The organism is Paracoccus sp. L-17, from assembly GCF_056857655.1.
In genome coordinates this window covers 110,598-156,686 of record NZ_JBSXNM010000030.1, presented here as the reverse complement: position 1 = coordinate 156,686, position 46,089 = coordinate 110,598, and the positions used below count along the sequence as shown (strand labels likewise).

Sequence of the window (46,089 nt, the reverse complement as noted above, 5' to 3'; positions counted from 1 at the left end):
GTGATCCCGGCCCGCGGAAAAAGATCGCTCACAGGCATCATCGCAGAACCGATGATCCCAAAAGCATGCTCGATCCCATGCAACTGCAAAACCTTGACAAACGCCTCTTCAGTCGTCATCCTCATGGCTCAAAACTCCCTTATTTCCGTTCGTCGCGATAATGGTAGAGGTGGTAGAGGCCCCATTGGCCCAGCCTGCGGAAGGGCGTCTTCCATCCTTCATGCGGCAGTTCGGTGTTGAAGATCGGCAGGTCGGGAACCGCCTCGCCCGCGACCAGTTGCGCCATGCGGCGGCCGGCCATCGCGGAATACATGACCCCGTTGCCGCCATAGCCAAGCGCGTAGAACGCGCCGGGCAGGTCCGGCAGGCCGGTGATGCGGGGCATCATGTCATGGCTGACATCGACCCAGCCCCACCAGGAATAATCCAGATCGATCCCGCGCAGGGCCGGAAATTTCCGCGCCATGCCCTCGCGCAGCGCGTTCAGATGCGCCGGGTTGGCGGCGTCGCGCCCGGTGATCGCCGCGCGCGAGCCGATCTGCAGCCGGTTGTCGGGCAGCAGCCGGTAATAGTGGCGCAGGGTCCGGGTATCGGTCAGCGGCGACAGTTTCCTGATGCCGACCTCGTCCAGTTCCGACGGTGTCAGAACGCGGGTCACGACGCTGTTGGACATGATCGGCATCAGCCGGTCCCTCAGCCGCGGATGCAGCCCGCGCGGGGCATAGGCCGCCGTTGCCACCGCGACGCGACGCGCGCGGATGGTGCCGCCGGGCGTGCGCAGGTGATGGATGCCATCCTTCAGCAGCCAGCCCTGGACCGGGCTGTCGGTATGGACCCTGGCGCCCAGTTCACGGGCCACGCGCAGATAGCCGAAGGCCAGTTTGGCCGCATGGATGCCGGTGCCGTCGGGTTCCCACATGGCGCCATGCGCCTCGTGGTCACGGACGACGGTGTCATGCAGCTCGTCCCGGCCCATCATCCGCGCGCCATAGCCGAACGTGTCGTTCAGCAGCCGGGTTTCGCTTTCCAGTGCCGGCATCGCGGATGCCTTATGCGCGATGTAGTAATGGCCGCCATCCTGTGGCTGGCAATCGATGCCGTGATCGCGGATCAGGCCGCGGAACAGGTCAAACGCTTCGGTGACCTCGGCATGCAGGCCCTGCGCGGTATCAAGGCCCCAGCGTTTGATCCACTGGCTGCGCTTCAACCGGCCCGAACTGATCTGCGCCTGCCCGCCATTGCGGGTGGAACAGCCATAGGCAACGCCGTTCGCCTCCAGCACGGTGGCCTTGATGCCGTGCATCCGGGCCAGGTGGATGGCGCAGGACAGGCCCGTATAGCCCGAGCCGATCACCGCGACGTCCACGTCCATGTCCGCCGTGACCGGGCCGTCATCCTCGGGCGCCGGGCCCGCCGTGTCGATCCAGTAGGTCGGCGCGTAATCGCTGCCCGGTCCCAGCCCGCGGGCCGTCATCGGGTCGTAGAAGGGATCGAAGGGCACCCATCCCGCACGTCTGGCGATCATCTGCATGACACGGCTCACTTCGCGGGGATTGCCGGGCGCTGCTTGCGGATCGCCTGTTTCTCGACGATCCGGCCGCCCTCGATGCGGAACAGGTCGGCGCCCTGAACCTCGGTCCGGGTGCCGTCGGGGTTGGTGGCACGGAAGGTCCACTGGCTGACGCCGCGGGTGCCGTCCTCGGACAGGAAATGGCTGTGATCGGCCCATTGCACGTCAGGCATCGCGGTCCAGACCCCCTCGAAGGCCCTGGCGATGGCATCCTTGCCTTCGATCCTGTTGCCGTATTCATGTTCGCCCGCGACGGTGAAGAACACGCAATCATCGGCGAAATGCGTCATCACGCCGTCGATGTCGTGGCGGTTGAAGGCGTCGAAGGTGGCCTTCAGGTCGTCGGCGGTCAGGGCGCGAGTGGTCGTTGTCATAGGCGTGTTCCTTGCGTCAGTAGCCCATCATCCGGGGCAGCCACAGGGCGATTCCGGGGAAGATGGCGATGATGAAGATTGCGGTGACAGAGGCGAGCGCGAAGGGAATGGCCCGCAGGCTGATCCTTTCGATCGAGACCCCGGATATGCCCGAGGCGATGAACAGGTTCTCGCCCAGCGGCGGCGTCTGGAAACCCACTGACAGGGTGGCGATCATGACGATGCCGAAATGGATCGGATCGATCCCCATCATGTAGGCGACCGGCAGCATCACCGGGACCAGGATCATGATCGCGGCCAGCGTTTCCATGAACATGCCGATGACCAGCAAGAGACCGATCACCATGGCCCAGATCAGGTAGAGGTTCGTGGTCAGGGACAGGATCCCGCCCGCGATGACGGCGGGAACGTCGTTTTCGACCAGGATCCGGCCGAAGATGGTGGCGGTGAACAGGACCAGCAACACGCGCCCGGCCAGCCATGTCGTCGTGTCCAGCGACTTGATGACCTCGCGCAGATCCAGTTCGCGATAGATCGCGGCGCCGACGAACAAGGTGTAGAAGATCGCCACGATGGCGGCCTCGGTCGGGGTGAAGAAGCCGGAATAGATGCCGCCCAGGATCACCACCGGGGCCAGCAGCGCCCAGAAGCCGTGATAGCAGGCCGACAGGATCTTGCCGACCGAAAGCGGCTCGGCCGAGCCGTGGAAGCCGCGCATCCGGCAGCGGATGTAGTTCATCACCAGCAGGCCGCCGGCCATGACGACACCCGGCAGGAAACCCGCGATGAACAGCTTCGAGATCGAGACCGACTGGAACGCGCCATAGGTTTCGATCGCCGCGGAGGGCGGCTGCATGCCCATGGCCGAGATGCCGTAGATGACCATCGGGATCGAGGGCGGGATGATGATGCCAAGCCCGCCCGCCGCGGCCGTGACCGAAGCCGCGTAGCCCGCGCCATAGCCCTGCCGCACCATAGCCGGGATCATCAGCATCCCGACGGCCGCGGTCGTCGCCGGCCCCGAGCCCGAGATCGCGCCGAAGAACAGGCAGGCCATCACGGTGGCGGCGGACAATCCGCCGGTGAACGGACCGGCCAGGCTTTCGGCCACGTTGATCAGGCGCCGCGACAGGCCCGCAGCCTCCATCAGCGCGCCGGCGAGGATGAAGGCGGGCAGGGCCATCAGCGGAAAGGATCCGACCGCGGACCAGGCCATCTGCACCATCTTGATCGGATTGTCGCCCAGATACAGCATCGCCGCCAGCGACGAGACGCCAAGCGCCACGGTGATCGGCGCGCCAAGGATCAGCAGCCCGAAGAAGGCGCCGAAGAGGATTTCGACCAGATAGCTGTCCATCAGCGGTGACCCTTGTCATAGGCGCGCTTCTCGTCCTCGGCCAGTTCCAGCGCCGCCTCGACGCTGACCTTGTCGGGATCGGCGGGGTCGATGCCGCGCACCAGCTTGAGGTAGTTCACCTGGAGGATGCGCAGCGTCATCAGGGTGAAGGCGATGGGCAGGGCCAGATAGACATAGCGCATCTCCCATCCCAGGGTCTGGGCCTTCACGAAGGGTTTCAGGCGGCTGATGAATTCGATCGACTGCCAGATGAAGACCAGGTTGAAGGCGATCCAGAACAGATCGCCGATCGCCTCGACGATGCGCGCCTTCTCGCGGCCCAATGCGTTCAGGTGAAAGCCCACGCGGTTATGCGCGGCCATCCGGGCGGCGTAGGACGCGCCGAAATAGGCGAACCAGACGAACAGGATCACCGACAATTCCTCGATCCAGGTGATCGAGAAGCCGAACAATTGCCGGGCGACGATCTGCGCGAAAAGCAGCGTCACGAAGACGGCCAGCAGGATGCGGCAGACATGGCTTTCGAACTTGTCGAGAAAGGACCAGAGTGCTGGCATGGCGGTGCCTTTGGCTGACGGGCGCGCCGGGACGCGGACGGGGACGGGAACGAGGCGCGCGGGCCAGAGCCCGCGCGCGGTGGCGCATCACTGGGGCGCGGGTTCGCGGCCCAGCGAGGTCAGGACGTTGTCCAGAACCTCCTTGCCGCCGATCTGGTCATAGAATTGCGGCCAGACCGCGGCAGTCGCAAGATCGCGGAACTCCTTCTCGTCGTCGGCCGGCTGGGTGATCTCCATGCCGCGGCTGACCAACTCGTCGCGGATCTTGGATTCCTCGCTGCGCAGAAATTCGGACGATGCCTGCGTCGCGGCCTTGCCGGCGGCAAGAACCTGCTGCTGCTGATCCTCCGACAGGCTTTCGAACAGGGCCTCGCTGACGATCAGCGGCTCGATCGAGAACAGGTAGCGCAGGTCGGTGATGTATTTCTGGACCTCGTCGAACTTCATCGCGTAGATCGTCAGATAGGGGTTGTCCTGCCCGTCCACGACCTTCTGCTGAAGCGCGGCGAAGGTTTCGCCCCAGGCCATCGGCGTCGGATTGAGGCCCCAGCTCTTGTAGGTCTCGATCATGATCTCGTTCTTCGGGACGCGGATCACCAGCCCCTGCAGATCCGCGACCGTCGAAACCGGCCGCTTGGAATTGCTGAGCACGCGAAAGCCGGAATAGCCCCAGCCGATGATGCGCACGCCGGCATCCTCGATCGTCTGGTCGATCATCTGCTGGCCGACCTCGCCCTGCGTGATCTTTTCGGCGTCGTCCTGGCTGAGAATGACATAGGGCAGCGTCAGCGTGCCGACCGAGGGCGAGAACGGCGTGATGTTGTTGATGGCGAGGATCGAGAAATCCAGCGTTCCGGTGGCGGCGGCGGTCACGGTGTCCTGTTCGTCGCCAAGCTGGCCGTTCAGGAACAGCTTGCCGGTCATCTCGCCGCCGGTCTGTTCTTCCAGCGCGGCGACGAACGCCTTGCCAAGCGCCTCCTGCGATCCGCCGGCGCCATCGCCCACGGCGATGCGGTATTCCTTGGCCGCGGCGGGAACGGCAAGTGCCAGCGTCAGCGCGGTGCCGGTCAGAAAACGGGTCATGTAGCTCATCGGTTGATCCCTGTTGCTGGGGCCGCGTTGGTCGCGGCGTGTTTGGTGCGGCATAATGTTGCAGGCCGGTTGCCGCAAGGATATGTCCAGATGGAACCGTCTCTAGGTCCAGATGCACAGCCGGATTGCGCCCGAGGTCATCTTTCTGCGCGACAGCGACGCGCCGACGCGGCAGGGCCAGCTTGCCGCGGCCATCGTGCGCGCGGTGCTGGAAAGCCGGGCCCGGCCCGGAACACGCCTGCCCTCCAGCCGCAGCCTGGCCGGGGCGCTTGGCCTGTCGCGGATGACGGTCACGCTGGTCTATCAGGATCTTGTCAGCCAGGGCTATCTGGAGACGATCCCGAGATCGGGCATCGCCGTCGCCGCAACCGTGCCGCACAGGCGCCTTCGCGCGCAAGGTGCCAGACGGACCGAAGAACCGCCCGATTGGGGACACTGGCTTTCCGACCACCACCTGCCGCGCCGGATGATCCGGAAACCCGCGAACTGGCGCGATTTCCGCTATCCCTTCATCTACGGTCAGGCCGACCCGGCCCTGTTCGATCACAACGCCTGGCGCGATTGCGCGCGCCGCGCGCTTGGCACCCGCGATTTCGCGGAACTGGCCGCCGACCGCTATGGCGCCGACGATCCGCTGCTGGTCGATTACATCCGGTCCAATACCCTGCCCCGGCGGGGGATCACCGCGGGGCCGGACGAGGTTCTGGTGACGTTGGGGGCGCAGAACGCGCTGTTTCTGGCGGTGGAACTGCTGGCCCGCGCCGACCGTCTGGCCGTGACCGAAGAACCCGGCTACCCGGATTTCGCCGAAACCCTGCGCCGGGCGCAAAGCCCCACGACCTTCCTGCCCGTTGACGACAGGGGATTGCGGCCCGGCGATCTGCCCGGCAATACCCGGCTGGTCATCGCCACGCCCAGCCACCACATTCCGACCGGCGCAACCATGCCCCTGTCGCGGCGTCGCGAGTTGATCGCGAGGGCCGGGCAACGGGATTTCCTGATCATCGAGGACGACTACGACTTCGAGATGTCTTATCTGGCCCCGCCTGCCCCGGCGCTGAAATCGCTGGATGACGAGGGCCGCGTGATCTATCTGGGCAGTTTCTCGAAATCGCTGTTTCCAGGCTTGCGGATCGGCTACATGGTCGGTCCCGCCGCGCTGATCGCGCAGGCCCGCGCGCTGCGCTCGATCATGCTGCGCCATCCGCCCAGCCACCTGCAACGCATCACCGCCTATTTTCTCGCGCTTGGACATTACGACGCCCATATCGTCCGGTTGCGCCAGGCGATGAAGCGCCGTCGCGCGGTGCTGGAACAGGCACTGGCGGCATCCACCCTGCGGATCGAGGGCGCGGCGGCCTCGGGCGGGTCCAGCATCTGGCTCAGCGGTCCGGCGGGATGCGACAGCGCGGATCTGGCTGACCGGCTGGTCGCCGACAGCGTGCTGATCGAGCCGGGGGCGGTCTTTTTCGAAACCCCGCCGCAGCCCTGCCCGCTGTTCCGGCTGGGCTATGGCTCGATCGACGAGACCCGGATCCCCGAGGGCGTCGCGCTGATCGAGAGGGCCGCCAACATCGTCTGACGCGCAGCGACCCGGACCGTCGCGCGCCTTGCCGCCTGTGGTTCCATCTGCGATAGAAGGCGCGATCCGTCGCCAGAGAGGTCGCCCATGTCCTTCCGCGCCCGCCACCTTCTGGGCATCGACCATCTTTCCCCGCCCGAGATCGTGACGCTTCTGGATCTGGCGCAGGATTATGCCGGCCTGAACCGGCGCACGATCAAGCATTCCGACGCGCTGGCCGGAATGACCCAGATCAACATGTTCTTCGAGAATTCGACCCGCACCCAGTCCAGCTTCGAACTGGCCGGAATGCGGCTGGGCGCGGACGTGATGAACATGTCGATGCAGACCAGCTCGGTGAAGAAGGGCGAAACGCTGATCGACACGGCGCTGACGCTGAACGCGATGCAGCCCGACCTGCTGGTCGTGCGTCATCCGCAATCGGGCGCGGTCAACCTGCTGGCCGAAAAGGTCAATTGCGCGGTCATCAACGCGGGCGACGGGCGCCACGAACATCCCACGCAGGCGCTGCTGGACGCGCTGACGATCCGCCGCGCCAAGGGCCGGCTGCACCGCCTGAGCGTGGCCATCTGCGGCGACATCGCCCACAGCCGCGTGGCACGATCCAACCTGATCCTGCTGGGCAAGATGGAAAACCGCATCCGCCTGATCGGGCCGGCGACGCTGATGCCCGCGGGCGTGGGCGAGATGGGCGTCGAGGTCTTCGAGGACATGCGCGAGGGGCTGCGCGGCGCCGATGTGGTGATGATGCTGCGGTTGCAGCGCGAACGGATGGATGGCGGCTTCATTCCGTCCGAACGCGAATATTACCACCGCTGGGGCCTGGATGCCGAAAAGCTGGCACTGGCCGCGCCCGACGCCATCGTCATGCATCCCGGCCCGATGAACCGGGGCGTCGAGATCGACGGCACCATCGCCGACGACATCAACCGCTCGGTCATCCAGGACCAGGTCGAGATGGGCGTGGCGGTGCGGATGGCGGCGCTGGATCTGCTGGCGCGGAACCTGCGCGCCGAACGGGGCGCGGCGGCAGCAGGGGTGATGGTGTGACCGCGATCCTGTTCAGCAATGCCCGCCTGATCGACCCCGAGGCCGGGACGGACGGGCCCGGATCGCTGCTGGTCGGCGATGGCCGGATCGGGGGCCGCGGCGCGCCGGACGAGGCCGCGCCCGAAGGGGCGGAGATCGTCGATTGCGGCGGAAGGGTCCTGGCACCCGGCCTGATCGACTGGGGCGTCAAGATCGGCGAGCCGGGCGAACGGCACAAGGAAAGCTTCCGCAGCGCGGGCCTTGCCGCCGCTGCCGGGGGCGTGACCACGATCATCGCGCGGCCCGATACCGCGCCGCCCATCGACACGCCCGAATCGCTGGAATTCGTGACCCGCCGCGCCGCCGATGCGAAGGTCAACATCCGCCACATGGCCGCGCTGACCAAGCAGCGCGCAGGCCGCGAAATGGTCGAGATCGGGTTTCTGAGCGATCTGGGCGCGGCGGCCTTTACCGATGGCGTGCGCGTGGTCAGCGACAGCAAGCTGCTGTCGCGCTGCATGGCCTATGCCCGCGGCACCGGGGCGCTGATCGTGGGCCATCCGCAGGATGCCGGGCTGTCGAAGGGCGCGGCCGCGACCAGCGGCAAGTTCGCCTCGCTTTACGGCATTCCCGCCGTCTCGCCCATGGCCGAGGTGATGGGGCTGGATCGCGATCTGGCGCTGGTCGCCATGACCGGCTGCCGCTGGCACGCCGATCAGGTCACGCTTGCCGCCGCCCTGCCCGCCCTGCGGCGCGCGCGGGCGGCGGGGCTGGACGTGACCGCGGGCATTTCCATCCACCACCTGACGCTGAACGAATTCGATGTCGGCGATTATCGCACCTTCTTCCGCTTCACCCCGCCGCTGCGCTCCGAGGATGACCGCGAAGCGATGGTTCAGGCCGTGGCCGAAGGGGTGATCGACGTGATCGCCAGCTTTCACACCCCGCAGGACGAGGAATCCAAGCGCCTGCCCTTCGAGGCGGCGGCCCCCGGCGCGGTCGGACTGCAGACGCTGCTGCCCGCCGCGATGCGGCTTTATCATCAGGGCGGATTGTCGCTGCCGCAGCTTTGGCGCGCGATGTCGCTCAATCCCGCCAAGCGGCTGGGGCTGGAAGCCGGGCGGCTGACGCCCGGCGCCCCGGCCGATCTGGTCCTGTTCGATCCCGACGCGCCCTTCGTTCTGGACCGTTTCGCCCTGCTGTCGAAATCGAAGAACACGCCCTTCGACGGCGCCCGGATGGAAGGCCGCGTGTCCGGCACCTGGATTGGCGGCAACCGCGTCTTCGGGGGTGCGTCATGATGCTGATCCTGTCGGCGATCTTCGGCTATCTTCTGGGCTCGATCCCGTTCGGACTGGTGATCTCGCGGGCGATGGGCCTGGGCGACCTGCGCCAGATCGGGTCGGGCAATATCGGGGCGACCAACGTGCTGCGCACCGGCAACAGGCCGGCGGCGCTGGCGACGCTGCTGCTGGATTCCGGCAAGGGCGCGATCGCGGTGCTTCTGGCGCGTGAAGTCGGCGGCGAAAACGCGGCGATGCTGGCCGGCGGCGCGGCCTTTCTGGGTCATTGCTTCCCGGTCTGGCTGGGATTCAGGGGCGGCAAGGGCGTCGCCACCTTTCTCGGCACCCTGATCGCGCTGCACTGGCCGCTGGGGCTGATCGCCTGCGCAATCTGGCTGGCAACGGCACTGGCCACGCGCATTTCCAGCCTTTCGGCGCTGCTGGCGGCGGCCTTGTCGCCGGTCGTCGCATGGGCAACCGGGCGCGGCGACCTGGCCGCCGTCTGCGCCTTCATGGCGGTGCTGATCTTCATCCGCCACAAGGCGAATATCGCGCGGCTGATGAATGGCAGCGAACCGCGGATAGGGCGGAAAAAGGGGTAACGCGCCCGACGCCCCTGCCGGATCAGGGCGAATATGGCCACCCCAGAAACACTTTGCGAACCTTTCCAGGGCAGAAATCTGGTATTCACCCCGGTTCAGAATTCCCGATATTGACTGCGGAAGCTTTCCATGAGACGCTTTATATAATTTTTGTTTACTATAAGACTGTTTTTTGTTTACTACAGGGCTCTCGTCATCGGCGATTCCGATCTCGTCGAAGGCTGGCCGTTATCCAGACAATCCGCTGTCACGGGGAGCCTTCGGCGTTTGGAAACCGTCTTGCTCTGTTTCCGACCGATCTGAACGTTTCGCAACCTCGCGATCAGGCTGACGAAGATGACCTGCAACACCGCGCGGACCGGTATGACCCTGGTTGGCAAGATTGGCGTGTGCCAAGAATCATAATCTTCCCGCCCGGGGAGAACTTGACCCTTTACCAATGCAATTTTCGAGGAATGGAACGGACATGGACATCATCGGTGACAACGGATTGTCAATCGTGGGCGGAAAGCTTTATCCCGGATTTGAGACCCCGCCCGCGCCGGACGGTGCGGTTCTCATCGGGACCGATGCAGCGGGCAACAACTGGTGCTATGTCCAGCGTCTCCAGACCGCGCGGGTCGTCATCAGCAACGCCAACAATACCAGCGCCCCCCAGCAGATCACCTATTCGGTCAGCTCCGGCTCGACCATTGGCTTCAGCCAGAAATTCGGCGTCTCGGTAGAGGTGAGCGCAGGCATAAGCTTCCTGATCAATGTCAGCGCGAAGGTGCAGATAAGCGGCGAGATCGGTTTTTCACAGGCGTTTTCCAAGCTGGAAAGCACCGAAATCACCGCACAGACAGCGCCGGGCGTCAAAACGACGATCTATCAGGGCACGATCGTGATGTCATATTACAAACTCAGCAATGATTACACCGGATACCAGAATTATTGCACCCAGACCTGGGAAAACATGAGCACCGATGTCGTCGAAACAAATGCTTATGAGACGACAGAAACACCGTTGCCGACACTGACGGATCTCAAGGCCATGGTATAACCCAGGCATGGGCGCGGATCGCCTGACGCGGCTGCCGTGGCTTGACAGCTTCTTCACCGCGCCGGGGAAGTTCGACAGCCCTGCGCCCCCCCAACCCGATGACCGCATGACAGAAGGGGGCCGCGGCGGACGAACGGCGCCCCTTGGGCGCGGGATGCAAGGGCTTCGCGCCCCGCCGGATCACCGCCAGGGCGCGTTCCCTCAGATCCCCGCCTCGATGATGGCGCGGGCCAGGATCGGGACGGTGTGTCCGTTCAGCCCGGCGATGTTCAGCCGCGAATCGCCGACCATGTAGATCGCGGACTCGCTTTTCAGGGACTGCACCTGATCGGGCGTGGCACCGAGGCGCGAGAACATGCCGCGGTGATCGGCGATGAAATCGAACCGGTCGCTGCCCGACAATTCGCGCAGCTCGGAGGCCAGTTGACTGCGCAGCCCCAGCATCGTGTTGCGGACCTCCTCCAGTTCCGCCTGCCAGTCGGCCCGCAGAGCGGCATCCGCAAGGATCGTGCTGACGATGCGCGCCCCATGATCGGGCGGGAAGGAATAGTTCTGACGGTTCAGATAGGCCATGCTGCCCTGCGTCAGGTCGCGCGCCTCACGGCCCTCGGCCAGCGCCATCAGAATGCCGGTCCGCTCGCGGTAGATGCCGAAATTCTTGCTGCACGAGGCGGCGATCAGCACTTCGGGCAGGCTGCGCGCGACCAGCCGCGTCGCTTCGGCATCGGCTTCCAGACCGTCGCCGAAGCCCTGATAGGCCAGGTCGATCAGCGGCACCGCGCCGGATTGTTCAAGGATCGAGACGACCTCCTGCCATTGTTCCGGCGTCAGGTTCGCACCGGTCGGATTGTGGCAGCAACCGTGCAGCAGAACGATGTCGCCGCGGCCCGCCCTGGCGATATCGGCCTTCATCGCCTCGAAATCGACGCCCCGGCTGTCGTTGTCGAAATAGCGGTATTCGACGAAGGGCAGGCCCATGAATTTCAGGATCGACAGGTGGTTCGGCCAGGTCGGATCCGAAACGTAGACGGTCAGATCCGGGTTCGCCAGCCGGGCCAGTTCCAAGCCTTGCCGGATCGCGCCGGTTCCGCCCACCGTCGCCACGGAGGCCAGACGTTCGGCCGGCACCTCTCCCAGCACCATCCCGGCCATCGCCTCGCGATATTCCGGGGTGCCCGCAAGGCCGGTATAGGCCTTGGTGGTCTGGTTCTCCCAGATGCGCTGTTCGGCCTGCTTGACGGCCCGCATCACCGGCGTCACGCCCTGCGGATCCTTGTAGACGCCGACGCCAAGGTCGATCTTGCCCTGACGGGTATCGGCCTTGAATTCCTCGACCAGCATCAGGATCTTGTCGGGGGCTTGCGGTTTCAGGTTGGACAGCATTGTCAGGCGTCTCCGGTTGCGATTGGCAGGTCGGGAAAGCTGCCCCATTCGGTCCAGCTTCCGTCATAGAGCGAGTGGTTGCGGTGGCCGATCCGTTCCAGCGCCAGGCTGAGGATCGCGGCGGTCACGCCGCTGCCGCAGGTGGTGATGGCGGGCTGCGACAGATCGACCCCGGCGGTTTCGAATTCGGCCCGGATCGCGGCCTCGTCCTTCATCGTGCCGTCGGCATTGAACAGGCGTGCGAAAGGCAGATTGCGCGAGCCGGGGATGTGGCCCGCGCGCAGGCCGGGGCGCGGCTCGTCCACCTCGCCGCGAAACCGCTCGGGCGCGCGGGCGTCGATGATCTGGTGATCGGCCAGCTTGCTGGCCGCCGCCACCTGCGTCACGTCGCGGATCAGACCGGCCTGGCGCTGCACGGTGATGTGGCGGTCGCGCAGGATCGGGGCCATGTCCTCGACCGGGCGGCCCTCGGCCTGCCACTTGCCGAAGCCGCCATCCAGCACCGCCACGTCGATCTTGCCCATCAGGCGGAAATTCCACCAGACGCGAAAGGCGCTGCGCACATCGGAATTGTCGTAGACCACCACCTGATGGCCGTCGCCCACGCCCATCGCGCGCATCCGGCTGATGAACATCTCGACCGGGGGGGCGGTGTGGGGCAATGTGCTGCGCTTGTCCGAGATCGCGTCGATGTCGAAGAACCGCGCATTGGGGATATGGGCGGCCTCGTATTCGGCCCGTCCGTCGCGGCCGCTGGCGGGCATGTGCCAGCTTGCGTCGATCACCCGCAGGTCGGGGTCGTTCAGATGCGCGGCCAGCCATTCGGTCGAGACCAGCGTCTTCGGATCGTCCTGCATCCTCTTCCCCCGCATCAAGGCACGCGGTCCGATTTACAGGCCGAAGCCGCTGGCTGCAACGTGGCTTTCTTCTAGCCCTGCTTCAGAAGCCGCTGTTTCTGCCGGTTCCAGTCGCGTTTGGCGCTGGTTTCGCGCTTGTCGGCGATCTTCTTGCCCTTGGCGACGCCGATCTTCAGCTTCACCAGGCCGCGATGGTTGAAATACATCACCAGCGGCACCAGGGTCATCCCCTCGCGCCCCACGGACTGCCACAGCCGCGACAATTCGCGCCGGCTGACCAGCAGCTTTCGCTTGCGGCGCTCCTCGTGGCCGAAGACGCCGGCATTGGACAGGGCCGCGATATGGCCGTTGATCAGCCACAATTCGCCATCCTCGATGCTGGCATAGCTTTCGGCAATATTGGACTGGCCGGTGCGCAGGGACTTGACCTCGGACCCGGTCAGCACGATGCCCGCCTCCAGATCGCTTTCGATGAAGTAATCGAAACGCGCCCGCCGGTTCTCGGCGATCACCTTGTAATTTTTGTTCTCGGGTTCCTTGGCCATGACCGCGCTAGATAGGCGCGGCGCGCGCGGCTGTAAAGATCGCTGCGGCCTTCCTGGCCGATTGCCTTTGGCCGCGTCTTCGCGCTAGGGCGTGATGGCGGATGGAGGAACGGCGATGCGGCATGGCGGGACGATACTGGTTCAGGCGCTGAAGGCCAATCGGGTCGAGCGGGTCTTTTCGGTTCCCGGCGAAAGCTTCCTGGCGGCCCTTGACGGGCTGCATGACAGCGGCATCCAAAATATCGTCTGCCGGCACGAGGGCGGCGCCGCGATGATGGCCGAGGCGGCCGGCAAGCTGAGCGGCCGGCCCGGCGTGGCCTTCGTGACGCGGGGGCCGGGCGCCACCAATGCCAGCGCGGGTGTGCATGTCGCGCGCCAGGATTCGACGCCAATGATCCTGTTCGTGGGCCAGATCGCGCGCGGCGATACCGACCGCGATGCCTTTCAGGAGGTGGATTTCCGCGCCATGTTCGGCCCGCTGGCGAAATGGGTGGCGCAGATCGACGCCACCAATCGGATCGCGGAATACGTCCGCCGCGCCTTTGCGGTGGCCATGTCGGGACGCCCCGGCCCGGTGGTCCTGGCGCTGCCCGAGGACATGCTGTCGGATCGCGCCGACATCCCCGACCTGCCGGCCGCCGCGCGGCCGCTGCCCGATGTGGCGCCGCACGCCGTCGCGGCCCTGGCCGATGCGCTGGCCGGGGCGCGGCGGCCGCTGGTCGTCGCCGGCGGCTCGCAATGGTCGCAGCAGGCGGCCGATGATCTGGCGCGTCTGGCCCGCAACTGGGATCTGCCGGTCGCGGTGCCCTTCCGGCGGCAGGACCGGATCGACAACCGGTTGCCGCATTACGTGGGCGATCTGGGCGTGGGCATGAACCCCGAACTGGGGCGGGCCCTGGACGAGACCGACGTGATCCTGTCGCTGGGCGCGCGTCTGGGCGACACGCTGACGGCGGGATACAGGCTGATGGATCCGGTCAGACCGCGGGCGCGGGTGATTCATGTCCATCCCGACGAGAACGAGATGGGCCGCCTGTGGCAACCCGATCCCGGGCTGGTCGCCGATCCGCGCGAGGTCGTCGCGGCGCTGGCCGCCCTGCCCGCCCCGGACCGGGACTGGGCCGATTGGCGCGCCGATCTGCGCGCGCGCTACGAGGCATGGCAGCGCCCCCATGAGACGCCCGGCGCGGTGAAGATGGAACATGTCGTTGGCTGGCTCTCCCGGCATCTGCCCGAAGACGCGATCCTGACCAATGGCGCGGGCAATTACGCCGCCTTCCTGCACCGGTATTTCCGCTGGAAACGATACGGAACCCAGCTTGCGCCGACCTCGGGCAGCATGGGCTATGGACTGCCCGCCGCGATCGCGGCCAAGCTGGCCCACCCCGATCGGCTGGCGATCTGCCTTGCCGGCGACGGCTGCCTGCAAATGACGGTGACCGAGCTTTCGACGGCGGCGCAGTACGGAGCCCCTATCATCGTGATCGTCGCCAATAACGGCCAATACGGCACCATCCGGATGCATCAGGAGCGTCACTATCCCGGCCGCGTCTCGGGCACGGCGCTGTTCAGCCCCGATTTCGCGGCCCTTGCCCGCGCCTATGGCGGCCATGGCGAGATCGTGCGCGAAGACGGGGAATTCGCCGATGCCTTCGCCCGCGCCCGCGATGCCGGCACGCTGGCGGTGATCGAGCTGCGGCTGGATCCCGAGGCGCTGACGACGGGTGCGACGCTGAGCCAGATCCGCGATGCGGCACGCGGCGCGCGATGAGGTCCGGCCCGCGAAACCTGATTTCGGACGTGGCCGGTCTGCGGGTCGGGAACGCGGCCGAGGCGCGGCTGAAATCCGGGGTCACGGTGCTGACGGGCGATGCGCCCTTCACCGCGGCGGTGCAGGTCATGGGCGGCGCGCCGGGCAGCCGCGAAACCGATCTTCTGGCGCCCGACAAGCTGGTCACCGCGGTGGATGCGCTGGTCCTGTCGGGCGGCTCGGCCTTCGGGCTGGCCGCCTGCGACGGGGTGATGCAGGCGCTGCGCGCCGCGGGGCGCGGCTTTGCGGTCGGCGCGGCACGGGTGCCCATCGTGCCGGGTGCAATCGTCTTCGATCTGCTGAATGGCGGCGACAAGGACTGGACCGAAAATCCCTATCCCGCGCTCGGCCGTGCCGCCTGGCAGGCCGCCGCGCCCGATTTCGGCATCGGCAGCGCGGGCGCGGGAACAGGGGCGATGACGGGACGGCTGAAGGGCGGGCTGGGCTCGGCCTCGGCGGTGCTGGAGAACGGCCTGACCATGGGGGCGCTGGTCGTGGTCAATGCGATAGGCTCGGCGACCATCGGCGAAGGCCCGCATTTCTGGGCCGCGCCGTGGGAACTGGAGGGTGAATTCGGGCGCGGCGGCCTGCCGCGCAGCTTCCCGGCCGCGCAAGAGCCGCAGCCGATGAAACGTCAGGGCGAGGCCACGACCCTCGCCATCGTCGCCACCGATGCCGCCCTGGACAAGGCGGCGCTGCAACGGCTGGCCATCGCCGCGCATGACGGGCTGGCCCGCGCGCTGGTTCCCAGTCATACGCCGATGGATGGCGATTTGGTCTTCGCCGTCTCGACCGGGGCGCGGCGGGTCGCGGACCCGGTGGCGCAGGTCTTCGGGCTGGGCCATGCCGCGTCCTGCACCCTGGCCCGTGCGGTGGCGCGCGCAATCCACGCGGCCGAACCCGCGCCAGGCGATCTGCAACCCTGCTGGTCGGTGCGTTTCGGCGCATGAGAAAGGGCGGTGCGACAAGCGCACCGCCCCCAGAGATCGCCAAGAGGGAAAAACTCAGCGATAGATGTAAACGATCTGGCGGTCGTTCGGGTTCACCAGAACCGTCTGCCCATTGATCTGGGCATAGCGATAAGCCGGATATTCCGGGATATCATACAGGGTCACGTCTTCGGGAATGCCGGCACCGGGCACGACCTCGCCCTCCAGATAGACCGGATCGACGGTGTTCTGGGTCACGTAGGTCGTAACTTGCGCGTCAGGTTCCTCGGTCGCGGCAGCGCCCGAGGTTCCGCCAAGCGCCGCGCCCGCGACCGCGCCGATCGGTCCCGCGACCAGGGCACCCATCGCCGCCCCCGTCACGCCGCCCACGGCGGCGTTCTGGCCGGCGCCGGCCTTGTCCGCCGCCGGGGCCTCGATCACCGTGACGCCGATCTGCTGGCGGTTGGGATACAGCGGCTCGATCTTGTCGCCGGCCTTGACGGTCAGGTAATCGCCATAGGACCAGCCGCTGAGATCGCCGGCGACGACCTCGCACCAATTGGCGCTTTCGATACAGCCGCTTACGGTGACTTCGGCGCCCGACTTGATCGAGCCGATCACCTCGTTCTGCACGCCGGGACCCGAACGAACGTTCAGATCGGTGCCGGCCGTGGCCATGGTCTGGGCCTGGGCCGCGCCCGCCAGTGCGATCGCGGCGGCGGTGGTGGTCATGAACAGCTTGCGCATCGTTCGTCTCCTTGTTTGCCGATCCGGGCTTGCGGATCATTGGCGATCCAACCCCGCCCGCCGCAAGGACGTTCCTGCGCCGCCATCAACAGGACATCACTTTTTATTGCCGCCGCGGCGGGAACCCGCCCACTTTGACAAGGCTGGGGCAGCGTGATCATCTATCGCCAAATCGCCAAGGAGGCCGAAGCCGATGACCAAGCATTCCACCGATCTGAAAACCCTGCTGCGCGACCCGTCGCTGCTGGAAACGCGCGCCTTCGTTGCCGGCGAATGGGTCGATGCCGATGACGGTGCCACCTTCGATGTGGTCAATCCCGCCCGCGGCGACGTGATCGCGAAGGTCGCCGATCTGACCCGGTCCGAGGTTGCCCGCGCCATCGACGCCGCCGCCCAGGCGATGAAGGGCTGGGCCGCGAAGACGGCCAAGGAACGCGCGCAGGTGATGCGCAAGTGGTTCGACCTGATGATGGAAAACCAGGACGACCTGGGCCGCATCCTGACCGCCGAGATGGGCAAGCCCCTGGCCGAGGCCAAGGGAGAGATCGCCTATGGCGCCAGCTTCATCGAATGGTTCGGCGAAGAGGCCAAGCGCGTCTATGGCGAGACCATCCCGGGCCACCAGCCCGACAAGCGCCTGACCGTGATCCGCCAGCCGGTCGGCGTCGTGGGCAGCATCACGCCGTGGAATTTCCCCAATGCGATGATCGCGCGCAAGGCGGGACCGGCGCTGGCGGTCGGCTGTGGCTTCGTCGCCCGTCCCGCCGCCGAGACGCCGCTTTCCGCGCTGGCGATGGCGGTGTTGGGCGAGCGCGCGGGCCTGCCCAAGGGCATCCTGTCGGTCGTCACCTCGTCGCGGTCATCGGAGGTCGGCAAGGAATTCTGCGAGAACCCCAAGGTCCGCAAGCTGACCTTCACCGGCTCGACCGAGGTCGGCCGCATCCTGCTGCGCCAGGCCGCCGATCAGGTGATGAAATGCAGCATGGAACTGGGCGGCAACGCGCCCTTCATCGTCTTTGACGATGCCGATCTGGACGCCGCGGTCGAGGGCGCGATGGCGTCGAAATTCCGCAATAACGGCCAGACCTGCGTTTGCGCCAACCGGATCTATGTGCAGGCGGGTGTCTATGACGCATTCGCCAAGAAGCTGGCCGCCGCCGTGGACAAGCTGCGCGTCGGCGACGGGCTGGAAGACGGCACCACCACCGGGCCGCTGATCAACGAGGACGCGGTGGAGAAGGTCGAAGAACATATCAAGGACGTGCTGGATGGCGGCGGCGATGTCGTGACCGGCGGCAAGCGGATCGACGGCCTGTTCTTCCAGCCGACCGTGGTGACCGGCGTCAACGATGGCATGAAGGTCGCGACCGAGGAAACCTTCGGCCCGCTGGCGCCGCTGTTCCTGTTCGAGACCGAAGACGAGGTCGTGGACAAGGCCAACGCGACCATCTTCGGACTGGCGTCCTATTTCTATGCCCGCGACGTGGGCCGGATCACCCGGGTTCAGGAGGCGCTGGAATACGGCATCGTCGGCGTGAACACCGGGATCATCTCGACCGAAGTGGCGCCCTTCGGCGGCGTCAAGCAGTCGGGCCTGGGCCGCGAGGGCAGCCACCACGGCATCGATGATTATCTGGAGATGAAATATATCTGCCTGTCGATCTGACGGCGGATTTGCGGCGTGGCGGAACGATTGGCTTCCGCCGCGCATTTTGTCGGCGAACGGCGCCGCGGAAGCGGTGCCTTGGCATCAATCAGGGAAGGCTCGTCATGGAAGGTTTCGGCTGGATTCTGTCCATCATTCTCGGCGCGATTGCAGGCTGGATCGCGGAAAAGATCATGAAAAGCGATCACAGCCTGGTCGTGAACATCATCCTGGGCATTCTGGGCGCGCTGGTCGGGAACTGGCTGTTCCGCGCGCTGCTGGGCGGCACAGCCGGCGGCGTCATCGGACAGCTTGTGGTCGCGGTCATCGGTGCCTGCATCCTGATATGGCTGGGCAGGCTGGTCCGCAGCAAGACCTGACGGCCACGGTCACGGACCATGAAAACGCCGGCGCGGGTTTCTCCGCGCCGGCTTTCCCTTGTGCAGACGGTCGGCCTAGCGGTCGTCCTCATCCTCATCGTCGCCGCTGTCGGGCAGGTTGAAGAAACTGTCCGCATCCACCTCGCGCTGCGGCTTTTCCTCTTCGTCCTCGTCCCTGGACAGCGAGAAATTCTCCAGCCCGGCGATGGCGGTGGGCAGGCGCGGTTCCTCCCCGCTCATCGCCAGCGAGGTTTCGGTGCTGACCAGCTTGCGCCGTTCGTCATCGGTCATCACCTCGCCGTCGGCGGCGCGTTTCTTGGCCGCCTTCTGGACAGCGGCATCCAGTTCGGTCTGGCGGCACAGGCCCAGCGCGACCGGGTCGATCGGCTGGATGTTGGAGATGTTCCAATGCGTCCGGTCGCGGATCGAGTTGATCGTGGGCTTGGTCGTGCCGACCAGCTTGGCGACCTGGGAATCGGCCAGTTCGGGATGAAATTTCACCAGCCACAGGATCGCGGCGGGGCGGTCCTGACGCTTGGACAGCGGCGTGTAGCGCGGCCCGCGACGCTTTTCCTCGCCCTCGGCGGCAGGATTGTATTTCAGTTTCAGCGAATAGGCGGGATCGGCCTCGCCCTTCTTGATCTCGGCCGGCTCAAGCTGGTGCGAGGCCACCGGATCATAGCCCTTCACGCCGGCAGCCACGTCGCCATCGGCGATGCCCTGCACTTCCAACTCGTGCAGACCGCAGAAATCGCCGATCTGCTTGAAACTCAGCGTGGTGTTGTCAACCAGCCAGACGGCGGTAGCCTTGGCCATCAGCGGCTTGTTCATGTCTTTCTCCTTCGCATCTCGGCCCCGAGGATGGCCTTCATCAGCCGGGAAAACGGCTTTCGGCGGGTGCCATTCCTCGTTTTCGGGGGGAATTGCGGGTGGATATAGCGATTTCGTCGGCACGGGAAAAGGGGAATCGCACGAATCTCGGTGCGCGGCGGCATTTGGCGGGCTAGACTTGGACCATGAAACGCCTGTCCGCCCTTCTTGCCGCGATGCTTTGGGCAAGCCTTGCAGTGCCGGCCGCCGCCCAGGACCGCGCCGGCCGGTTCGATTATTACGTCCTGTCGCTTGGCTGGTCGCCCTCCTGGTGCCGTGCGACGGGGGATTCCCGCGATGCCGGGCAATGCGACGCCGGCGGCAAGACCGATTTCATCGTCCATGGGCTCTGGCCGCAATATGAACGCGGCTGGCCGCAGGATTGCGCCTCGGACGATCGCGACCCGTCGCGGCGGGACAGTCAGGCGATGGCGGATCTGATGGGCTCGGGCGGACTGGCCTGGTATCAGTGGAAGAAACATGGCCGCTGTTCGGGGCTGTCGGCGGCCGGCTACTTCGCGGCCACCCGCGAGGCGGCGACGCGCGCGCGCATCCCCGGTGTGTTCGACGGCCTGTCCCGCGACATCACGCTGCCGCCCTCGGTCATCGAGGATGCCTTCATCGAGGCCAATCCGGCGCTGACCCGCGACGGCATCACCGTCACCTGCCGGTCCGAGGCCCTGCAGGAGGTCCGCATCTGCCTGACCCGCGATCTTCAGCCACGCGACTGCGCGCCCGATGCGCGGCGCGATTGTTCGCGGCGTTCGGTCCTGATGGAAAAGGTGCGCTGAACCGACGGCCCCGCCCGGCCCCGGGATGCGGCCACCGAACCGAAAGCGCCGTCGAAGATCCCTTCAGCCCGCCGAGGTGCCCAGCGTCTTGCGGGCTCGGGCGACCATATCACGCATTTCCTTCAGGCTCATCGCGCCGAAGACGGCCTCGTCTCCGGCGACGAAGGCGGGCGTCCCCATCAGGCCCATATGATCGGCAAGCTGGAAGGACAGGGCGATGTGGTCACTGACACGCTTGGCGTCCATCTCGCGGCGCAATTGCGCCTCATCCAGTCCGACCTCACGGGCGACGCGCATCACCGTCGGTTCGGCCGCGCGCACCTTCAATTTCATCAGCGCCTCATGGAACTGCCAGTATTTTCCCTGGCTCAGCGAGGCCAGCGAGGCGCGGGCCGCAAATTCGCTGCCGGGCCCGAAGACCGGCCATTCGCGATAGACGACGCGAAGCTGCGGATCGGACAGGATCAGCCTCTGCACCGTGCCGACCATCTTCCGGCAGAAGGGACAATTGTAGTCGAAGAACTCGGTCAGCGTGACATCGCCCTGCGGATTGCCCAGAACCGGAGCATTGGGCGAGCGTTCCAGCGCCTTGCGCAGTTCCTCGGGCATCGGGTTGGGCCGGTCCTGCGCGAAGGCCGGCAGCGCGGCGGCACCGAGCGCGGCACAGGCGGTCAGCAAATGGCGGCGGGTCGGCATGGGCGTTCCTTTCGGGTCGTCATCGGATGTCGCACCCGGACAGGGATAGAAGGCCGTCGGATGCGGGAACAGTCACGTTTCGGTGGGGTCGGACATGCGATCTGCCGCCGATGCCGGCGGGTTTCCTTTGGAAAATGGGTGATTCGGCCGCATTCTGTCCGGATACATCCCAACTGGACAGGAACCGCCATGCCCCGTCTGACCGTTTCCGCCGCCATTGCCGCGCTGCTGGCCCTGCCTGCTGTCGCGCAAGAGACGCCGACACCCGTTCCCGTGATCCCCGCGCCGCAGACACAGGCCACGCCGCAGACCGGCGACGCCCAGGGCGAAACCCGGCCCCAACCGATCGCGCCGGCGCGGAAAGCCACCTGCTCGGATCGCAAGCAGGTGACGTCGTAATCGGGCCCGCGGCCCGCAACTCCGTGCCGCGACGGGCGGGATGCGGGTTCATTTCTTGCGGCCCGGCCGTTTCGACCTTTTGCAGATCTTCGCCTGCGGATCGAGGCGGACGTATTCGCGCGCGCTGATCCGGTTGATCGACAAGGACCGGTTCCAGCCGCCGAACCATTCCCGGCGGATCCCGTTGCGGTAATATTCACCCATGATCTGATCGACCAGCGGCGGGATGATCGTGGTGCCGGGGATGCGCGGCGCGTGAAAGCCGATCGTCAGTTTCGGGCCCAGACAGGCATTGGGCAGCGTAGTCAGAATCGTGCAGGCCGAATCGCAAACGCCCCGGATGCGGATCGGACGGCTTGACCGCGCCAGTTCGGCCCGCCGCCGGACCATCTGCAGGACATTGCCGCCCTTGTCGTTCCAGATATCCAGATAGCCATCGGTCACGCGCATCTCGGCCGCCGCCGGCAGCGGCGCCAGGGCCAGCGCGACCAGCAGCGCGATCCGGGCCGCCTTCATCGACCGCGCTCGGGCGCCGGCAGCCGGGGGCCGGCCGGCGGCGGCGCGACAAGGACAAGGGCAAGCATCAGCCGGGCCATGGTCGTGGTCATGGCAACAGTATCGGCGGAAGCAAGCCGGCGCGAAAGCCGTCAGTCGCTCCTGTCACGCAATCGTCAGGTCTTGTGCGCGGCCCTTCCCTGACCGGGCGGAATCGCTTATCTGCGGCCCATGCAGCAGAACCCGCCCGATCTTCGCCCCGACCTTGCCCGCGCCCGCATCCCCGAACAGCGGCGCGACGGTCAGCCGACCATCGGCATGGTCAGCCTGGGTTGCCCCAAGGCGCTGGTGGACAGCGAACGCATCCTGACGCGCCTGCGCGCCGAGGGTTACGCGATCAGCGCGGATTACGCGGGCGCGGATGCGGTGGTCGTCAACACCTGCGGCTTTCTGGACAGCGCCAAGGCGGAATCGCTGGATGCGATCGGCGAGGCGCTGGCCGAAAACGGCCGGGTGATCGTCACCGGCTGCCTGGGGGCGGAGCCCGACTATATCACCGGCGCGCATCCCCGCGTCCTGGCCGTGACCGGACCGCATCAATACGAACAGGTCCTGGATGCGGTCCATGACGCGGTCCCGCCCGCGCCCGATCCGTTCATCGACCTGCTGCCCGCCAGCGGCGTCAGCCTGACGCCGCGCCATTACAGTTATCTCAAGATCTCAGAGGGCTGTAACCATAAGTGCAAGTTCTGCATCATCCCCGACATGCGCGGCCGCCTGGTCAGCCGCCCGGCCCATGCGGTGATCCGCGAGGCCGAAAGGCTGGTCGAGGCCGGGGTCCGCGAGCTTCTGGTCATCAGCCAGGACACCAGCGCCTACGGCCTTGACCGCCGCCATGCCGAGGAACGCGGCCACCGCGCCCATATCACCGATCTGGCCCGCGACCTTGGCTCGCTGGGGGCATGGGTGCGGCTGCATTATGTCTATCCCTATCCGCATGTGCGCGACCTGATCCCGCTGATGGCCGAAGGACGGGTGCTGCCCTATCTGGACATTCCCTTCCAGCACGCGCATCCTGACGTGCTGCGCCGCATGGCCCGGCCGGCGGCGGCGGCGAAGACGCTGGACGAGGTCGCGGCCTGGCGCGCGATCTGCCCCCAGATCACCCTGCGATCCACCTTCATCGTCGGCTATCCCGGCGAGACCGAGACCGAATTCCAGACCCTGCTGGACTGGCTGGACGAGGCGCGACTGGATCGCGTCGGCTGCTTTCAATACGAGAACGTCAAGGGCGCGCGGGCAAACGATCTGCCCGATCATGTCGCCCCCGAAATCAAGCAGGACAGGTTCGAGCGGTTCATGCAGAAGGCGCAGGCCATCAGCGAGGCAAAGCTCGCCGCCAAGATCGGACAGCGGGTCCAGGTGATCGTGGATCAGGTGGACGCCGATGGCGCCACCTGCCGCACCAAAGCCGATGCGCCCGAAATCGACGGCAACCTGTTCATCGACCAGGGGTTCGAGGCGCTGTCGCCCGGCGATATCGTCACCGTGACCGTGGACGAGGCCGGCGAATACGACCTGTGGGGTCACATGTGAGCCTGCGCAACCGGCTGCCCGCCTTCATCAGCGATCACTACGAGGTCCATGAATGGCGCCATGCCAGCGCGATCCTGGCCCATGATTTCCCCGACGAATGGCGCGATATCGTCGATGTCCTGACCGCGTTCCGGCTGCGACGCGAATGGATCGAAGTCGGCGGCGGCAACAAGTCGCGCGTCTCGGCCTTCATCGACGGCGCGCTGGCGCGGCGCGGATGGTCCGAACGCCAGTTCCGGACCGGCATCGTCGTGGACGATTCGCTGACCGAAAGCCCCACGCACAAGGTGGACTGCTTCAAGAACGGCATCGGCCTGGAAATCGAATGGAACAACAAGGATCCGTTCTATGACCGTGATCTGAACAATTTCAGGCTGCTCTTCGATCTGCGCGCGCTGAGCGTGGGCGTGATCGTCACCCGATCCGACGCGCTGCAACGAATCTTCAGGACTTTGGGACGAGGATCGTCCTATGGCGAATCGACGACGCATATGTCCAAGCTTCTGCCGCGGATTGAAGGTGGCGGCGGGGCCGGTTGTCCGCTATTGGTATTCGGGATCACCGAAGCACTATATGTAGAAGGGCGAGGCGATGAACAGCGCGAGTGACGATCTTCTGGCGGCAGCCGGATCCACGCGTTTCGGCACCATCCTCGCCGATCCGCCCTGGCAGTTCCAGAACCGCACCGGCAAGATGGCGCCAGAACACAAAAGGCTGTCGCGCTATCCGACCATGACGCTGGACGACATCTGCGATCTGCCGGTCGAGGCCATCGCAGCCGCGCGCGCGCACCTGTATCTGTGGGTTCCGAACGCGCTGCTGCCCGAAGGGCTTCGGGTCATGGATCAATGGGGCTTCAGATACAAAAGCAACCTGATCTGGTACAAGATCCGCAAGGATGGCGGCCCGGACCGTCGCGGGGTCGGCTTCTATTTCCGCAACGTGACCGAAATCCTGCTGTTCGGGGTGCGCGGCAAGGATGTGCGGACATTGGCGGCGGGCCGGTCGCAGGAAAATATCCTCGTCACCCAGAAGCGCGAGCACAGCCGCAAGCCCGACGAACAATACGGTCTGATCGAGGCGTGCAGCTGGGGCCCCCGGCTGGAAATGTTCGCACGCGGTCCGCGCGAGGGCTGGAATGTCTGGGGAAACCAGGCCCAGCAATACGAACCCGACTGGCCGACCTATGCCAACCATTCGCAAAGCAACGTCGTGAAGCTGCGCGAATAGGGGCTTTTGGGAACTGTCTTCTGGCCAGTCGGCATCTTCGGGATCCAGCGCTTCGATCCGCCGTCCCTGTGGCGGCGCCAGCCGGACGTGGCTTTGCCACCCCCGTGGCGCGGGACGCACCGCGCGCGCGCACCGACCCGCATCATCCGGCTGCCGATCACCGGTTTGACGTGCCGGTTCGGCGTCCTATCCTGCGCAGGCGGCCCAGAAGACCGATGACGCCGTTTTGCGGGGGATGCCCTTGATTCAGACGATGATCACCATCAGCCCGGCTTTCGACCCCGACGGCGCCCCGCGCAAGCCCGGCGCCCTGTGCATCGGTGCGCAGAAGGCGGGGACAAGCTGGCTGGCGCAGATGCTGGGCCAGCATCCGCAGGTCTGGATCCCGCCCTTCAAGGAGGTGCAGTATTTCAACCACCGCTTCATCCCCGGACACCGCCGCTGGATCGGCTGGCACTATCGCAACAAGCCGGCCGAGATCCGCGACCGCCATGCCAGACGCGACGTGCCGGTGCCACCGGAACTGGATGCCTATCTGGACGGGCTGACGGCTGGCCGGATGTTTCACAACCAATGGTACAAGCGCGTCTTCTTTCCCGCCCCCGCCCATGCCGTGCCGATGGATTTCACGCCCGAATATTCGACCCTGCCCGAAGACGGCGTGGATTTCGTGGCGGGCTTTCTGAAGAAGGCCAAGATCGTCTACCTGATCCGTCACCCGGTCGACCGCGCCATCTCGCAGCTTCGGATGAATCTCCGGCGCGAAAGGCGCGTGCCCGCGACCAATTCAGACTGGCGGGCCGAGCTGGACAACCCCGTGCTGCTCGATCGCGGCGATTACGCGACCTATCTGCCGCGCTGGCGGGCGCGGTTTCCGCAGATGATGGTGATCCCCTTCGGCCGCATCGCGCGCGAGCCCGACCTGCTGATGGACGAGATCGAGGATTATCTGGGCATCGGCCCCTTCCCCTACATGAACCTGCGCCAGAAGGTCTTTGCCAATCCCGCGGGCCTGCAACCCCCGCCCGAGACGGTCGAGGCGCTGACCGAAAGGCTGGCTCCGCAGATCGACTTTCTCGCCCGCGAGATGGGCTCCGATTTCGTCGACCGGCTGCGCTGACCTTTTCGCCGCCCGCGCTTTGGCCTACATAGCCTGCAAAACCTTCAGGAGATTCCGATGGCGTCCTATCAGTTCGTGTATCACATGGACGGCGTGTCCAAGACCTATGCCGGCGGCAAGAAGGTGTTCGAGAACATCCGCCTGAACTTTCTGCCCGGCGTCAAGATCGGCGTGGTCGGCGTCAATGGCGCCGGCAAATCCACTCTGCTGCGCGTGATGGCCGGTCTGGACAAGGATTTCACCGGCGAGGCCTGGGCCGCGAAGGGCGCGACCGTGGGCTATCTGCCGCAGGAGCCGCAGCTTGACCCGGCGCTGAACGTGCGCGGCAATGTCATGGAAGGTGTGAAGGCCAAGCAGCAGAAGCTGGATCGCTACAACGAACTGGCGATGAACTATTCCGACGAGACGGCCGAGGAAATGGCCGCGTTGCAGGATCAGATCGACGCCGAGGACCTGTGGGATCTGGACAGCCAGATCGACGTCGCGATGGAGGCTTTGCGCTGCCCGCCCGACGATGCCGATGTCGAGACCCTGTCGGGCGGCGAACGGCGCCGCGTCGCGTTATGCAAGCTGCTGCTGGAAGCACCGGACATGCTGCTTCTGGACGAGCCGACCAACCACCTGGACGCGGAAACCATTGCCTGGCTGCAAAAGCACCTGATCGAATACAAGGGCACGATCCTGATCGTGACGCATGACCGCTATTTCCTCGACGACATCACCGGCTGGATCCTGGAACTGGATCGCGGCCGCGGCATCCCCTACGAGGGCAATTACTCGGCCTGGCTGGAACAGAAGGCCAAGCGGCTGGAACAGGAAGCGCGCGAGGACAAGTCCAAGCAGAAGGTTCTGGAACGCGAACTGGAATGGATTCGCGCCGGCGCCAAGGCCCGTCAGGCCAAGCAGAAGGCCCGGATCAACGCCTATAACGAGATGGCCGGCCAGTCCGAACGCGAGAAACTGTCCCGCGCGCAGATCATCATCCCGAATGGCGAACGCCTGGGCAACAAGGTGATCGAGGTCGACGGCCTCAAGAAGGCCATGGGCGACAAGCTTTTGATCGAGGGGCTGGATTTCAGCCTTCCGCCCGGCGGCATCGTCGGCGTGATCGGCCCGAACGGCGCCGGCAAATCGACCCTGTTCCGGATGCTGACCGGGCAGGAACAGCCCGATGACGGCGAAATCACCTATGGCGACACGGTGCACCTGTCCTATGTCGATCAGTCCCGCGACGCGCTGGAAGCCGGCAAGACCGTGTGGGAGGAAATTTCCGGCGGTGCCGAACAGATCGTTCTGGGCGACGCGCAGATGAACAGCCGCGCCTATTGCAGCGCCTTCAACTTCAAGGGCGGCGACCAGCAGAAGAAGGTCGGCCAGCTGTCGGGCGGGGAACGCAACCGCGTCCACATGGCCAAGCTGCTGAAATCGGGCGGCAACGTGCTGCTGCTGGACGAACCGACCAACGATCTGGACGTCGAGACGCTTCAGGCGCTGGAAGCCGCGTTGGAAGATTTTGCCGGCTGCGCGGTGATCATCAGCCACGACCGCTTCTTCCTCGATCGCCTCTGCACCCATATCCTGGCCTTCGAGGGCGATGCCCATGTCGAATGGTTCGAAGGCAATTTCGAGGCCTATGAACAGGACAAGGTGCGCAGGCTGGGACCGGACAGTATCGAGCCGAAGCGGGTGAAATACAAGAAGTTCACCCGCTAACCCGCCACGCTGGCCACCAATCCGGCGGCGGGCCCGGATGCCGGTTCAGAAAACGCGGCCGCGCCCGACCGCAGGCGGGCGCGGATGTGGCTGTGCCAGACATGTGGTCGGGCGGCCCGCCACCGCGCCGATGCCTATTCCCGCAGCCGCCAGCCGGTCGCGAAGATCCAGCGGATGATGGCAAAGCAGATCACCACCATGACCGCCACCGCGACCAGCGACACGCCGACGGGCACATCGGCCAGCCCGAAGAAGGCCCAGCGAAAGCCCGAGATCAGGTAGAGAACCGGATTCAGCTTGGCCACCGCCTCCCAGAAGGGCGGCAGCATCGAGGCCGAATAGAAGGCGCCGCCCAAAAACACCAGGGGCGTGATGACCATCAGCGGGATCAGTTGCAACTGCTCGAACGACCGGGCCCAAAGCCCGATGATGAAGCCCAGCAACGAAAAGCCAAGCGCGGTCAGGAACAGGAAGGCCATCATCCAGAACGGATGCAGGATATGAACGCCCACGAAGAAGAAACTGGTCGCCAGGATCACCAGCGCGATCAGCATCGCCTTGACCGCGGCCGCGCCGACAAAACCCGCCGTCACCTCGATCCAGCCGACGGGCGAGACCAGATATTCGTAGATCGTGCCCGAGAATTTCGGGAAATAGATCCCGAAACTGGCATTGCTGACCGATTGCTGAAGAATCGTCAGCATCATCAGGCCGGGCACGATGAAGGCGCCGTAGGGCACGCCCTCGACCGACTGGATACGTCCGCCGATCGCCGCGCCGAAGACCACGAAATACAGCGTCGTCGAGATCACCGGCGACAGCATCGACTGCATGATGGTGCGGAAGAATCGCATCATCTCGTGATGGAAGATCGCCCAGATGCCGGGCCAGTTGACGGCCGGGCTCATGCCGCGTCCTCCGCTTTCCTGTCCTCGTTGACCAGCGTCATGAACACCTCTTCAAGGCTGGATTGCCGGGTCGAGACATCGCGCACCGTCACGCCCTCGCCGGCCAGATCGCCCAGCAGGCGCGCAATGCCCGTGCGCTCGGCCCGCGTGTCGTAATCATAGCGGATCGCGCGCCCGTCTTCGGACAGAACCAGACCGCGATCCGCGACCGATTTCGGAACCGCCGTCAGCGGCGCATCCAGTTCGATGGTCAGGGATTTCCTGCCGAACTCGCCCATCAGGTCGTCCTTGGGCTTCATCAGCAGCAATTCGCCCCGATTGATGACACCGATGCGGTCGGCCATCTCCTCGGCCTCTTCCAGATAATGCGTGGTCAGGATGATGGTCACGCCGTCGCGGCGCAGCCCTTCGACGACCTGCCACATCTCGCGGCGCAGGGCCACATCGACCCCCGCCGTCGGTTCGTCCAGAAACAGCACCCTGGGCTGATGCGACAGCGCCTTGGCGATCAGCACCCGCCGCTTCATCCCGCCCGACAATTCGCGCGTCATCGCGGCGCGCTTGTCCCACAGGGCCAGCGACCGCAGCACCTGTTCCAGATAGGCATCGTCGGGCCCCGCGCCATACAGGCCGCGCGTGAATCGCACCGTGTTCCAGACCGTCTCGAACGGCTCCAGCGCGATTTCCTGCGGGACCAGCCCGATCAGCCGCCGCGCGGCGCGCCAATCGGTGCGGATGTCGTGGCCGCCGACGCGGACGGTGCCGCCCGTAGGCACGACCAGCCCGCAGATGATCGAGATCAGCGTCGTCTTGCCTGCCCCGTTCGGGCCCAGCAGGGCCACGATCTCGCCCTCGGCAATCTCCATGCTGACGCCTTGCAGCGCCGTGGTGCCGCTGCCGTATTGCTTCGACAGATCGTCGATTTCGATGATATTCGTCATCCCTCGTTTCCTTGTCCTTCGGCCGTCAGTTCGCCCGCACCGGCCGGGCCGCACCGCCGCCCTGTCGCCGCAACGTGATGGTCAGCAGCACCGCCAGCGCGACAAAGGCGATCGCGCCCACGCGAAACGTGCCCGAATAGCCCAGATGGGCGACCAGCGGCTGAGATGCCAGAGGCGACAGGAACTGACCCAGAAAAATCGCCGCCGTCATCAGCCCCGAGATCAGCCCGCGATGCCGCGCGGGCGTCACGTTCAGCGCCGTGGTGATGAAGGTCGGCATGCAAAAGCCCAGCCCCGCGCCGATCAGCCCGGTCGAGATCATCTCGGCCGGCAGCGAATGTTCGGCCGTCAGCCCCGCAAATCCGGTCGCCAGCAACAGATACCCCGTCACCGGCGTCCCGATCCGCCCCAGCCGGGGCCGCACCAGCCCCGAGACGATCGAGGCTATGGCCGCGGCCAGCATCATCGCCCCCATCGCCGCCCCGGCGCTGGTCGGATCGGTCAGACCCATCGCGTTCAGCTGATAGGGCAGTTGCGTCGGGATCGCGTAGAAGATCACGAAGGTCAGCATCGCCGCGCCCGCCATCACCGCGACCACGCCCTGCCAGCCCGGCTCGGCCCCGGTCAGATGCGGTCCGCTGACGGGTCTGCCATCGGCCGCGCGCGCCGGCTCGGGCAGGATCGCCGACAGGATCGGCAGCAGCAGCCCGGCCAGCCCGTAGATCGCAAAGGGCAGGCGCGCGTCCTGGGCGGCCAGCACGCCCGCCACGCTGACAAAGACCAGTCCGCCCAGATTGGTCGCGGCGATCTGATAGCCCATCAGCCGCCCACGCGCCGGACCTTCGAAATAATCGCCGACCAGCGCGGCCTGCGACGTCATGATCGACGCCACCCCCAGGCCCAGCACCAGGCGGCTGACCAGAATGGCCTCGATCGAATCCAGATACAGCCCTGCGGTTCCCGCCACGGTATAGATCACCATGCCCACCAGCAGCGGCTTGCGCCGCCCCAGCCGGTCGGTAAGGCTGCCGGCGAAAGGCGCGACGATGGCGACCAGCAGCGAGGGCGCGGTGATCAGCAGACGGGTCAGCGTCGCGGCCCGGGGGTCGTCGGCAAAGCGCGCCTCGAGCCCCGGCAGCGAGGGGGTGATCGTGGCGTTGGACATGATGGTCAGCATCGCGGCCATCATCAGCCCCCATGCGCGGGGGTCCTTCAGAAGCCGGTCCATCACCCCTCCTCCGGATCATAGGGTCGTCCTTCGCGCGCCACGGCCAGCGCGTCGGCCCACCAGTCCAGCCGATGCGCGAAGACGGCCATCGCCGCCTCGACCGCCGCCGCGTCCTCGGGGTCGGCGATCCGCCCCGCTTCGTCGATCCTCCGCCAGGGCGAGACGAAACTGACCGTATCGCGCAGGGTCACGGTGTGCAGTTCGGCCAGGATGATGCGCAGCGCCTCGATCGCGCGCAGCCCGCCCGACATGCCGCCATAGCTGATCAGCCCCACGGGCCGTGCGAACCAGCCCGGCCCCGAGGAATCGATCAGCGTCTTCAGCGGCCCCGGCTCGGCGTGATTGTATTCCGGCGTGACGATGACGAAACCGTCCAGCCCCTGCATCCGCTGGTGCAGGCTGCCGATCGCCGCCTTGTCGCCGATCTGCACCGGCAGCAGGCCGGGATCGGCCGGGTCGATCAGCCGCGTGGCAAAACCGTGCCGCTCAAGCTGGCCGGTGACCCAACGCGCGACGCGATCATTCACCCGACCCTCGCGGATCGAGCCCAGGATCACGCCGATGATCTTCTGTCGTCCCATGCCTGTTCCTTGCCATTTGCGTTGCAGGATGCGACCCTAGCGCCTGAACCTTGGTTGAGGACAAGGACAAAATGTCCCGCAAAATCAATTCGTCACAATCGTCTCTGCCGAACAGCCTTCCCGTCGGCGCGCTGTCCCGGCGCAGTGGAATCCCCGTCTCGGCGATCCGTTTCTATGAACGCGAGGGGCTTTTGACAGCCTCCCGCAACGCGATCGGCCATCGTCGCTATGGCCGCGCCAGCCTTCGGATCCTGGCGATCATCAAGGCCGGTCAGCAGGCCGGGATCCCGCTGGCCGAAATCCGCACCGCTCTGGGTCCGGCCGTCAATGGCCTGCCGCTGGATCGCGACCGGTGGCGCCGGATCTCCGAGGGCTGGCGCGCCGATCTGGACCGCCGCATCCACCTGTTGCAGAACGTCCGGGACCGGCTTTCCGACTGCATCGGCTGCGGCTGTCTGTCGCACGAGTTGTGCGCCATGATCAACCCGGCCGACACCGCCGCCGACCGCGGCCCCGGAGCGCCCGGCCTTGCCGGCCCGGAGATTGCATGACCCGATATAGGGCCGGCTGTCGCCGTGGCAAGGTCGGCATGGCGGCGTCCATCCCCTCGGTCCGGCCGGTCACGGCGATTGGCCCATTGCCGCGGCGGTGATGGGGGGCCGGTCTCCGGGGGTTCGGGCGCAGTCCCGATCCCCGGCGTCGCCGCGGCCCGCGTGGTGCATAGCCCGAGCCGCCCCGCTGCACCCGCTGCCCGTGCCCCGCATCTGGCGGGATTTCCGGAATCAGCACCGCGCGTCCGTTGCGGGTCCTATTCCCGCGCCGCGATCAAGCTGGCCTCGATCACATCCAGCGCCTCCTCGAAGACCGCGTCCGGGATGGTCAGCGGGGCCAGGAACCGGATCACATTGCCATGCACCCCGCAGGTCAGCAGGATCAGGCCGCGATCCAGCGCCTCGCTCCGCACCCGGTTGGCAAAGTCGGGATGCGGTGAATCGCTGCCGGGCAGGTTGAACTCGACCGCGTTCATGAAGCCCGGGCCGCGTATATCCGCGATCTCGGGCACCTCGTCGCGCAGCGCCGCCAGCCGCTGCTTCAGCCGTTGGCCCAGCCGCACGGCCCGGTCGCACAGATCCTCGTCCTCGATCACGTCCAGCACCGCATGAGCGGCCGCGACGGCCAGCGGATTGCCTGCATAGGTGCCGCCCAGACCGCCGGGATTGGGGCTGTCCATCACCTCGGCCCGGCCGGTCACGGCGCTGATCGGCAGCCCGCCGCCAAGCCCCTTTGCCATCGTCACCAGATCGGCCGCGACGCCATGATGGTCCATCGCGAACAGCTTGCCGGTCCGCGCAAAGCCGGTCTGCACCTCGTCCGCGATCAGCAGCATTCCGTATTTGTCGCACAGCCCGCGCAATTCGGCCATGAAGCCCTGCGGCGCCTCGTAGAATCCCCCCTCGCCCTGCACCGGCTCGATGATGATCGCGGCCACCCGCTCGGGCTCCAGATCGGCCTTGAACAGACCGGTCAGGGCGCGCAGCGCATCCTCGGCCGTGACTCCGTGCAGCGGGTTGGGAAAGGGCAGGTGCCAGATATCGGGCATCATCGGCCCGAAGCCGGCCTTGTAGGGCTGAACCTTTCCGGTCAGCGCCATACCCATGAAGGTGCGCCCGTGAAACCCGCCCGCGAAGCTGATGATCCCCGGCCGCTGCGTATGGTGCCGCGCGATCTTGACCGCGTTTTCGACCGCTTCGGCGCCGGTCGTGGCGAAGATGGTCTTCTTGTCGAAATCGCCGGGAACGAGGCTGTTCAGCCTCTCGGCCAGCGCGACATAATTCTCGTAGGGGACGACCTGATGGCAGGTATGGGTAAAGCGGTCCAGTTGGGCACGAACCGCCTCGATCACTCTGGGATGGCGATGGCCGGTATTGACCACCGCGATGCCCGCGGCAAAGTCGATATAGCGATTGCCGTCCTTGTCCCAGATCTCGGCATTTTCGGCCCGTTCGGCATAGATCTGTGTGGTCATGCCGACACCACGAGAGATGGCGGCGTTCCTGCGGTCGGTCATGCTGGTCATGAAAGCTCTCCGGAAAGGCGTGTCCGGCACCTGTCTAGCGCGCCGCGCAGCGCCGCGACAGGGAAAGCTTGCAGCCGCCCGCGCACCGGGCGAACATGGCCCCGACCAGGGCCGGACCAAGGCCCCCGCGAGGCACGATGTTTCCGATCCGCGACCATAATCCCTCGCAGAGGACACCCTATGTCACCTATGCGCTGATCGCGGCGAATATCGTGATGTATCTGATGACGCTGCCCGGGGTTCCGGGCGGGGAATGGCTGTGGGCGCGGCTGGCGCTGTATCCGCTGGCGGTGGTGAACGGACAACTTCTGTGGGGTCTGTTGACCCACATGTTCCTGCATGCCGGGTTGCTGCATGTCGGCGGCAACATGCTGTTCCTGTGGGTTTTCGGGGACAATCTGGAGGACCAGATGGGCCATCGCGGCTTTCTGGCCTTCTACCTTGCGGCCGGCCTGGCGGCGGCGGCGGGACAGATCGCCGCTGCGCCCTTCTCGCCGGTGCCGATGGTGGGGGCTTCGGGCGCGATCGCGGGGGTGATGGGCGGCTATCTGCTGCTGTTTCCGCGGGCCAGGATCGATGTCATCGCCATCTTCATCATCTTCTTCAAGATCTTCACCGTGCCGGCCTGGCTGGTCCTGGGCGCCTGGTTCGCGCTGCAGGTGTTCGGCGGTTTCACCGTTGCAGGCGATGGCGGCGGCGTCGCCTACTGGGCCCATTCCGGGGGCTTCATCGCCGGAATCGTGCTGGCGCTGCCGCTGTTCCTGCGCCGCGGGGGCCCGCGCTTCTGGTCGCGCCACCATGGCCGACCGCCGCACCCGGCGGCCGATTATGCGCCCAGCCGCATCCCCCAGGTCCCGCGCCGGTTCCGCTGAGGCCTGGTGCCGCGACGCCAATGTCCCCCGCGATGCGAGGCTGGTTGACTGCACGCGCGCCGCATCCTACCGAATTCTGCACATCGTGAAGGATCCGCCACCATGAGCCTCGCCGCCGGTCATCCCGCCATCGCCATTCCCGGCCCCTCGCCGCTGCCCGACCGCGTGATGCGCGCCGCGCACCGCGCCTCGCCCGACATCTACGGCGACGATCTGGCGCAACTGAACCTGCGTGTCATGGCCCAGCTGAAGCGCCTCGCCGGCACCTCGGCCCATCTGGCGCCCTATATCGGCAACGGTCATGCCGGCTGGGAGGCCGCCGCGATCAACATGTTCGCACCGGGCGATCGGGCGCTGGTGCTGACCTCAGGTCATTTCGGCCGGTCATGGGCCGAGCTTCTGACCCAGCTTGGCGTCGAGGTCGAGCGGCTGGATTTCGGCAACGCCCCGCCCGAGGCCGAGCGGCTGGCGCAGCGTCTGGCCGAAGACGGCAAGGGCCGTATCCGCGCGGTGCTGGTCTGCCAGACCGACACGGCCAGCGCCACCACCGCCGACATTCCCGCGCTGCGCGCGGCGATGGGCGATCACCCGGCGCTGCTGGCCGTCGATGCGATCGCCTCGCTGGGCTGCGCGCCGATGATGATGGACGATTGGGGCGTGGATGTGCTGATTGCGGCCAGCCAGAAAGGGATGATGACGATGCCCGGCATGGCCTTCGTCTGGTTTTCGGACAAGGCGGCGGCGCGGGGCAAAGGCCCGCGGGTCACGCCCTACTGGGACTGGCACACGCGCGCCGGGGCCGATGCCCTGTGGCGCTTCTGGGGCGGCACACCGCCGGTCCAGCATCTCTTTGCGCTGGACGAGGCGCTGCGCATGATTCTGGATGAAGAGGGGCTGATCGCGACATGGGCCCGCCATGCGGCGCTGGCCCGGGCGGTCTGGGCCGCGGCCGAGGCCTGGGGCGAGGACGGTTGCGGGATCTGCCTGTCGGTCGGCGACCCGATGGCGCGGGCGGCCTCGGTCACGGCCATGACGGTGCCGGGGGCGGATGATCTGCGCGAGTGGCTGTCCCAGCAATGCGGCGTGACGCTGGGCATCGGACTGGGCGCGGCGCAGCCCCGGAACGCGCTGCGCGTGGCGCATATGGGCCACGCCAACGCGGCCACGATCATGGGCGTTCTCGGCTGCATGGAGGCCGGCATGACGGCGCTGGACATCGCGCACGGGCCGGGTGCGCTGGAAGCCGCAGCCCGCGTCATCGCCGAACCGGCCTGACCGGGCGAAGCGCGCGCGGACAGGGCGGGGCGATATCCCCACAGCCGCGACGACCCCGCGACGACTCCGCGACGGGCGGTCGCGGCTTGCTGCCTTGGCGGATTTCAGCCTTCCGGCAATCGCGCCAGCGTCACCCATGTATCGCCATATCGACGCTGATCGATCCGGACCAGCGGCGCAGGCACGATCGGTCCGCGCGCCTCTTCCCAGGCGATCATTGCCCCCGGGGCGATCCAGCCGCCCTGCAGCGCCGAAGCGATGGCAGCTTCGCCCAGGCCGGCACCATAGGGCGGGTCCAGAAAGATCATCCCGAACGGCCGGTCCGGGACGGGGCCCAGCCGCGTGGCATCGCGCCGCCACAGGTCGGTCACGTCCTTCGCCCGCGCCCGTTCCACGTTCGCCCGGATCAGCGCCCGCGCCGTCATGCCGTCATCGACAAAGCTCACCCGCGCTGCGCCGCGCGACAGCGCCTCCAGCCCCAGGGCGCCGGTGCCCGCGAACAGATCCAGCACCCGCGCGCCGGGCAGCGGATTGCCATGGCTGCCGTTGATCAGCAGGTTGAAGATCGCCTCGCGCACCCGGTCGGTGGTCGGTCTCAGATGCGCCGCCGCATCGCCCGCGCCCAGTTCGGCCAGTTTCAGGCCGCGCAGCGTGCCGCCGACGATCCTCACCCGACGGGCCGCCCTGCGGTGGCGTCAAGCCCGGGCCAGAGGCACCGCCCCCCCGCCCCTGCAGGCGCAACGGCGTTGCGGGGGCTCATGACAGAAGCGCCTTCAGGTCGGCGGCATCGGCAATGGCGTCCGGATCGGGCGATCTGCCCGCCTCGATCAGGCGCTTGCCGATCATGTAGGCGCGGGCGTCGTTCAGCGCATCCACCGCAATCAGGCGGTCCGCGCGAAAATACCAGACCGAGCCGCCATGCGCGCCATCGCCCTGACGGGTCACGATCCGGTCGTAGCCGGTGCCCAGACCCGCAATCTGCAGCTTGGCGTCGAACTGGTCGGACCAGAACCACGGTTTGGGCTGATAGGGCCGGTCCGCGCCCCGCATGTTGTCGGCGACGGCCTCGGCCATGTCGATGGCGCCGCCGACACTTTCCAGCCGCGCGCGCCCGCCCTGCCACGGAAAGCTGGCGCAATCGCCCGCCGCCCAGATCGCCGGATCCGATGTGCGGCCCTGTTCGTCGGCCGCGATGCCATTGTCGATCCTCAGCCCCGCCGCCTCGGCCAGGGCCGTTTCAGGGGCCACGCCGATTCCCGTCACCACGATATCGGCCGGCAGTTCGCGCCCGTCGGCAAGACTGACCCCGGCGGCGCGCGGCTCGCCCAGGATGCGTTCTATCGCGATGTCTTCCAGGATCTTCACGTCATGGGCATGGTGCAGCTCGCGGATCAACTTTGCCGTCTCGGGGGCCGCGACGCGGCCCAGGATGCGCGGCGCGGCCTCGATCAGCGTGACCTGCAATCCCAGCTTTCGGGCGACCGCGGCGGCCTCCAGCCCGATATAGCCGCCGCCGATCACGATCAGCCGGCGGTCCGGCTGCATGGCAGGGGCCAGCGCATCGACATCGGCCAATGTGCGAATGACGTGAACCCCCGGAAGATGACCGCCCATCGAGGCCGGCAGCCGGCGCGGGACCGCGCCCAGCGTCAGCGCCAGCGCGTCATAGGCAAGACGGCCGCGATCCGACACGACCTCGCGCGCGGTGCGGTCGATGGCGGTGACCGTCTCGCCCAGGCGCAGGTCGATCCCCTGATCCTGCCACCATTCGGGGCCGCGCAGCACCAGCCGATCCAATCCCATCTGACCCAGCAGATAGGCCTTGGACAGAGGCGGGCGCTGATAGGGCGCCAAGGGTTCGGCACCCAGCACCGTCAGCGGCCCGTCATGGCCCTGCGCGCGCAGCCGCGCCGCCATCGAGGCAGCCGCCTGTCCCGCGCCGACAATCACGATCCGCATCCCCTGCCCTTCCGGCTGCTGGCCAGTCATCGGGGCACAGCCTATAGTCACGCCGAATCCGTTGCAATTCATGGAGTAGGCGCGATGAGCATCCAGACCGGTCAGACATTCCCCCAAGGCAGCCTGCTGCGCGTGGGCGCGAAAGGCCCCGAATCGGTTTCCACCGCCGAACTGGCCGAGGGCCGCGTCGCCCTGTTCGGCCTGCCCGGCGCCTTTACCGGCACCTGCACCAACGCGCATATGCCCAGCTTCGTGCGCACCGCGCCCAAGTTCCGCGAAAAGGGCATCGACCGGATCGTCTGCCTGACCGTCAACGATCCCTTCGTCGCCAAGGCGTGGTCCGATGCAACCGGCGCGGCCGAAGCCGGGATCGAGGTTCTGGCCGACGCCGATGGCAGCGTCACCAAGGCGCTCGGCCTGGATTTCGACGCCCCGCCCGCAGGCTTTTACGGCCGCTGCAAACGGTTTGCCGCGCTTTTGCGGGACGGCAATGTCGAGGCGATCGACATCGAGGACGCGCCCGGACAATGCAGCGTCAGCGCCGGCGAGTCGCTGCTGGAAAAGGTCTGATCGGCGATCGTGGGCGGGATCCTGTATTTCGCCTATGGCTCCAACATGCTGTCGGCGCGGCTGAGGGCGCGCTGTCCCTCGGCCCGGCTGCTGGGACCGGCATGGGCGGAAGGTCATTGCGTCCGCTTCGAGAAGCGCGGCATGGACGGGTCCGGCAAGGCAGCGCTGATCGCCGCGGACCCGGACAAGGCGGCTGGGGTTCTCTACGCGATGGAGTCTGCCGATCTGGCCGCGCTGGACCGGTTCGAGGGCGCGGGACACGGTTATGACCGCGTCGAGGATGTCACGATCCGCCACGGGAACCGGCCGGCGCGGGCAATGACCTATCTGGCCTGCGACCCGCAGCCCGGCCTCGTTCCCTTCGACTGGTATCTGGCGCTGATCCTGGCGGGCGCGCGGCAGCACGGATTTGCCGCGAGCTACCTGAACAGGCTGGGCGGGCATCCGTGGCAGGCCGACCCGGACCCCGACCGGCCGGGGCGACGGGCCGCCTTGCAGGCACTGGCCGCGCATGGCCATGCGGATCCGGCCGCCCTGCTTCAGCCCCTGCGGAACGGGGTCCAGTCGGCCAGCGCCGCGATCTCGCCGCCCATCGCCTCGCGTTCCTGATCCAGATAATCGGCCAGGGCGCGCAGGAATCCCTCATCCGCGACCCAGTGCAGCGAATGGATCGGCACCGGCTCGTATCCCCGCGCCAGCTTGTGTTCGCCCTGCGCGCCGGCCTCGACACGCGACAGGCCATGGGCAATCGCGTGGTCGATGGCCTGATGGTAGCACAGTTCGAAATGCAGGAAGGCGTGGTCTTCGACGCAGCCCCAGTAGCGGCCATAGACGGCATCGGGCCCCAGGAAATTCAGCGCCCCCGCGATCGGGCGGCCGTCGCTTTCGGCCATGACCAGCAGGATGTCGTCGCGCATCGTGTCGTGGATGCGGTCGAAGAAGGCGCGGGTCAGGTAGGGCGTGCCCCATTTGCGCCCGCCGGTATCCTGATAGAAGGCCCAGAAGGCGTCCCAGTGATGCGGTTTCAGATCGTCGCCGGTCAGATGGACGATGCGGCCGCCGAATTCCTGCGCCCGCTGGCGTTCCTTGCGCAACGCCTTGCGCTTGCGTGACGACAGCGCGGCCAAGAAATCGTCATAGCTGCCGTAGCCGCGGTTGAGCCAGTGAAACTGCTGCGTGACGCGCGGCAGAAAGCCTGCGGCTTCGCCCAGTTCGGCCTCGGCCTCGGTGCAGAAGGTGACGTGGACGCCGGATGCCCCGCCACGTTCGGCGATCTGGGTCATGCCCGCCAGCAGCGCCTGACGCACGCCCGGATCGGGCGACAGAAGCCGCGTGCCGGTGGCGGGCGTGAAGGGCACGGCGCATTGCAGCTTGGGATAATAGCGCCCGCCCGCCCGCGCATAGGCCTGCGCCCAGGCATGATCGAAGATATATTCGCCCTGACTATGCGATTTGGCGTAAAGCGGCGCCGCACCGACGATCTGGCCGTCGCGTTCGACGGTCAGATGCAAGGGCTGCCAGCCGCTGCCCGTCCCGACCGAGCGCGACGATTCCAGCGCCGACAGGAAGCGGTGACTGGTAAAGGGGTTGCCGTCGCCAAGCCGGTCCCATGTCGCGGCAGGGATCTGGACGATGGCCGCATGGGTGGTGAGGGTAAGGGGCGCGCTCATGCCCCCGAAGCTAGGGCTTCCCGCGCGGCTTGTCAGCGGGGCGCGCGATCACAAGCCGCGTGATCGCTCGCGGGTGCCTGCGGCGCGGGCAGCTTCAGCGTCCGCCGCTGACATCCAGGATCGCGCCGCTGACGTAGCGGGCGGCATCGCTGGCCAGCCAGATGATCGCCTCGGCCACCTCGTCGGCGCTGCCGGGCCTGCCCATCGGAATGCTGCCGGCCAGCCGCGTGGCGCGGTCGGGGATGCCGCTATCGGCCTGCATCTCGGTCTCGATCAGGCCGGGGCGGATGGCGTTGACGCGCACATTCCGCGGTCCCAGTTCCTTCGCCAGTCCAAGGGTCAGCGTGTCGATGGCGCCCTTGCTGGCGGCATAGTCGACAAATTCGCCGGGCGAGCCCAGGCGCGCCGCGGCCGAAGACATCAGCGTCAGAGAGGTCGTGACCCCGTCCTCGCGCGGCAGCCGGCGCGCCGCCTCGCGCGCCACCAGAAGCGCGCCCAGCAGGTTCACCCGGACCATCCGTTCCAGCCGATCGGGCGTGGTCTGGGCCAGCGCCATCGCCGGCGCCACGATGCCCGCATTGGCGACCACCGCGTCCAGTCCGCCGAACGCCGCCTCGGCCCGGTCGAAGATGCGCGCCACATCATCCGCCTGGGCGACATCGGCTTGCAGCGCGATGGCCCGGCCGCCGGCCTTTTCAACGGCCACGACGACCTCGTCGGCCGCATCCCGCCGGTCGCGATAGTTCACCCCCACCGACCAGCCCCGCGCCCCGGCCATCAGCGCCGCCGCGCGACCGATGCCGCGCGAGGCGCCGGTGATCAGGATGCGCGTCACCTTGCCGCCTCGTAGCCCTCGAAGGTGATGTTGTCGGCGATGCGGCGGGCCACGGCCTCTTCTTCGGGCGACTTGATCGTCCAGCACAGGATCGGCACGCCCTGCGCCTTCAGCGCATCGACGCGCGGATTGCCCAGATCGTTCTTGTCATGCGAGATGAAGGACGCCCCGCTGCGGTCGAAATCATCTATGTCGGCCAGGTGGATGCGGGTCTCGGCGTCCAGCATAGGCCATCCCGCCTTGTCATAGCCGCAGGTGGTCAGGCCCACGGGGATGTCCGGCGCGATGTCATGGAAGGCCGCGACGGTATGCGGGTTGAACGACATCACCGCAACGGCCCCCTCGTATCCCGCCAGAGCCGATGCGACACGGGCGTGCAATTCGCCGATATTCGGACCCATGCGACCGTCCTGATCCTTGATCTCGATCAGCAACGGCACGCGGCCATCGACCAGTTTCAGGAAATCGGCCAGCGACGGGATGGCCTGATCGCTGTCCAGCAGGCGCATTTCGGCCAGTGTCTCGGGATCGAGATCGACGATATAGCCTTCGTCCCCGGCCATCCGCGACAGGTCGTAATCGTGAAACACCATCGGCGCGCCTCCCGCGACCGGCTGGATGTCCAGTTCGATCCCGTAGCCCTGTTCGATCGCGGCCTCGGCCGCTGCAAGGCTGTTTTCGGGGCGGCCGGGACCATGCAATCCGCGATGGGCGATCGGCGTGTCCAGAAAGGCGCGAGGCAGCATGGCCATCATTTCACCTCGAAGATGGCTTCGATCTCGACCGCGACGCCGAAGGGCAGCGAGGGCGCCGAGACGGCGGCGCGGGCATGGCGGCCGGCATCGCCAAAGACTTCGACCATCAGATCGGAACAGCCGTTGATCACCTTGGGCTGGTCGCCGAAATCCGGCGTCGAATTGACGAAACCGGTCAGCTTGACCACGCGCGATACCCGGTCCAGATCGCCGATGGCCGATTTCAGCTGTGCGATCAGCGCAAGGCCACAGCGGCGGGCGGCGGCGGCGCCGTCCTCCACCGACAGGCCGTCGCCCAGCCTGCCCTTGATCATGCCTTTCTCGCCGGCGCTGATCTGACCCGAGACGAAGATCAGGTTGCCCGTCCGCACGAAGGGAACGTAATTCGCAGCCGGGGCCGGCGCGTCGGGAAGGGTGATGCCTTTTTCGGCCAGTGTCGCTTCGATGCTCATCTCGTCCTCACCAGTTCATGTAGTTGCGGAAATCGGCCAGCATCGAGCCCCAATTGTCAAGAATGTCGGCAAAGGTCCGCTTTCCGATCCCCGTCCCCGACAGCATCACATCCATCGCGACAAAGGGGTTGCCGGCATCGTCCAGATAGACGCGACCAAAGCGGAATTCCCGGTTCCAGGCATTGATCGCGGCCATGTCGGCCGGCGCGCCCTCGCTGAAGCCGGCGACGAACTGGACCGAATCGCAGGGTCCGGGGTCGCAATCGTAGAAATAGATGCTGAACTTGTTGCCATCGGCCGAGGTCGTCAGCCGCGGCGCGCCGTAATCGTCCTTGCCGCGGATCACCGTCATGCCGCGATCCTGCAGGATGTTCTGGATCTGGCCGGCATCGGCTTTCACCTGTGCCGCCGCAGGCAGCGCGATCAGGCAGGCGAAGGTAGCGGCAGGAATGCGGCGCATCGGGGCCTCCTTGGCAGGCTCTGGCGGCACCCTAGCGCGGGCCGGTTCAGGCGACCAGAGCCTCGGCGCGTTTCAGATCGACGCTGACAAGCTGGCTGACGCCCTGTTCGACCATCGTCACCCCGAACAGGCGGTCCATCCGCGCCATCGTCACCGCGTGGTGGGTGATGATCAGGAACCGCGTCTGGGTGCGCCGCGTCATTTCGTCCAGCAGGTCGCAGAAGCGGCTGACATTGGCGTCGTCCAGCGGCGCATCCACCTCGTCCAGAACGCAGATCGGGGCTGGATTGGCCAGGAAGACCGCAAAGATCAGCGCCATCGCGGTCAGGGTCTGCTCGCCCCCCGACAAAAGCGACAGGGTGGACAGCTTCTTGCCCGGCGGCTGGCACATGATTTCCAGCCCGGCATCCAGAGGATCGTCCGATTCGACCATAACCAGCCGCGCCTCGCCGCCGCCGAACAGGGTGGTGAAGAGAGTCGAGAAATTCGCGTTCACCGTGTCGAAGGCGGTCAGCAGGCGTTCGCGCCCCTCGCGGTTCAGGCTGCCGATGCCCGCGCGCAGCTTGCGGATCGCCTCTTCCAGATCGGTCTTCTCGCCGGCCAGTTGGTCGCGTTCCTCCTCGAGTTCGCGCTTGTCCTCGTCGGCGCGCAGATTGACCGCGCCCAGACCGTCGCGCTGCGTGCGCAGGCGGGCGATCCTGTCTTCCAGCAGGGCCACCGGCGTATCGCTGTCGGCGGCGTCCAGCGTCGCCAGCAGGGCCTGGGGGCTGTCCTCGGTTTCCTCGTGGATGCGGGCGCGGGCCGCGGCCTCGCCGTCGCGGGCGGCATCACGGCGGGCCTCTCGGGCGGCGCGGGTTTCGCGGGCCTCGGAGGCCGCCCGTTCGGCCTCGCGTTCGGCATGAGCGGCGGCGCGCGCGGCCTCGTCGGCGGCGGACAGGGCGGTCCGCGCGGCGGCCATACGGGTTTCTGCCTGCGCCTCGCGGTCGGACAGGGCCGCGCGTTTCCCGGCCAGAATGGCGGGCTGGGCCTCGGCCTGTTCCAGCTCGTCGGCCGCAGCCTCGCGCCGCGCGGCCAGTTCGGCGGCCCGCGTCCCGGCCTGTTGCAGCCGCAGCTTCCAGCCGGATTCCTCTTTCGCGATCTCTTGCAGGCGCTTGATCCGGGCATTGCCCTCGCGGCGCAATTCGTCCAGTGCGGCGCGGCGGGTCATGGTGGCGATCCGCGCCGCCTCGACGCCGGTGCGGGCGTTCTCGACCGCCAGCGCGGCCTCGCCGCGGTCGGGCAGATCGGCCAGGGCGCGGTCCGCCTGCGTCAGCCGCGCCTGCGCATCCAGCGCATCCTCGCGGTGTCGCCTGACCTCGGCCACCGCCGATTCGGCCCGGCTGCTGGCCATGGCCAGATCCGATTCCGCCCGCGTCGCCGCGCGCGCGGCATCCGACAGCAGCCGTTCCGCCTCGCGCCGGGCATCGCGGGCCGATTTCTCGCGCCCGGACAGATCGGCCAGCCGCGCGCGGGCCTTGTCATGTGCCTCGGCGGCAGCGTCCGCCCGGGCCCGGGCCTGTTCCGCCTGACCGCCTATCTCGTTGAGCTGGTTGACCTTTTGCAGATGCAGTGCGGCCTGAGAGGAAGCCTCGCCCGCCATGACCTGCATTCCGTCCCAGCGGAACAGATCGCCTTGGGGCGTGACCAGCCGCTGACCGGGCGCCAGCGCCGCCTGCATCGCGGCGGCTTCCGCCGCATCGCTGACCAGCCCGATCTGCGACAATCTCCGGTCCAGCGCATCCGGCCCCGTCACCTGTCGCGCCAAGGGTTCGGCCCCGTCCGGCAGGGCCTGCGGGCTGTCCCAGCCCGGCAGGACATGCCAGCCCGTCTCTCCATCCTCGGCCAGACCGGCGCGCAGGTCATCGCCAAGCGCCGCGCCAAAGGCGATCTCGGATCCCTTGGCCACCTGCACCCGGTCAAGGATCGCCTTGCCGCCCGATTGCCCGCGTTCCACCAGCCGCCGCAGGGCCGCCATCTCGGCGGCCAGCGCGCCCGATTCGCCCTCGGCCTCGGATCGCGCGGCGCGGGCCGCGGCCTCGACGGTCTCGGCCTCGCTGCGCGCTGCCTCGGCCTCGGCCAGCGCCTCTTCGGCGGCCTCGGCCCGGTCGCGGGCGGCCTCTTGCGCGGTTTCCGCGGCCTGCAAGGCCGTCTGCGCGGCGGTTCCCGCATCGGCGGCGCGGCCGGCGCTTTCGCTGGCCTCGGCCGCCGCCCGTTCGGCGCGTTGCAGAATGGCCCGCAGATCGCCGGCCAGCCGTTCGGCCGATTGGTGCCTGGCCGCCAGCCGGGCCGATTCGTCGGTCAGTTCGGCCAGCCGCGCCTCGACCTCGCGCAGCGACTCGGCCGCCTCGTCGGCCCGCGCGGCTGCCGCGTCCAGCCGGTCGTCGTGACCCCTGCCGGCCTTGTCCAGTTCGGTCCGCTCCCAAGCCAGCCTTTCGACAACCTCGCCCGCATCGCGGTTCAGCGCATCCTCGCGGTCGATATCGCGATCCAGCTGGGCGATCCGCGCGACCAGCGCGCGCACCGCATCCGCCGCCCGTGCCTCGGCCTCGTCCAGCGCCTCGCGCTCGACCGCAAGCCGCTGCCGGATCGCCGCCGCCACCTGTTCCTCTTCGCGCAGGGCCGGCAGCGCGGCCTCGGCCTCTTCACGCCGCGCCCCGGCCAGACGCGACGCCAATTCGGCCTCGCCCGCCGTCTTCACCGCCGCCGCAAGCGCCTCGGCCGCCGCCAGACGGGCCGCCTCGGCCTCGGCCCAGCGGCGATACAGCAGCACCCCCTCGGCCAGCCGCAAGGCGGCGCCGATCTCGCGGTACTTCGCCGCCGCGCGGGCCTGGCGCGCCAGCGAGGCCGCCTGCGCCGACAGCTGATCCAGCGTATCATCGACGCGGGTCAGATTCATCTCGGCCCCGTTCAGCTTCAATTCGGCCTCGTGGCGGCGCTGGTAGAGGCCGCTGATCCCGGCCGCCTCTTCAAGGATCCGGCGGCGGCTCCTGGGTTTGGCATTGATCAATTCGCTGATCTGCCCCTGCCGCACCAGCGCCGGTGAATGCGCGCCGGTCGAGGCGTCGGCGAACAGCATCTGCACGTCGCGCGCCCGAACCTCCTTGCCGCCGATCTTGTAGGCGCTGCCCGCGTCGCGCGTGATCCGGCGCACGATGTCGAAATGATCCTCGTCGTTGAAACCCGCCGGTGCCAGCCGGTCGCGGTTGTCCACGCCAAGGCTGACCTCGGCATGACCGCGGGCCGAACGGCGCGAGGTGCCGGCGAAGATGACGTCCTCCATTCCGGCGCCGCGCATCGCGGTCGGACGGTTCTCGCCCATGACCCACCGCAGGGCTTCCAGCAGGTTCGACTTGCCGCAGCCATTCGGTCCCACGACACCGGTCAGCCCTTCGCGGATGACCAGATCGGTCGGGTCCACGAAGCTTTTGAAGCCGTTGAGTCGGAGCCGGTCGAAACGCAAGGCGAAAATCCGTCAGAATCGGGTCAGTCTAGCGGATTGTTCCGTCCTTGACCCTACAAGTCAACATCAACCGCTATATGTGGAATTATTGCACCACTTATCCACAAGATGAGTGTTCCAGAAAGGCACTGGCGCGGCCTGCGCGGCGGCGCTAGCGTCGGGCCATGATCGCATCGCTTGCCCTGATCCTGTCCTTCCAGCTTGTCGGCGAAATCGCCTCGCGCGGTCTGAATCTGCCATTGCCGGGTCCGGTCGTCGGTCTGCTGCTGCTGGTCGGCGCCTGCATCGCGCGGCCGGGACTGGCGCGGCGGAT

At 66.9% G+C, this 46,089-nt stretch carries 47 protein-coding genes (1 of these 47 cut by a window edge); 22 read left to right on the top strand and 25 right to left on the bottom strand.

Annotated elements, in window-relative coordinates; all coding sequences use genetic code 11:
- Positions 1 to 139 precede the first annotated feature (139 nt).
- From AC13CR_RS05530 to AC13CR_RS05510, 5 genes are all read right to left on the bottom strand, one after another.
- Positions 140 to 1,531 (bottom strand): NAD(P)/FAD-dependent oxidoreductase, encoded by a 1,392-nt coding sequence (locus AC13CR_RS05530; protein WP_446236493.1) that lies wholly within the window; start codon positions 1,529 to 1,531, stop codon positions 140 to 142.
- A gap of 8 nt (positions 1,532 to 1,539) precedes the next feature.
- On the bottom strand, positions 1,540 to 1,944 hold the full coding sequence (locus tag AC13CR_RS05525; RefSeq protein WP_292957554.1) for a nuclear transport factor 2 family protein: 405 nt from the start codon (positions 1,942 to 1,944) through the stop codon (positions 1,540 to 1,542).
- Positions 1,945 to 1,960: 16 nt separating this feature from the next.
- Positions 1,961 to 3,301 carry a TRAP transporter large permease gene (locus AC13CR_RS05520; protein ID WP_292957557.1) on the bottom strand — a complete coding sequence of 447 codons (1,341 nt, stop codon included), beginning with the start codon at positions 3,299 to 3,301 and terminating at the stop codon, positions 1,961 to 1,963.
- A complete protein-coding gene (locus AC13CR_RS05515; RefSeq protein ID WP_292957560.1) occupies positions 3,301 to 3,858 on the bottom strand; it encodes a TRAP transporter small permease in 558 nt (185 codons plus the stop codon). Before AC13CR_RS05515 ends, AC13CR_RS05520 begins: the two co-directional genes overlap by 1 nt.
- Positions 3,859 to 3,945: 87 nt before the next feature.
- On the bottom strand, positions 3,946 to 4,950 hold the full coding sequence (locus tag AC13CR_RS05510; RefSeq protein ID WP_292957563.1) for a TRAP transporter substrate-binding protein: 1,005 nt from the start codon (positions 4,948 to 4,950) through the stop codon (positions 3,946 to 3,948).
- Between the two features lie 112 nt (positions 4,951 to 5,062).
- On the opposite strand from AC13CR_RS05510, the gene pdxR reads away from it, so the two are divergent.
- The 5 genes from pdxR (at position 5,063) to AC13CR_RS05485 (ending at position 10,488) form a co-directional block, all read left to right on the top strand.
- Entirely contained in the window at positions 5,063 to 6,532 is a 1,470-nt protein-coding gene (gene pdxR, locus AC13CR_RS05505; protein WP_292957566.1) for a MocR-like pyridoxine biosynthesis transcription factor PdxR, read from the top strand.
- A gap of 87 nt (positions 6,533 to 6,619) precedes the next feature.
- The gene (locus AC13CR_RS05500; protein WP_292957569.1) at positions 6,620 to 7,582 is read left to right on the top strand and encodes an aspartate carbamoyltransferase catalytic subunit; all 963 of its coding nucleotides are present in this window, start codon (positions 6,620 to 6,622) and stop codon (positions 7,580 to 7,582) included.
- Positions 7,579 to 8,862, top strand: a complete 1,284-nt coding sequence (pyrC, locus tag AC13CR_RS05495) for a dihydroorotase (protein WP_292957572.1) — start codon at positions 7,579 to 7,581, stop codon at positions 8,860 to 8,862. The genes AC13CR_RS05500 and pyrC overlap by 4 nt, the downstream gene beginning before the upstream one ends.
- Positions 8,859 to 9,446, top strand: a complete 588-nt coding sequence (gene plsY / locus AC13CR_RS05490) for a glycerol-3-phosphate 1-O-acyltransferase PlsY (protein WP_446237436.1) — start codon at positions 8,859 to 8,861, stop codon at positions 9,444 to 9,446. The genes pyrC and plsY overlap by 4 nt, the downstream gene beginning before the upstream one ends.
- A 466-nt stretch (positions 9,447 to 9,912) precedes the next feature.
- Entirely contained in the window at positions 9,913 to 10,488 is a 576-nt protein-coding gene (locus AC13CR_RS05485; protein WP_293015526.1) for a hypothetical protein, read from the top strand.
- Between the two features lie 201 nt (positions 10,489 to 10,689).
- Here the strand turns inward: AC13CR_RS05485 and AC13CR_RS05480 are convergent, their stop codons facing one another.
- The 3 genes from AC13CR_RS05480 to smpB form a co-directional block, all read right to left on the bottom strand.
- Positions 10,690 to 11,871 (bottom strand): amino acid aminotransferase, encoded by a 1,182-nt coding sequence (locus tag AC13CR_RS05480; RefSeq protein WP_292957580.1) that lies wholly within the window; start codon positions 11,869 to 11,871, stop codon positions 10,690 to 10,692.
- A 2-nt stretch (positions 11,872 to 11,873) separates the two neighbouring features.
- Positions 11,874 to 12,728: a 3-mercaptopyruvate sulfurtransferase gene (gene sseA / locus AC13CR_RS05475; protein WP_292957583.1), complete on the bottom strand. Its 855-nt coding sequence runs from the start codon at positions 12,726 to 12,728 to the stop codon at positions 11,874 to 11,876.
- 71 nt (positions 12,729 to 12,799) lie between these two features.
- Complete coding sequence (gene smpB, locus AC13CR_RS05470) at positions 12,800 to 13,273, bottom strand: SsrA-binding protein SmpB (RefSeq protein WP_292957586.1); 474 nt, start codon at positions 13,271 to 13,273, stop codon at positions 12,800 to 12,802.
- Between the two features lie 115 nt (positions 13,274 to 13,388).
- On the opposite strand from smpB, the gene AC13CR_RS05465 reads away from it, so the two are divergent.
- Together AC13CR_RS05465 and AC13CR_RS05460 are read left to right on the top strand one after the other, a co-directional pair.
- The gene (locus tag AC13CR_RS05465; protein ID WP_292957967.1) at positions 13,389 to 15,044 is read left to right on the top strand and encodes a thiamine pyrophosphate-binding protein; all 1,656 of its coding nucleotides are present in this window, start codon (positions 13,389 to 13,391) and stop codon (positions 15,042 to 15,044) included.
- On the top strand, positions 15,041 to 16,033 hold the full coding sequence (locus AC13CR_RS05460; RefSeq protein WP_292957589.1) for a P1 family peptidase: 993 nt from the start codon (positions 15,041 to 15,043) through the stop codon (positions 16,031 to 16,033). Before AC13CR_RS05465 ends, AC13CR_RS05460 begins: the two co-directional genes overlap by 4 nt.
- Before the next feature lie 54 nt (positions 16,034 to 16,087).
- Here AC13CR_RS05460 and AC13CR_RS05455 read toward each other — a convergent pair whose 3' ends face one another.
- Positions 16,088 to 16,759: a DUF1236 domain-containing protein gene (locus AC13CR_RS05455; protein ID WP_292957592.1), complete on the bottom strand. Its 672-nt coding sequence runs from the start codon at positions 16,757 to 16,759 to the stop codon at positions 16,088 to 16,090.
- Between the two features lie 193 nt (positions 16,760 to 16,952).
- Between AC13CR_RS05455 and AC13CR_RS05450 the strand changes: the two genes are divergently transcribed.
- A complete protein-coding gene (locus AC13CR_RS05450) occupies positions 16,953 to 18,425 on the top strand; it encodes an NAD-dependent succinate-semialdehyde dehydrogenase (RefSeq protein WP_292957595.1) in 1,473 nt (490 codons plus the stop codon).
- A 104-nt stretch (positions 18,426 to 18,529) separates the two neighbouring features.
- Entirely contained in the window at positions 18,530 to 18,784 is a 255-nt protein-coding gene (locus tag AC13CR_RS05445) for a GlsB/YeaQ/YmgE family stress response membrane protein (RefSeq protein WP_292957598.1), read from the top strand.
- A 75-nt stretch (positions 18,785 to 18,859) separates the two neighbouring features.
- On the opposite strand, the gene AC13CR_RS05440 is transcribed toward AC13CR_RS05445, so the two are convergent.
- The gene (locus AC13CR_RS05440) at positions 18,860 to 19,615 is read right to left on the bottom strand and encodes a DUF1013 domain-containing protein (RefSeq protein ID WP_292957601.1); all 756 of its coding nucleotides are present in this window, start codon (positions 19,613 to 19,615) and stop codon (positions 18,860 to 18,862) included.
- A 185-nt stretch (positions 19,616 to 19,800) separates the two neighbouring features.
- On the opposite strand from AC13CR_RS05440, the gene AC13CR_RS05435 reads away from it, so the two are divergent.
- Positions 19,801 to 20,445, top strand: a complete 645-nt coding sequence (locus AC13CR_RS05435; RefSeq protein WP_292957603.1) for a ribonuclease T2 family protein — start codon at positions 19,801 to 19,803, stop codon at positions 20,443 to 20,445.
- A 63-nt stretch (positions 20,446 to 20,508) separates the two neighbouring features.
- Here the strand turns inward: AC13CR_RS05435 and AC13CR_RS05430 are convergent, their stop codons facing one another.
- Positions 20,509 to 21,141, bottom strand: coding sequence for a DsbA family protein (locus AC13CR_RS05430; RefSeq protein WP_292957606.1), 633 nt, complete (start codon positions 21,139 to 21,141; stop codon positions 20,509 to 20,511).
- Between the two features lie 189 nt (positions 21,142 to 21,330).
- On the opposite strand from AC13CR_RS05430, the gene AC13CR_RS05425 reads away from it, so the two are divergent.
- Positions 21,331 to 21,540, top strand: coding sequence for a hypothetical protein (locus tag AC13CR_RS05425; protein WP_292957609.1), 210 nt, complete (start codon positions 21,331 to 21,333; stop codon positions 21,538 to 21,540).
- A 48-nt stretch (positions 21,541 to 21,588) separates the two neighbouring features.
- Here AC13CR_RS05425 and AC13CR_RS05420 read toward each other — a convergent pair whose 3' ends face one another.
- Positions 21,589 to 22,056, bottom strand: a complete 468-nt coding sequence (locus AC13CR_RS05420; RefSeq protein ID WP_292957612.1) for a hypothetical protein — start codon at positions 22,054 to 22,056, stop codon at positions 21,589 to 21,591.
- Positions 22,057 to 22,266: 210 nt separating this feature from the next.
- Here AC13CR_RS05420 and rimO point away from each other — a divergent pair, with 210 nt between their 5' ends.
- From rimO to ettA, 5 genes are all read left to right on the top strand, one after another.
- Positions 22,267 to 23,631: a 30S ribosomal protein S12 methylthiotransferase RimO gene (gene rimO, locus AC13CR_RS05415; RefSeq protein ID WP_292978229.1), complete on the top strand. Its 1,365-nt coding sequence runs from the start codon at positions 22,267 to 22,269 to the stop codon at positions 23,629 to 23,631.
- A complete protein-coding gene (locus AC13CR_RS05410; RefSeq protein ID WP_292957618.1) occupies positions 23,628 to 24,239 on the top strand; it encodes a BglII/BstYI family type II restriction endonuclease in 612 nt (203 codons plus the stop codon). Before rimO ends, AC13CR_RS05410 begins: the two co-directional genes overlap by 4 nt.
- Positions 24,223 to 24,861 carry an MT-A70 family methyltransferase gene (locus AC13CR_RS05405; RefSeq protein ID WP_292957621.1) on the top strand — a complete coding sequence of 213 codons (639 nt, stop codon included), beginning with the start codon at positions 24,223 to 24,225 and terminating at the stop codon, positions 24,859 to 24,861. The genes AC13CR_RS05410 and AC13CR_RS05405 overlap by 17 nt, the downstream gene beginning before the upstream one ends.
- A 253-nt stretch (positions 24,862 to 25,114) precedes the next feature.
- The gene (locus AC13CR_RS05400) at positions 25,115 to 25,981 is read left to right on the top strand and encodes a sulfotransferase family protein (protein ID WP_292978230.1); all 867 of its coding nucleotides are present in this window, start codon (positions 25,115 to 25,117) and stop codon (positions 25,979 to 25,981) included.
- 57 nt (positions 25,982 to 26,038) lie between these two features.
- Positions 26,039 to 27,694 (top strand): energy-dependent translational throttle protein EttA, encoded by a 1,656-nt coding sequence (gene ettA, locus AC13CR_RS05395; protein ID WP_292957627.1) that lies wholly within the window; start codon positions 26,039 to 26,041, stop codon positions 27,692 to 27,694.
- Between the two features lie 134 nt (positions 27,695 to 27,828).
- Here ettA and AC13CR_RS05390 read toward each other — a convergent pair whose 3' ends face one another.
- The 4 genes from AC13CR_RS05390 to AC13CR_RS05375 are packed head-to-tail and all read right to left on the bottom strand — an operon-like array spanning position 27,829 to position 31,352.
- A complete protein-coding gene (locus tag AC13CR_RS05390; protein ID WP_292957630.1) occupies positions 27,829 to 28,602 on the bottom strand; it encodes an ABC transporter permease in 774 nt (257 codons plus the stop codon).
- Entirely contained in the window at positions 28,599 to 29,543 is a 945-nt protein-coding gene (locus AC13CR_RS05385; protein WP_292957633.1) for an ABC transporter ATP-binding protein, read from the bottom strand. The genes AC13CR_RS05390 and AC13CR_RS05385 overlap by 4 nt, the downstream gene beginning before the upstream one ends.
- Positions 29,544 to 29,568: 25 nt before the next feature.
- Positions 29,569 to 30,771: an MFS transporter gene (locus tag AC13CR_RS05380; RefSeq protein WP_292957636.1), complete on the bottom strand. Its 1,203-nt coding sequence runs from the start codon at positions 30,769 to 30,771 to the stop codon at positions 29,569 to 29,571.
- Positions 30,771 to 31,352, bottom strand: coding sequence for an NADPH-dependent FMN reductase (locus tag AC13CR_RS05375; RefSeq protein WP_292957639.1), 582 nt, complete (start codon positions 31,350 to 31,352; stop codon positions 30,771 to 30,773). Before AC13CR_RS05375 ends, AC13CR_RS05380 begins: the two co-directional genes overlap by 1 nt.
- A 71-nt stretch (positions 31,353 to 31,423) precedes the next feature.
- Here AC13CR_RS05375 and soxR point away from each other — a divergent pair, with 71 nt between their 5' ends.
- Positions 31,424 to 31,903: a redox-sensitive transcriptional activator SoxR gene (soxR, locus tag AC13CR_RS05370; protein WP_292957642.1), complete on the top strand. Its 480-nt coding sequence runs from the start codon at positions 31,424 to 31,426 to the stop codon at positions 31,901 to 31,903.
- A gap of 257 nt (positions 31,904 to 32,160) precedes the next feature.
- Here soxR and AC13CR_RS05365 read toward each other — a convergent pair whose 3' ends face one another.
- Positions 32,161 to 33,429, bottom strand: coding sequence for a 4-aminobutyrate--2-oxoglutarate transaminase (locus AC13CR_RS05365; RefSeq protein WP_292957645.1), 1,269 nt, complete (start codon positions 33,427 to 33,429; stop codon positions 32,161 to 32,163).
- Positions 33,430 to 33,566: 137 nt separating this feature from the next.
- Here AC13CR_RS05365 and AC13CR_RS05360 point away from each other — a divergent pair, with 137 nt between their 5' ends.
- Positions 33,567 to 34,301 carry a rhomboid family intramembrane serine protease gene (locus tag AC13CR_RS05360; RefSeq protein WP_292957648.1) on the top strand — a complete coding sequence of 245 codons (735 nt, stop codon included), beginning with the start codon at positions 33,567 to 33,569 and terminating at the stop codon, positions 34,299 to 34,301.
- A gap of 102 nt (positions 34,302 to 34,403) precedes the next feature.
- The gene (locus AC13CR_RS05355) at positions 34,404 to 35,576 is read left to right on the top strand and encodes a pyridoxal-phosphate-dependent aminotransferase family protein (RefSeq protein ID WP_446233400.1); all 1,173 of its coding nucleotides are present in this window, start codon (positions 34,404 to 34,406) and stop codon (positions 35,574 to 35,576) included.
- Between the two features lie 104 nt (positions 35,577 to 35,680).
- Here the strand turns inward: AC13CR_RS05355 and AC13CR_RS05350 are convergent, their stop codons facing one another.
- Both AC13CR_RS05350 and AC13CR_RS05345 read right to left on the bottom strand, forming a co-directional pair.
- On the bottom strand, positions 35,681 to 36,247 hold the full coding sequence (locus AC13CR_RS05350) for an RsmD family RNA methyltransferase (RefSeq protein WP_292957654.1): 567 nt from the start codon (positions 36,245 to 36,247) through the stop codon (positions 35,681 to 35,683).
- 85 nt (positions 36,248 to 36,332) lie between these two features.
- Entirely contained in the window at positions 36,333 to 37,535 is a 1,203-nt protein-coding gene (locus AC13CR_RS05345) for an NAD(P)/FAD-dependent oxidoreductase (RefSeq protein WP_482900772.1), read from the bottom strand.
- An 84-nt stretch (positions 37,536 to 37,619) separates the two neighbouring features.
- Between AC13CR_RS05345 and AC13CR_RS05340 the strand changes: the two genes are divergently transcribed.
- Together AC13CR_RS05340 and AC13CR_RS05335 are read left to right on the top strand one after the other, a co-directional pair.
- The gene (locus tag AC13CR_RS05340; protein WP_482900771.1) at positions 37,620 to 38,105 is read left to right on the top strand and encodes a redoxin family protein; all 486 of its coding nucleotides are present in this window, start codon (positions 37,620 to 37,622) and stop codon (positions 38,103 to 38,105) included.
- Between the two features lie 9 nt (positions 38,106 to 38,114).
- A complete protein-coding gene (locus AC13CR_RS05335; protein WP_292978232.1) occupies positions 38,115 to 38,714 on the top strand; it encodes a gamma-glutamylcyclotransferase family protein in 600 nt (199 codons plus the stop codon).
- On the opposite strand, the gene AC13CR_RS05330 is transcribed toward AC13CR_RS05335, so the two are convergent.
- The 6 genes from AC13CR_RS05330 to AC13CR_RS05305 form a co-directional block, all read right to left on the bottom strand.
- Positions 38,645 to 39,775 carry a GNAT family N-acetyltransferase gene (locus AC13CR_RS05330; protein ID WP_293767521.1) on the bottom strand — a complete coding sequence of 377 codons (1,131 nt, stop codon included), beginning with the start codon at positions 39,773 to 39,775 and terminating at the stop codon, positions 38,645 to 38,647. The genes AC13CR_RS05335 and AC13CR_RS05330 overlap by 70 nt on opposite strands.
- A gap of 94 nt (positions 39,776 to 39,869) precedes the next feature.
- On the bottom strand, positions 39,870 to 40,610 hold the full coding sequence (locus AC13CR_RS05325) for an SDR family oxidoreductase (protein ID WP_293015509.1): 741 nt from the start codon (positions 40,608 to 40,610) through the stop codon (positions 39,870 to 39,872).
- Positions 40,607 to 41,362, bottom strand: a complete 756-nt coding sequence (locus AC13CR_RS05320) for a glycerophosphodiester phosphodiesterase family protein (protein ID WP_292957671.1) — start codon at positions 41,360 to 41,362, stop codon at positions 40,607 to 40,609. Before AC13CR_RS05320 ends, AC13CR_RS05325 begins: the two co-directional genes overlap by 4 nt.
- On the bottom strand, positions 41,362 to 41,817 hold the full coding sequence (locus AC13CR_RS05315) for a RidA family protein (protein ID WP_292957674.1): 456 nt from the start codon (positions 41,815 to 41,817) through the stop codon (positions 41,362 to 41,364). Before AC13CR_RS05315 ends, AC13CR_RS05320 begins: the two co-directional genes overlap by 1 nt.
- Positions 41,818 to 41,824: 7 nt before the next feature.
- A complete protein-coding gene (locus AC13CR_RS05310; RefSeq protein ID WP_292957677.1) occupies positions 41,825 to 42,277 on the bottom strand; it encodes a YbjN domain-containing protein in 453 nt (150 codons plus the stop codon).
- A 46-nt stretch (positions 42,278 to 42,323) separates the two neighbouring features.
- The gene (locus AC13CR_RS05305; RefSeq protein WP_482900770.1) at positions 42,324 to 45,776 is read right to left on the bottom strand and encodes a chromosome segregation SMC family protein; all 3,453 of its coding nucleotides are present in this window, start codon (positions 45,774 to 45,776) and stop codon (positions 42,324 to 42,326) included.
- A gap of 164 nt (positions 45,777 to 45,940) precedes the next feature.
- Between AC13CR_RS05305 and AC13CR_RS05300 the strand changes: the two genes are divergently transcribed.
- On the top strand, positions 45,941 to 46,089 hold the start of the coding sequence (locus tag AC13CR_RS05300; RefSeq protein WP_292957683.1) for a CidA/LrgA family protein. Its footprint extends 226 nt past the window's final position; only the first 149 of its 375 coding nucleotides appear in the window; it begins with the start codon at positions 45,941 to 45,943; the stop codon falls past the right edge of the window.

Bases quoted from the DNA above. Each gene is read 5' to 3' on its own strand.
- AC13CR_RS05445 (WP_292957598.1), top strand. From the start codon at position 18,530: ATGGAAGGTTTCGGCTGGATTCTGTCCATCATTCTCGGCGCGATTGCA.
- AC13CR_RS05530 (WP_446236493.1), bottom strand. From the start codon at position 1,531: ATGCAGATGATCGCCAGACGTGCGGGATGGGTGCCCTTCGATCCCTTC.
- AC13CR_RS05525 (WP_292957554.1), bottom strand. From the start codon at position 1,944: ATGACAACGACCACTCGCGCCCTGACCGCCGACGACCTGAAGGCCACC.
- AC13CR_RS05355 (WP_446233400.1), top strand. From the start codon at position 34,404: ATGAGCCTCGCCGCCGGTCATCCCGCCATCGCCATTCCCGGCCCCTCG.
- AC13CR_RS05440 (WP_292957601.1), bottom strand. From the start codon at position 19,615: ATGAACAAGCCGCTGATGGCCAAGGCTACCGCCGTCTGGCTGGTTGAC.
- AC13CR_RS05375 (WP_292957639.1), bottom strand. From the start codon at position 31,352: ATGGGACGACAGAAGATCATCGGCGTGATCCTGGGCTCGATCCGCGAG.
- AC13CR_RS05515 (WP_292957560.1), bottom strand. From the start codon at position 3,858: ATGCCAGCACTCTGGTCCTTTCTCGACAAGTTCGAAAGCCATGTCTGC.
- AC13CR_RS05310 (WP_292957677.1), bottom strand. From the start codon at position 42,277: ATGCGCCGCATTCCTGCCGCTACCTTCGCCTGCCTGATCGCGCTGCCT.
- AC13CR_RS05455 (WP_292957592.1), bottom strand. From the start codon at position 16,759: ATGCGCAAGCTGTTCATGACCACCACCGCCGCCGCGATCGCACTGGCG.
- AC13CR_RS05485 (WP_293015526.1), top strand. From the start codon at position 9,913: ATGGACATCATCGGTGACAACGGATTGTCAATCGTGGGCGGAAAGCTT.
- AC13CR_RS05465 (WP_292957967.1), top strand. From the start codon at position 13,389: ATGCGGCATGGCGGGACGATACTGGTTCAGGCGCTGAAGGCCAATCGG.
- AC13CR_RS05345 (WP_482900772.1), bottom strand. From the start codon at position 37,535: ATGCGGATCGTGATTGTCGGCGCGGGACAGGCGGCTGCCTCGATGGCG.
- AC13CR_RS05315 (WP_292957674.1), bottom strand. From the start codon at position 41,817: ATGAGCATCGAAGCGACACTGGCCGAAAAAGGCATCACCCTTCCCGAC.
- AC13CR_RS05480 (WP_292957580.1), bottom strand. From the start codon at position 11,871: ATGCTGTCCAACCTGAAACCGCAAGCCCCCGACAAGATCCTGATGCTG.
- AC13CR_RS05340 (WP_482900771.1), top strand. From the start codon at position 37,620: ATGAGCATCCAGACCGGTCAGACATTCCCCCAAGGCAGCCTGCTGCGC.
- AC13CR_RS05360 (WP_292957648.1), top strand. From the start codon at position 33,567: ATGTTTCCGATCCGCGACCATAATCCCTCGCAGAGGACACCCTATGTC.
- AC13CR_RS05520 (WP_292957557.1), bottom strand. From the start codon at position 3,301: ATGGACAGCTATCTGGTCGAAATCCTCTTCGGCGCCTTCTTCGGGCTG.
- AC13CR_RS05400 (WP_292978230.1), top strand. From the start codon at position 25,115: ATGATCACCATCAGCCCGGCTTTCGACCCCGACGGCGCCCCGCGCAAG.
- AC13CR_RS05365 (WP_292957645.1), bottom strand. From the start codon at position 33,429: ATGACCAGCATGACCGACCGCAGGAACGCCGCCATCTCTCGTGGTGTC.
- rimO (WP_292978229.1), top strand. From the start codon at position 22,267: ATGCAGCAGAACCCGCCCGATCTTCGCCCCGACCTTGCCCGCGCCCGC.
- smpB (WP_292957586.1), bottom strand. From the start codon at position 13,273: ATGGCCAAGGAACCCGAGAACAAAAATTACAAGGTGATCGCCGAGAAC.
- AC13CR_RS05510 (WP_292957563.1), bottom strand. From the start codon at position 4,950: ATGAGCTACATGACCCGTTTTCTGACCGGCACCGCGCTGACGCTGGCA.
- AC13CR_RS05450 (WP_292957595.1), top strand. From the start codon at position 16,953: ATGACCAAGCATTCCACCGATCTGAAAACCCTGCTGCGCGACCCGTCG.
- ettA (WP_292957627.1), top strand. From the start codon at position 26,039: ATGGCGTCCTATCAGTTCGTGTATCACATGGACGGCGTGTCCAAGACC.
- AC13CR_RS05380 (WP_292957636.1), bottom strand. From the start codon at position 30,771: ATGGACCGGCTTCTGAAGGACCCCCGCGCATGGGGGCTGATGATGGCC.
- pdxR (WP_292957566.1), top strand. From the start codon at position 5,063: ATGCACAGCCGGATTGCGCCCGAGGTCATCTTTCTGCGCGACAGCGAC.
- soxR (WP_292957642.1), top strand. From the start codon at position 31,424: ATGTCCCGCAAAATCAATTCGTCACAATCGTCTCTGCCGAACAGCCTT.
- AC13CR_RS05320 (WP_292957671.1), bottom strand. From the start codon at position 41,362: ATGGCCATGCTGCCTCGCGCCTTTCTGGACACGCCGATCGCCCATCGC.
- plsY (WP_446237436.1), top strand. From the start codon at position 8,859: ATGATGCTGATCCTGTCGGCGATCTTCGGCTATCTTCTGGGCTCGATC.
- AC13CR_RS05500 (WP_292957569.1), top strand. From the start codon at position 6,620: ATGTCCTTCCGCGCCCGCCACCTTCTGGGCATCGACCATCTTTCCCCG.
- sseA (WP_292957583.1), bottom strand. From the start codon at position 12,728: ATGCAGGACGATCCGAAGACGCTGGTCTCGACCGAATGGCTGGCCGCG.
- AC13CR_RS05425 (WP_292957609.1), top strand. From the start codon at position 21,331: ATGCCCCGTCTGACCGTTTCCGCCGCCATTGCCGCGCTGCTGGCCCTG.
- AC13CR_RS05430 (WP_292957606.1), bottom strand. From the start codon at position 21,141: ATGCCGACCCGCCGCCATTTGCTGACCGCCTGTGCCGCGCTCGGTGCC.
- AC13CR_RS05385 (WP_292957633.1), bottom strand. From the start codon at position 29,543: ATGACGAATATCATCGAAATCGACGATCTGTCGAAGCAATACGGCAGC.
- AC13CR_RS05435 (WP_292957603.1), top strand. From the start codon at position 19,801: ATGAAACGCCTGTCCGCCCTTCTTGCCGCGATGCTTTGGGCAAGCCTT.
- AC13CR_RS05460 (WP_292957589.1), top strand. From the start codon at position 15,041: ATGAGGTCCGGCCCGCGAAACCTGATTTCGGACGTGGCCGGTCTGCGG.
- AC13CR_RS05330 (WP_293767521.1), bottom strand. From the start codon at position 39,775: ATGAGCGCGCCCCTTACCCTCACCACCCATGCGGCCATCGTCCAGATC.
- AC13CR_RS05405 (WP_292957621.1), top strand. From the start codon at position 24,223: ATGAACAGCGCGAGTGACGATCTTCTGGCGGCAGCCGGATCCACGCGT.
- AC13CR_RS05420 (WP_292957612.1), bottom strand. From the start codon at position 22,056: ATGAAGGCGGCCCGGATCGCGCTGCTGGTCGCGCTGGCCCTGGCGCCG.
- AC13CR_RS05390 (WP_292957630.1), bottom strand. From the start codon at position 28,602: ATGAGCCCGGCCGTCAACTGGCCCGGCATCTGGGCGATCTTCCATCAC.